General features: G+C 45.6%; 51 protein-coding genes, 1 riboswitch and 1 other annotated feature (1 of these 53 only partly in view). Of the genes, 46 read left to right on the forward strand and 5 right to left on the reverse strand.

All coding sequences use genetic code 11. From position 1 onward, the window contains the following. Together VSQ61_RS04985 and VSQ61_RS04990 are read left to right on the forward strand one after the other, a co-directional pair. A protein-coding gene (locus tag VSQ61_RS04985) for a hypothetical protein (protein ID WP_334343343.1) crosses the window boundary here: on the forward strand, window positions 1–2,304 show its 3' portion. It extends 234 nt beyond the left edge of the window; the window shows 2,304 of its 2,538 coding nt (coding positions 235–2,538); its start codon lies off the left edge, out of view; it ends in the stop codon at window positions 2,302–2,304. A 50-nt stretch (window positions 2,305–2,354) separates the two neighbouring features. Then, a complete protein-coding gene (locus VSQ61_RS04990) occupies window positions 2,355–3,470 on the forward strand; it encodes an aminopeptidase (RefSeq protein WP_334343344.1) in 1,116 nt (371 codons plus the stop codon). 43 nt (window positions 3,471–3,513) lie between these two features. On the opposite strand, the gene VSQ61_RS04995 is transcribed toward VSQ61_RS04990, so the two are convergent. Then, window positions 3,514–3,783, reverse strand: coding sequence for a hypothetical protein (locus tag VSQ61_RS04995; RefSeq protein WP_334343345.1), 270 nt, complete (start codon window positions 3,781–3,783; stop codon window positions 3,514–3,516). Window positions 3,784–3,937: 154 nt separating this feature from the next. Between VSQ61_RS04995 and VSQ61_RS05000 the strand changes: the two genes are divergently transcribed. From VSQ61_RS05000 to feoB, 26 genes are all read left to right on the forward strand, one after another. After that, window positions 3,938–4,843: a hypothetical protein gene (locus VSQ61_RS05000; protein ID WP_334343346.1), complete on the forward strand. Its 906-nt coding sequence runs from the start codon at window positions 3,938–3,940 to the stop codon at window positions 4,841–4,843. Continuing rightward, on the forward strand, window positions 4,828–5,307 hold the full coding sequence (gene lepB / locus VSQ61_RS05005) for a signal peptidase I (protein ID WP_334343347.1): 480 nt from the start codon (window positions 4,828–4,830) through the stop codon (window positions 5,305–5,307). Before VSQ61_RS05000 ends, lepB begins: the two co-directional genes overlap by 16 nt. A gap of 368 nt (window positions 5,308–5,675) precedes the next feature. Next, window positions 5,676–7,325 (forward strand): putative manganese-dependent inorganic diphosphatase, encoded by a 1,650-nt coding sequence (locus tag VSQ61_RS05010; protein ID WP_334343348.1) that lies wholly within the window; start codon window positions 5,676–5,678, stop codon window positions 7,323–7,325. Window positions 7,326–7,420: 95 nt separating this feature from the next. Further along, window positions 7,421–7,996: a flavin reductase family protein gene (locus VSQ61_RS05015; RefSeq protein WP_334343349.1), complete on the forward strand. Its 576-nt coding sequence runs from the start codon at window positions 7,421–7,423 to the stop codon at window positions 7,994–7,996. Beyond that, entirely contained in the window at window positions 7,997–8,506 is a 510-nt protein-coding gene (locus tag VSQ61_RS05020; protein WP_334343350.1) for a shikimate kinase, read from the forward strand. A gap of 46 nt (window positions 8,507–8,552) precedes the next feature. Continuing rightward, entirely contained in the window at window positions 8,553–10,181 is a 1,629-nt protein-coding gene (locus VSQ61_RS05025; RefSeq protein WP_334343351.1) for a peptidoglycan DD-metalloendopeptidase family protein, read from the forward strand. Window positions 10,182–10,417: 236 nt separating this feature from the next. After that, window positions 10,418–11,710 (forward strand): UDP-N-acetylglucosamine 1-carboxyvinyltransferase, encoded by a 1,293-nt coding sequence (murA, locus tag VSQ61_RS05030; protein ID WP_334343352.1) that lies wholly within the window; start codon window positions 10,418–10,420, stop codon window positions 11,708–11,710. A gap of 61 nt (window positions 11,711–11,771) precedes the next feature. After that, a riboswitch (SAM riboswitch) is annotated at window positions 11,772–11,869 on the forward strand. Window positions 11,870–11,941: 72 nt separating this feature from the next. Further along, the gene (gene metK, locus VSQ61_RS05035) at window positions 11,942–13,129 is read left to right on the forward strand and encodes a methionine adenosyltransferase (RefSeq protein ID WP_334343353.1); all 1,188 of its coding nucleotides are present in this window, start codon (window positions 11,942–11,944) and stop codon (window positions 13,127–13,129) included. Between the two features lie 323 nt (window positions 13,130–13,452). Next, window positions 13,453–17,484, forward strand: coding sequence for an efflux RND transporter permease subunit (locus VSQ61_RS05040; protein ID WP_334343354.1), 4,032 nt, complete (start codon window positions 13,453–13,455; stop codon window positions 17,482–17,484). Then, complete coding sequence (locus tag VSQ61_RS05045) at window positions 17,485–18,087, forward strand: TetR/AcrR family transcriptional regulator (RefSeq protein WP_334343355.1); 603 nt, start codon at window positions 17,485–17,487, stop codon at window positions 18,085–18,087. An 85-nt stretch (window positions 18,088–18,172) separates the two neighbouring features. Further along, window positions 18,173–18,396: a binding site (T-box leader), on the forward strand. Between the two features lie 87 nt (window positions 18,397–18,483). After that, window positions 18,484–21,123 carry a valine--tRNA ligase gene (locus tag VSQ61_RS05050; protein WP_334343356.1) on the forward strand — a complete coding sequence of 880 codons (2,640 nt, stop codon included), beginning with the start codon at window positions 18,484–18,486 and terminating at the stop codon, window positions 21,121–21,123. Between the two features lie 53 nt (window positions 21,124–21,176). Next, complete coding sequence (locus VSQ61_RS05055; RefSeq protein ID WP_334343357.1) at window positions 21,177–22,502, forward strand: bifunctional folylpolyglutamate synthase/dihydrofolate synthase; 1,326 nt, start codon at window positions 21,177–21,179, stop codon at window positions 22,500–22,502. Further along, on the forward strand, window positions 22,495–22,644 hold the full coding sequence (locus VSQ61_RS05060) for a hypothetical protein (RefSeq protein WP_334343358.1): 150 nt from the start codon (window positions 22,495–22,497) through the stop codon (window positions 22,642–22,644). Before VSQ61_RS05055 ends, VSQ61_RS05060 begins: the two co-directional genes overlap by 8 nt. Window positions 22,645–22,660: 16 nt before the next feature. Then, the gene (locus tag VSQ61_RS05065) at window positions 22,661–24,055 is read left to right on the forward strand and encodes a tetratricopeptide repeat protein (protein ID WP_334343359.1); all 1,395 of its coding nucleotides are present in this window, start codon (window positions 22,661–22,663) and stop codon (window positions 24,053–24,055) included. A 134-nt stretch (window positions 24,056–24,189) separates the two neighbouring features. Continuing rightward, window positions 24,190–24,537, forward strand: a complete 348-nt coding sequence (locus VSQ61_RS05070; RefSeq protein WP_334343360.1) for an anti-sigma factor antagonist — start codon at window positions 24,190–24,192, stop codon at window positions 24,535–24,537. Then, on the forward strand, window positions 24,534–24,965 hold the full coding sequence (gene spoIIAB, locus VSQ61_RS05075; RefSeq protein WP_334343361.1) for an anti-sigma F factor: 432 nt from the start codon (window positions 24,534–24,536) through the stop codon (window positions 24,963–24,965). Before VSQ61_RS05070 ends, spoIIAB begins: the two co-directional genes overlap by 4 nt. A 3-nt stretch (window positions 24,966–24,968) precedes the next feature. Next, window positions 24,969–25,682, forward strand: a complete 714-nt coding sequence (locus tag VSQ61_RS05080) for a SigB/SigF/SigG family RNA polymerase sigma factor (RefSeq protein WP_334343362.1) — start codon at window positions 24,969–24,971, stop codon at window positions 25,680–25,682. Window positions 25,683–25,753: 71 nt separating this feature from the next. Continuing rightward, complete coding sequence (locus VSQ61_RS05085; RefSeq protein ID WP_334343363.1) at window positions 25,754–25,918, forward strand: hypothetical protein; 165 nt, start codon at window positions 25,754–25,756, stop codon at window positions 25,916–25,918. Then, a complete protein-coding gene (locus VSQ61_RS05090; protein ID WP_334343364.1) occupies window positions 25,915–26,559 on the forward strand; it encodes a stage V sporulation protein AA in 645 nt (214 codons plus the stop codon). The genes VSQ61_RS05085 and VSQ61_RS05090 overlap by 4 nt, the downstream gene beginning before the upstream one ends. Before the next feature lie 14 nt (window positions 26,560–26,573). Continuing rightward, on the forward strand, window positions 26,574–26,990 hold the full coding sequence (locus VSQ61_RS05095; RefSeq protein WP_334343365.1) for a stage V sporulation protein AB: 417 nt from the start codon (window positions 26,574–26,576) through the stop codon (window positions 26,988–26,990). A gap of 30 nt (window positions 26,991–27,020) precedes the next feature. Then, window positions 27,021–27,488, forward strand: coding sequence for a SpoVA/SpoVAEb family sporulation membrane protein (locus VSQ61_RS05100; protein WP_334343366.1), 468 nt, complete (start codon window positions 27,021–27,023; stop codon window positions 27,486–27,488). Window positions 27,489–27,515: 27 nt separating this feature from the next. Beyond that, window positions 27,516–28,529 (forward strand): stage V sporulation protein AD, encoded by a 1,014-nt coding sequence (gene spoVAD / locus VSQ61_RS05105; RefSeq protein WP_334343367.1) that lies wholly within the window; start codon window positions 27,516–27,518, stop codon window positions 28,527–28,529. Between the two features lie 45 nt (window positions 28,530–28,574). After that, window positions 28,575–28,931 carry a SpoVA/SpoVAEb family sporulation membrane protein gene (locus tag VSQ61_RS05110; RefSeq protein WP_334343444.1) on the forward strand — a complete coding sequence of 119 codons (357 nt, stop codon included), beginning with the start codon at window positions 28,575–28,577 and terminating at the stop codon, window positions 28,929–28,931. 99 nt (window positions 28,932–29,030) lie between these two features. Continuing rightward, window positions 29,031–29,900, forward strand: coding sequence for a DegV family protein (locus tag VSQ61_RS05115; protein WP_334343368.1), 870 nt, complete (start codon window positions 29,031–29,033; stop codon window positions 29,898–29,900). A 312-nt stretch (window positions 29,901–30,212) separates the two neighbouring features. Next, entirely contained in the window at window positions 30,213–30,446 is a 234-nt protein-coding gene (locus VSQ61_RS05120; protein WP_334343369.1) for a FeoA family protein, read from the forward strand. Continuing rightward, window positions 30,436–32,481 (forward strand): ferrous iron transport protein B, encoded by a 2,046-nt coding sequence (gene feoB / locus VSQ61_RS05125; RefSeq protein WP_334343370.1) that lies wholly within the window; start codon window positions 30,436–30,438, stop codon window positions 32,479–32,481. Before VSQ61_RS05120 ends, feoB begins: the two co-directional genes overlap by 11 nt. A gap of 160 nt (window positions 32,482–32,641) precedes the next feature. Here feoB and VSQ61_RS05130 read toward each other — a convergent pair whose 3' ends face one another. Continuing rightward, window positions 32,642–33,907 carry an ROK family transcriptional regulator gene (locus VSQ61_RS05130; RefSeq protein WP_334343371.1) on the reverse strand — a complete coding sequence of 422 codons (1,266 nt, stop codon included), beginning with the start codon at window positions 33,905–33,907 and terminating at the stop codon, window positions 32,642–32,644. Between the two features lie 303 nt (window positions 33,908–34,210). Here VSQ61_RS05130 and VSQ61_RS05135 point away from each other — a divergent pair, with 303 nt between their 5' ends. The 14 genes from VSQ61_RS05135 (at window position 34,211) to VSQ61_RS05200 (ending at window position 49,507) form a co-directional block, all read left to right on the forward strand. Then, complete coding sequence (locus tag VSQ61_RS05135; RefSeq protein WP_334343372.1) at window positions 34,211–35,152, forward strand: carbohydrate kinase family protein; 942 nt, start codon at window positions 34,211–34,213, stop codon at window positions 35,150–35,152. A gap of 4 nt (window positions 35,153–35,156) precedes the next feature. Beyond that, a complete protein-coding gene (locus tag VSQ61_RS05140) occupies window positions 35,157–35,861 on the forward strand; it encodes a ribulose-phosphate 3-epimerase (protein WP_334343373.1) in 705 nt (234 codons plus the stop codon). A gap of 250 nt (window positions 35,862–36,111) precedes the next feature. Then, window positions 36,112–36,684 (forward strand): 6-phospho-3-hexuloisomerase, encoded by a 573-nt coding sequence (hxlB, locus tag VSQ61_RS05145; RefSeq protein ID WP_334343374.1) that lies wholly within the window; start codon window positions 36,112–36,114, stop codon window positions 36,682–36,684. 21 nt (window positions 36,685–36,705) lie between these two features. After that, window positions 36,706–37,767 carry an aldose 1-epimerase family protein gene (locus VSQ61_RS05150; protein WP_334343375.1) on the forward strand — a complete coding sequence of 354 codons (1,062 nt, stop codon included), beginning with the start codon at window positions 36,706–36,708 and terminating at the stop codon, window positions 37,765–37,767. Beyond that, window positions 37,764–38,450 carry a D-lyxose/D-mannose family sugar isomerase gene (locus tag VSQ61_RS05155; RefSeq protein ID WP_334343376.1) on the forward strand — a complete coding sequence of 229 codons (687 nt, stop codon included), beginning with the start codon at window positions 37,764–37,766 and terminating at the stop codon, window positions 38,448–38,450. Before VSQ61_RS05150 ends, VSQ61_RS05155 begins: the two co-directional genes overlap by 4 nt. A gap of 245 nt (window positions 38,451–38,695) precedes the next feature. Further along, complete coding sequence (locus tag VSQ61_RS05160) at window positions 38,696–39,763, forward strand: sugar ABC transporter substrate-binding protein (protein ID WP_334343377.1); 1,068 nt, start codon at window positions 38,696–38,698, stop codon at window positions 39,761–39,763. 112 nt (window positions 39,764–39,875) lie between these two features. Continuing rightward, window positions 39,876–41,363 (forward strand): sugar ABC transporter ATP-binding protein, encoded by a 1,488-nt coding sequence (locus tag VSQ61_RS05165; protein WP_334343378.1) that lies wholly within the window; start codon window positions 39,876–39,878, stop codon window positions 41,361–41,363. A gap of 60 nt (window positions 41,364–41,423) precedes the next feature. After that, complete coding sequence (locus VSQ61_RS05170; RefSeq protein WP_334343380.1) at window positions 41,424–42,410, forward strand: ABC transporter permease; 987 nt, start codon at window positions 41,424–41,426, stop codon at window positions 42,408–42,410. A 50-nt stretch (window positions 42,411–42,460) separates the two neighbouring features. Further along, window positions 42,461–43,429: an ROK family protein gene (locus VSQ61_RS05175; RefSeq protein WP_334343381.1), complete on the forward strand. Its 969-nt coding sequence runs from the start codon at window positions 42,461–42,463 to the stop codon at window positions 43,427–43,429. 211 nt (window positions 43,430–43,640) lie between these two features. Next, on the forward strand, window positions 43,641–44,576 hold the full coding sequence (locus tag VSQ61_RS05180; RefSeq protein ID WP_334343382.1) for a class II fructose-bisphosphate aldolase: 936 nt from the start codon (window positions 43,641–43,643) through the stop codon (window positions 44,574–44,576). 187 nt (window positions 44,577–44,763) lie between these two features. Beyond that, window positions 44,764–45,189 carry a VOC family protein gene (locus VSQ61_RS05185; protein ID WP_334343383.1) on the forward strand — a complete coding sequence of 142 codons (426 nt, stop codon included), beginning with the start codon at window positions 44,764–44,766 and terminating at the stop codon, window positions 45,187–45,189. Then, window positions 45,182–46,147, forward strand: coding sequence for a sugar kinase (locus VSQ61_RS05190; RefSeq protein ID WP_334343384.1), 966 nt, complete (start codon window positions 45,182–45,184; stop codon window positions 46,145–46,147). The genes VSQ61_RS05185 and VSQ61_RS05190 overlap by 8 nt, the downstream gene beginning before the upstream one ends. Window positions 46,148–46,156: 9 nt before the next feature. Continuing rightward, window positions 46,157–46,795 carry a zeta toxin family protein gene (locus VSQ61_RS05195; protein WP_334343385.1) on the forward strand — a complete coding sequence of 213 codons (639 nt, stop codon included), beginning with the start codon at window positions 46,157–46,159 and terminating at the stop codon, window positions 46,793–46,795. A 186-nt stretch (window positions 46,796–46,981) separates the two neighbouring features. Next, window positions 46,982–49,507, forward strand: coding sequence for a tetratricopeptide repeat protein (locus VSQ61_RS05200; RefSeq protein ID WP_334343386.1), 2,526 nt, complete (start codon window positions 46,982–46,984; stop codon window positions 49,505–49,507). Window positions 49,508–49,667: 160 nt separating this feature from the next. On the opposite strand, the gene VSQ61_RS05205 is transcribed toward VSQ61_RS05200, so the two are convergent. Continuing rightward, window positions 49,668–50,600 carry a 1-phosphofructokinase family hexose kinase gene (locus VSQ61_RS05205; protein WP_334343387.1) on the reverse strand — a complete coding sequence of 311 codons (933 nt, stop codon included), beginning with the start codon at window positions 50,598–50,600 and terminating at the stop codon, window positions 49,668–49,670. Between the two features lie 367 nt (window positions 50,601–50,967). On the opposite strand from VSQ61_RS05205, the gene VSQ61_RS05210 reads away from it, so the two are divergent. From VSQ61_RS05210 to glgB, 3 genes are all read left to right on the forward strand, one after another. Continuing rightward, entirely contained in the window at window positions 50,968–51,546 is a 579-nt protein-coding gene (locus VSQ61_RS05210) for a TetR/AcrR family transcriptional regulator (RefSeq protein ID WP_334343388.1), read from the forward strand. Window positions 51,547–51,647: 101 nt separating this feature from the next. Beyond that, the gene (locus tag VSQ61_RS05215; RefSeq protein ID WP_334343389.1) at window positions 51,648–53,006 is read left to right on the forward strand and encodes an alpha-amylase family glycosyl hydrolase; all 1,359 of its coding nucleotides are present in this window, start codon (window positions 51,648–51,650) and stop codon (window positions 53,004–53,006) included. 5 nt (window positions 53,007–53,011) lie between these two features. After that, complete coding sequence (gene glgB / locus VSQ61_RS05220) at window positions 53,012–54,970, forward strand: 1,4-alpha-glucan branching protein GlgB (protein WP_334343390.1); 1,959 nt, start codon at window positions 53,012–53,014, stop codon at window positions 54,968–54,970. 34 nt (window positions 54,971–55,004) lie between these two features. On the opposite strand, the gene VSQ61_RS05225 is transcribed toward glgB, so the two are convergent. Continuing rightward, window positions 55,005–55,904 (reverse strand): AraC family transcriptional regulator, encoded by a 900-nt coding sequence (locus tag VSQ61_RS05225; protein WP_334343391.1) that lies wholly within the window; start codon window positions 55,902–55,904, stop codon window positions 55,005–55,007. 348 nt (window positions 55,905–56,252) lie between these two features. On the opposite strand from VSQ61_RS05225, the gene VSQ61_RS05230 reads away from it, so the two are divergent. Then, complete coding sequence (locus tag VSQ61_RS05230) at window positions 56,253–57,044, forward strand: helix-turn-helix domain-containing protein (RefSeq protein ID WP_334343392.1); 792 nt, start codon at window positions 56,253–56,255, stop codon at window positions 57,042–57,044. Window positions 57,045–57,098: 54 nt separating this feature from the next. Here the strand turns inward: VSQ61_RS05230 and VSQ61_RS05235 are convergent, their stop codons facing one another. Then, the gene (locus tag VSQ61_RS05235) at window positions 57,099–57,596 is read right to left on the reverse strand and encodes a heme-binding protein (RefSeq protein WP_334343393.1); all 498 of its coding nucleotides are present in this window, start codon (window positions 57,594–57,596) and stop codon (window positions 57,099–57,101) included. Window positions 57,597–57,671 lie beyond the last annotated feature (75 nt).

Below are 57,671 nucleotides of genomic sequence, written 5' to 3' on the forward strand. Positions count from 1 at the left end.
GATCGCAAGGTAGAATTAACCGTACAATGTCCAAACACAGAAGTATCGCAGATTTTTTATGAGGTTCGAAGTCTGGATACAAAGCGTTTGGTAGAAGATGCCCAGGTTATGGATTATATCTGGGAAGAGGATCGGATTCGTGCAGAATTTCAGTTAAAAGATCTTTTAGATGATGGAGAAGAATACCTTCTTGTACTCCGCTTAGACTTGGCCCGGGGCGGGGAAGCTTATTACTATACCCGAATTCTCAATCTGCCAGAACACCATCTGAAGGAATGCATGGATTTTATCACCCTAATTCATGAGGCGCTTTTTGATAAGGAAAATACTGTAAGCATCACGTCTTTTTTGGAACCAGATTCATCAGCGGACAATGGAACACTTGCATATGTAAATATTCACTCCCGTTACCGGCAGATGATTTGGGATGAGATGGAAGTACAGCTGTCCGGACCGGTGAGAACTTATCTTATAGATTTGGAAGATTCTATTGCATCTGTTCGTCTGGAATATGAGGTAAGCCATGAAAATGAAGACAGAGAGACAGAGTATTACCAAGTTCAGGAGTCTTATCGAGTCCGCTATACGGAACAGCGGATGTATCTGCTGAATTATGAACGAACAGCAGATCGGATATTTAATCCGGAGTTGAAGATATTTTCGCAAAATTCAATAGAACTTGGCATTTTAAATACAGAAGTAGAGTATCACAAAAACGAAGAGGAAAATATCATTGCCTTTGTCCAAAATGGAGAGTTGTGGTGCTATGATGTGGCACAGAACAAACTATCTTATGTATTTGGATTCCGAGATGGGGAAGACTTAAGATGCAGCTATGAGGAACACGCCATTAAGATCATTGATGTGGATGAATCAGGCGGTATGAATTTTCTTGTATATGGATATATGAATCGCGGGCAGCATGAAGGAAGAACAGGGGTAGCGGTTTATACTTACAGTGCTTTAACCAATTCTGTGGAGGAGAGAATCTTTATTGAAAGCAATAAGCCATTCCAGGTTTTGCGGACAGAGGTGGGAAAGCTGGCTTATGTAAACAAAAAAGAGATCCTCTATCTTTACCTTCATGGGAATATCTGTAAAATTGATCTGAATACCAGAAGCTATGAGGAGATTGTAACAGGAATTGGAGAGGAAAGCTGCCTGATTTCAGATGACGGACATTTAATAGCATGGCAGAGGGAAAATTCACTGAATGAATCAGATGCTGTGGAAATCCTGAATCTGGAGACAAACCGCAAACGTACAGTAGAGGCAGAAGAAGGCTTTCATATCCGAGCCCTTGGTTTTATGGGAACGGACTTTATCTATGGAGAGGCAAGAAAAGAAGATATTACAAAGAGTATTACCGGAAGCATTATATTCCCTATGGGCTATGTAGCCATAGAGGGAGTAAATGGTAATGAAATTTCGGAGTTTGCATATGAGCAGCAGGGAAAATATGTAGTAGATATTTCCATTGAAAACAATCGAATTTCCCTGGACTGCGTGGTCAAGGATGGAAATGGAGGATATACAGAAGCCGCTCCGGAACCCATTACGCATAATGCAGAGAAAGTTGAGGAAAAGATATCATTAGACATAAAAAATTCTGAGACTAAAAAGAAAGAATTTTATTTTAATCTCACAAATAGTCCGGGGGAGACGCAGATGAAACGTCTTATGCCAAAGCAGGTTCTGTTTGAAGGAAACAGGGTTCTTGAGCTTGAAAATGATGAGGCAGACTTACGCTATTTTGTGTATGCGTATAATGGGAAGCTTGTGGGAGCTTTTGGGGCAGCCAATGAAGCAGTACAATTAGCCTATGAACAGATGGGCGTAGTTGTAGACAGTAAACAGAGTTATATCTGGAAACGAGGCGGAAGAAAGACACGGACGGAAATTACCGGTCTTGAGAATCCTCAACAGAGACCGGATGAGTCTGCTATGCAGGCGGCTATAGAGATTCTTTTAAGCAGTGAGAACAATTATTCAGATATTGCACCTTACTTGGAAGAAGGGCGTACTCCTTTTGAGATTTTGACGGAGCACCTGGATGGCAGGGTGCTGGATTTGTCTGGGTGCTCGATCAATATGGTTCTGTATTATGTAAGTCAGGGCTATCCTGTGCTGGCTTTAGAGGGGGTATCCACTGCGGAATTGATCACAGGCTATGATCCGCAAAATGTCATATTAATGGATCCGCTTACGGGAGAATCCTATCGAAAGGGAATGAATGACAGTACCCAGATGTTTGAAGAGCTTGGCAATCTGTTTGTGGTTTGCCTGCCGCCGAAGAGTCAGTAATAATAAAAGGAATGTCCAAGAAGTTTAGATAAATTAAGGAGAATGAAACTATGGATGAGAGAATTAAAACGTTGGCGAAAAACCTGGTGAATTATTCCTGCAAGGTGGGAAAAGGGGATAAGGCATATATTAATTATACCGGCCCCGCTACAGAGGATTTGGCCAGACAGCTTGTGAAGGAGGTGTATGCAGCCGGCGGACTTCCGTTTGTACACTATATCAATCCCAAGCTTCAAAGGGAAGTTTTGTTGAATTGTACTGATGAGCAGTTAAAATTGATGGCAGATCTGGCATCGCAGGAGATGTCTCAGATGGATTGCTATATTGGTGTACGAGGCAGCGATAATGTGTCGGAGCTTTCAGACGTTCCGTCTGAAAAGATGCATTTGTACGATACCTTGTATTCCACACCTGTTCATCATAATATTCGCGTGCCAAAGACTCGCTGGGTAGTTCTGCGCTATCCCAATATGTCCATGGCACAGCTTTCCGGCACCAGCACAGAAGCCTTTGAGGATTTCTATTTCCAGGTGTGTAATCTGGATTATTCCAAGATGGCAAAAGCCATGGAACCGTTGGTAGAGCTGATGAATGATACAGACAAGGTTCGCCTAACCGGAACGGGGACAGATTTGAACTTTTCTATTAAAGGGATACCGGCGATTGCCTGCGCAGGTGAGCTGAACATTCCGGACGGAGAGGTTTATACGGCGCCTGTAAGAGATTCTGTCAATGGAAAAATCACCTATAATACACCATCTTTGTATCAAGGCGTTACCTATGAGAATATCTGCCTGGAATTTAAGGATGGTAAGATTGTAAATGCGATATCTAATCATACAGAACGATTGAACCAAGTATTTGATACGGACGAGGGTGCCCGTTATGTAGGAGAATTCGCCATTGGTGTGAACCCCTACATTCTTGCTCCTATGAAGGATACTTTGTTTGACGAGAAAATCATGGGCTCCATTCATTTTACTCCTGGCAATTGTTACGAAGATGCGCCAAATGGCAATTCCAGCGCAATTCATTGGGATTTGGTAATGATTCAGCGAGAAGAGTTCGGCGGCGGAGAAATTTATTTTGATGATCGATTAATTCGAAAGAATGGACGATTTGTGATTCCGGAATTAGAGTGCCTGAATCCGGAGAATCTGGTTTAGTGAAAATGCTCACTGTTAAGAGACGTGTTAGAACCGATTTTGCTCAGTCATCCTCTTCTAACATTTGGATTTCCAGATAATCAAAATCAATCTGCTCAATAAAGCTGTCGCTGTAGAATCTGGCCTTGGCATGCTTCTGAAATTCCCGAACATTGGAGTCCAGCCATAAAGGCCGTCCAAGGTCAAATTGAGAGCAGACCTCGTCCAAAGCGTGCAAGACCTTGTGAGTACGTGTGTCGCTGCTGCTGTCACAAATGACAGTATCTCGAAGCATGCGGTTATTTTTAAAAGTTTTGGCCCATAAACGAAACATGCAAAACCTCCTGTAAACATGTAAAAGCTGATTTTAAGTATATCTGATTTTCAGCAGAAAGTAAAGATTTAGGACCTGCTTGCAAAAATATATATTACAGGTTATGATCGTAAAATATCTGGGACATCATAGAACAAAGGAGAATATGAAGAAAATGGAAACAGAAAATACTGCAGAAGTAAAAACAGAAGAGTTTCAGCCATTAGAGATGCCGGATATCGTTTCATCAACTATGCCCGTTGACTATCCGGAGATTAGTGAATTCCTTCAAAAAATGAAAATTAAGACAGGATTGTTTGGATATCAGAAAGAAGCAGTACTGGAGAAAATGCAGCAGTTAAACGGCATGTACCAGAATCGTGCTCAGCAGATGCGAGAACAGGTAAGAGGGCAGCTAAAGCAGATGAAAAAGCAACAGCAGGAGGATGTGATTGAAATTCGCAACCATCTGCAAAGATCTCAGAATGAGATAAAGGAAGAGTGCGCAAAGCAGGTGGATGCTCTGAAGGCGCAGCAGGAGGAACTGAAAGCCGAACATGCAAGGGAACTGGAAGCTGTTCAAAAAGAATATCTGCGTCAGATGGAGGAAATGAAGAAAGAGCATGCACAGCTTCTTGAAGAAGCAGAGCAGAAGTCTGTACAGCGCGCAGAGGAAGCGAATCGCGAACGCATCCGGCGTATGGAAGAAATAAAGAGTGAATATGCTCGTCAGCTAGAAGAAGAAAAAAAGAAACATGCCCGTCAGGTGGAAGAGATAAAGAGAGAGTGCGATGAAAAATTGGAGGAAGCACGGTGTGAACATGACCAGAAGGTAGGAGAAGTAAGAAGTGAGTGCAACCGGAAACTGGGAGAAGCACAGAGTGAATGTAATCAGAAATTAGAAAATGCAGCGAGCGAGTATGACCGGAAGCTGAAGGAAAAGGAAAGAGATCGTATTCATCAGTTAGAGACTTTTCGGGATGAATTGGAGCAAATGATAAGCAGGCTTGGCGGTTTGAAAGATAAAATTCATCTGGTAGTAGGGGAACAAACTGGGATAGTTGTATGGGAAAAAGAATAAAACAGGATCCGGCAGTAATACTGGAGGAAAAGTTGGATAGGCTTCAGCGAAGACGGGAGTTTAAGCAGCTTTTTGCGGAAAGTGTAATATTGGTAGGAGCCATTTATGTGCTTCTCCATTACATAATCGGTATTGCCTTTGTCAGTGGGAGTTCTATGGAACCGACATTGCTGGATGGGGAGCTCGTAGTGTTCTATCGTCTGGACAAAGAATACCGAAAGGACGATATCGTGATTATTCAGCGCAAGGATGGCATACAGTATGTGAAGCGGATTGCAGCATGCGGCAATGAACAAGTGGAAATAAGTGAGGAAGGCGTGGAGACATCTTACGAGGTTCCGGCAGGTACATATTTTGTGCTGGGCGATAATCAAGCGGATTCTATAGACTCAAGGATGTTTGGGGCAGTTAAGCAGGAAGAGATTGTGGGGCGTGTTTTTTTTCATTTGGGGATGACACAATAGAGCGGATTCTACATTACTTTTGCCGTCCGGTTCATAGTTTTTACGCAAAATGAGGAGTGCCCCGACGTACTGAGTACGCCGAGGCTATTATGAAAAAATTTATCTATATGTGTAATGAAAGCAACTTTATCTGGAAGGAAGTTCTTCCTTTAACGTAAATTCAGTATATCATTTAAAAATGAACAAAGTGTGAACGGAATGTGAACTTATTGTGAAAATACACAAAATAACTGTAAGGAAAAAAGCAATAATAGGGCAAAATACATAAAATATTCCGAGGACCGTCTTGGGGAAAATGGTTGTAATGCCCACATGGAAATGATAAAATAAGATAAAATCTGTATAGTAGATGTTTGAAAGGAAAAGGTATGGAAAAAGATCTTACAAGACCAGTGTATATTATCGGTCATAAAAATCCGGACACAGACTCCATTTGCTCAGCCTTGGCTTATGCTTATCTGAAAAATCAAATATATGGCGGAGGTTATATTGCGGCTCGGGCCGGACAGCTAAATCAGGAGACGCAGTATGTGCTGAACTTTTTTCAGGCAGAAGCTCCTGTCTATGTGGCAGATGTGATGACTCAGGTAAAAGATATTGAGATTCGAAAGACGGAAGGAGTTCGCGGCAACCTTTCACTAAAGCAGGCATGGAATCTGATGCGCCAGTTAGGCGTGGTGACACTTCCGATTACAAATGAACGGAAGATTGAAGGGCTGATTACGATTGGAGATATTGCCACCGCTTATATGGATGTTTATGACAGCAAGATTCTTTCAACAGCCAATACCCAATATCGGAATATAGTGGAAACTCTGGAGGGATGCCTGCTGATTGGATCTGAGGATGACTATTATAACCGGGGCAAGGTATTGATTGCAGCGGCCAATCCAGATCTGATGGAGGACTATATTGAAGAGGGAGATCTGGTCATTCTGGGAAACAGATACGAGTCTCAGCTCTGCGCTATTGAGATGCGGGCAGGCTGCATCATTGTCTGTGAGGGGGCTAAGGTTTCTATTACCATAAGGAAGCTGGCCGAAGAACATAGCTGTGTGGTTATCAGTACACCTTATGATACATTTACTGCGGCAAGGCTGATTAATCAAAGTATGCCCATCCAATATTTTATGAAATCGGAGAATCTGACTATTTTCAATGTCAGTGAGAAAACAGAGGATATTAAAGAAATCATGGGTCAGAAACGTTATCGGGATTTCCCTATAATTGATAAGAATGAGAACTATGTGGGCATGATTTCCAGACGGAACCTGTTGAACCTGAAACGCAAGCAGCTTATTTTGGTGGATCACAATGAAGGGTCTCAGGCTGTGGACGGCATTGAGTTTGCGGAGATTCTGGAGATTATCGATCATCACAGAATTGGCTCTCTGGAAACCATGTCACCCGTTTTCTTCCGCAATCAGCCTTTAGGCTGTACTGCAACCATTATGTATCAGATGTATCAGGAGCAGAATGTGGAAATACCTAAGAAGATTGCCGGGCTTCTATGCTCTGCCATTATCTCGGACACATTGATGTTCCGCTCTCCCACCTGTACAGCGGTGGATAAGGTTGCAGCGGAGGCTCTTGCAGAGATTGCAGGGATTGAGATTGAAGAACTGGCTGTTGATATGTTCTCTGCCGGAAGCAATTTGGGTTCCAGAACGGCAAAAGAGATCTTCTATCAGGATTTCAAACGGTTCAGTGTAAATGGTGTGGAGTTTGCTGTAGGACAAATCAATTCTATGAATGCCATTGAACTTGGAGAGATTCGGGAGAAGCTGATGCCTTACCTGGAGGTGGCTTATAAAGAAGTAGGATTAAATATGATTTTCTTTATGCTGACCAATATTGTAAGGGAAACCACAGAGCTTCTTTGCTATGGTTCTAATTCGGACAGTCTGGTGAGAGAAGCGTTTCAATTGCCGGAAGATTCAGACAGCTATGAGCTGAAAGGCCTTGTATCCAGAAAAAAGCAGCTGATTCCTGCATTGGTAAGCGTGATTCAGCAATAAACGATTGTATTAAAATAACTTGTGCAGTTTACGGGAGTTTCTAGTCAGTAAAGTGTACAAGTTATTTTGAGATGGAACCAAAGAAAGGAATGGGTATGAAGAAACAACAATGGAAGCCGGGAAATATGCTCTATCCTCTGCCTGCCGTAATGGTAAGCTGCGGACGGGAAGGAGAAAAACCCAATATCATCACACTTGCATGGGTGGGAACTGTCTGCTCGGATCCGGTTATGGTATCTGTATCTATCCGTCCGGAGCGGTATTCATATCATATTATTCGGGAAACAGGAGAATTTGTAATTAATCTTACAACTAAGAAGCTGGCATATGCTGCGGATTACTGTGGAGTAAAATCCGGCCGAGATGTGGATAAGTTTGCAGATCTTCATCTGACGCCGGGGAAAGCGGGAAAATTGAAGGCAGCTCCGCTTATTGTGGAAAGTCCGGTCAACCTTGAATGTAAGGTGACAGAGATAAAGGAGCTGGGAAGTCATCACATGTTTTTGGCAAAAGTGCTTGCAGTGAATGTAGATGAGTCTTACTTGGATGAGAAGGGAAAGTTTCATTTAAATGATACAGGGCTTTTGGCCTACTCTCATGGGGAATATTTTACTCTGGGTGAGAAGTGCGGAAGCTTTGGGTATAGTGTGCGGAAGAAACGGAAAAAATAGATGAAGAATAACATTGTTCTAATTGGGATGCCCGGAGCGGGAAAAAGTACATTGGGTGTCATTTTGGCAAAGGTTCTGGGCAAGGATTTTATTGATGCAGATCTGGCGATACAGAAGAAAGAAGGAAGACTGCTCAGCCAGATTATTGAAGCAGAGGGGCCGGAAGGGTTTTTGAAAATTGAGGAACAGGTAAATAAGGAGCTGAATCCAAGACAGGCAATTATTGCCACGGGGGGCAGTGTTGTATATGGTGCAGAGGCCATGGAGCATCTGAGAAAGATAGGAACCGTGGTGTATCTGAAGCTTTCCTGCCAGGCGGTTGTCAGCCGCCTGAGGGATATACGGGGACGCGGTGTAGTGCTTCGGGAGGGACAGACCATGGAGGGGCTTTATGCAGAACGGTCAGTGCTTTATGAGAAATATGCCCATGTAACCGTGGAAGAGGACGGGCTAACGATAGAAGAAACGTTAGAAAAAACTTTACAAGCGCTGGATTTGTTGGTAGAATAGGAATTGTTACGAAATTATTACAGACAGAATATGAATTGGAAAACAAATGAATAGAAAGAAATTATTATTTGGCAAAAGATCTAAGCTTGTATTTATTCAGGCAGTAGTGACTACCTGCGGCTGTATGCTTGTCGGTGTTCCGCTGCTGGGTTCAGGTTTTGGTAATGGTGACAGTTATTATGAGGTAACCCTGGAGGGAAATCTGGTAGGGTCTGTAAAGGATCCGGAGGTAGTAGAAGATGCGTTTCTGGATGCAAGGGCACGGATTTCCAGAGAGACTGAAGGACTGGTCTTGGCAGACGTGGAGTACAGCATGGAAAAGATTCCGAAGGTATTCGGAAGTACCATGGACACAGAGACATTGACAGAGGCCATTTATCAGGAGCTGTGTGAGGTTGTGGCAACAGCCAAGCATAAAGCGTATTTGATGAAGATTAATGAGTTTACAGTGACCCTCGGCAGTTATCAGGATGTAATGGATGTACTTTATGCCACCAAAAACCGTTATGATGAAGAAAATGAATTTCAGATTAACATTGTTTCCGATGCTGATCGGGAACTGAATGTTTATACTGTGCAGATTTCCAAACAGGAAGAGCCGGAAGAGCTGGAGCTGCTTCCGGTGCAGAGTGACAGTCTTTCGCGTCTTGGAACAACAACTGCCGGTGTCGGAGACTATGATGTAACCCAGGCAGTAGAAGATGTGATTACTATGACGGTTACCGAGGAGCAGGTCCGCAATGGGGACAGTCAGGAAGAGGACATCCGCCAGGCCACCGGAGATGGTTTAAAGGATGTGGAGTTCACTGACCGGGTAGAGATCGTAGAGGCTTATGTATCCAATGATATGATTACGCCCACCCAGGAAGCCATTGATATGGTAACTAAGGATACGGAAAAGAATCAGGTGTATGAAGTTCAGTCCGGAGATACGCTTTCTGTGATAGCCAACAGCAATGGTTTGCTGGTAAAGGATGTATTGGCTCTCAATGAGGGGCTGGATGAGGGAACAACCCTGCATCCTGGTGATGAGATTATCATTACAGTTCCAGAGCCGGAGCTTTCTGTAACTTCCATAGAGGAAGCTACTTATGAAGAAGATTATTATGCGGAGACTCAGTATATAGATAATGATGAATGGTATACTACGGAGACGGCGGAGCGTCAGGCGGCAGAGCCGGGACATCATGAAGTGACGGTTCTCATTACCAAGAAAAACGGTCAGGAAGAAAGCCGGGAGATGATTGCAGAGACTGTGATTACAGAGCCGGTTCCGCAGATTATAGAGCGAGGAACGAAGATACCGCCCACATACATCAAGCCGTTATCAGGCGGACGCTTCAGCTCCGGATTTAAGATGAGATGGGGCAGAATGCATAAGGGTATTGACTGGGCGTGCCCGATTGGAACCTCGATTATGGCTTCCTGCGGAGGAACTGTGGTTCAGGCAGGATGGTTCGGCGGCTATGGCAACTGCATTACTCTCCGCCATCCGGATGGACGCCAGACACGTTATGGCCATTTGAGCAGAATTTTGGTGAAGACGGGTCAAAGCGTAAAGCAGGGGGAAAAGATTGGTTTGAGCGGAAATACAGGCCGAAGCACAGGACCACATGTGCATTTTGAGATTATCATAAACGGAAGTCAGGTGAATCCGCTGAATTATTTGGATTAAAAAGGATGGAAAAAGGGAGCTGTCTTGCTTTGGGGCAGCTCTTTTTTAGTATGACGTTTTCGGCGTGCGGCGGGAAACGGCAAAAGATAAGGTATTTACAAATGAGCAGAATGTGTTATACTAGATTGAGGATATTTCCTGGGTTTTTGGGAATTAATAAAGTAAACCAACACGAGTATTTGTGATGATAGATATTTTGCTCGGTTAAAATATATAGAGATTGGGAGCAGCCAGTGATGGATCAATATGTAATAAAGGGTGGAAACCCACTTGTCGGTGAAGTGGAGATTGGCGGAGCTAAGAATGCGGCTCTGGCAATTCTTGCAGCCGCCATTATGACGGATGAAACGGTAATGGTAGAGAATCTTCCGGATGTGCGGGATACGAATGTTCTTTTACAGGCTATGGAGGAGATTGGAGCACAGGTTGAGCGTATAGATCGCCATACAGTGAAGCTTAACAGCTCTGGGATTGGGAGCTATAGTGTAGATTACGAGTATATTAAGAGGATTCGCGCTTCCTATTATCTGTTGGGAGCCATGCTTGGAAAGTATAAGAGAGCGGAGGTGCCGCTGCCGGGAGGCTGTAATATTGGAAGCCGCCCCATAGACCAGCATTTAAAAGGCTTTAAGGCTATGGGGGCAAATGTGAAGATTGAATATGGCTTTATTGTCGCAGAGGCAGAGCATCTGTGCGGCAGTCATATTTATCTTGACGTGGTATCAGTGGGAGCTACCATCAATATTATGATGGCAGCATCTATGGCAGAGGGCAATACGGTCATTGAAAATGCGGCCAAGGAGCCCCATGTAGTAGATGTAGCGAACTTTTTGAATAGTATGGGCGCTAATATCAAGGGCGCCGGTACGGACGTGATTCGTATTAAGGGCGTAGAACGGCTTCATGCTACCGAATATTCTATTATTCCGGATCAGATTGAGGCCGGAACCTTTATGTTCGCAGCAGCGGTGACAAAAGGAGACGTTACAGTGAAAAATGTGATTCCCAAGCATCTGGAAGCAACTACTTCCAAGCTATTGGAGATTGGCTGCGAGATAGAAGAGCTTGATGATGCTGTGCGTGTAGTCTGCTCCAAAGGGCTGAAACCTACCAATGTAAAGACCCTGCCATATCCTGGATTTCCTACAGATATGCAGCCGCAGATTACAGTAGCCCTTGCACTGGCAAAAGGAACCAGCATAGTAACAGAAAGTATTTTTGAGAATCGTTTTAAATATGTAGATGAATTGGCTCGTATGGGAGCTAATGTCAAGGTGGAAGGCAATACAGCAATCATAGATGGAGTGGCTCAGTATACAGGAGCGCAGATCTCCAGCCCTGACCTGCGTGCCGGAGCGGCTTTGGTACTTGCGGGACTTGCCGCAGACGGAATTACGATCGTGGAGGATGTACATTTTATTGAGAGGGGCTATGAATGCTTTGAAGAAAAGCTAAAAAGTCTCGGTGCTATGATTGAAAAAGTCCGTGAGGAGAAAGAGATACAAAAATTCCGTTTGAAAGTGGGTTGACAAATGGAAGCAATGGGTGTATTTTAGTGTTGATGGTAAGCAAATTGAATATTGTGAATTTCTCTTATTCAGAGTGATGGAGATACAAAGGATCTATGAAGTCACGGCAACCCCAGCGATGGAAGGTGCCAACCTGAGCGAGTAATCGAACAATAAGGGGATTTGATTATCAGAATATGTCAGGTCCGCCTTTGGCGGGCCTTTAATTATTTAAAAAAGGAGAGATACAACATGGAAAAACTACTATTCACTTCAGAATCCGTTACCGAAGGCCATCCGGACAAAATCTGTGATCAAATTTCCGATGCCATTCTGGATGCTCTCTTAGAGCAGGATCCCATGAGCAGAGTGGCTTGTGAGACAGCTACTACTACCGGCTTAGTACTGGTTATGGGCGAGATTACTACTAAGGGATATGTGGACATCCAGAAGATTGTAAGAGATACGGTCCGGGAGATAGGATATACCCGTGGAAAATACGGCTTTGATGCAGACAACTGTGCGGTACTGACCGCCATTGACGAACAGTCCGCAGATATTGCTATGGGAGTAAACAAGGCATTGGAAGCAAAAGAAAATCAGATGTCTGACAGCGAGCTTGAAGCTATCGGAGCAGGAGATCAGGGTATGATGTTTGGTTATGCCGCGAACGAGACACCGGAGTTGATGCCTTATCCCATTTCTCTGGCACATAAGCTGGTCCTGCAGCTGACAAAGGTTCGGAAAGACAACACACTGCCCTATCTGCGACCGGATGGAAAGAGCCAGGTGACGGTAGAGTACGATGAGGCGGGAAAGCCCATTCGTCTGGATGCGGTTGTGCTGTCTACCCAGCACAGTGAGGACGTGACCCAGGAACAGATTCATGCCGACATTAAGAAATACGTATTTGATGAGGTTCTGCCTGCTGATATGGTAGATGCGGATACAAAATTCTTTATCAATCCCACCGGACGGTTCGTAATCGGCGGCCCCAACGGTGACAGCGGACTGACAGGACGAAAGATTATTGTGGATACATACGGCGGTATGGCCCGCCATGGCGGAGGAGCGTTCTCCGGCAAGGATTGTACCAAGGTAGACCGTTCGGCAGCTTATGCGGCACGTTATGTGGCAAAGAATATTGTAGCAGCAGGTCTGGCAGAAAAATGTGAGATTCAGCTTTCCTACGCTATTGGTGTAGCACAGCCTACCTCTGTTATGGTAGATACCTTCGGAACCGGAAAGCTTTCCGATCAGAAGCTGGTAGAGATGATTCGTGAGAACTTTGACCTTCGTCCGGCAGGCATTATCAAGATGCTGGATCTGCGCAGACCCATTTACAAGCAGACGGCAGCTTACGGCCACTTCGGACGCACCGATTTGGATCTGCCTTGGGAGAAGACGGATAAGGCAGAAGTGCTGAAGAAGTATTTATAAAATTGAGAAATATAACAAGTATTAAAAGTGTCTTTCTGTATTTTCTGAATACTGATAGGATGCAGAGATTAGTTTAAAGATTATAGTTGCAATAGGATGTGAAGTAAAAAGATATGATATCGGAAGAAATTTCGGTATCATATTTTTGTGCTTGAAAATGTTTAATGAAAACCATTAATTTTTGACAAATAATATCCGAAAGAGGTAAGATATTTCCGATTTGTTTTATACTTTTTTAACTTGACATGACCAGGGTGTGACTTTTATAATAGAGCAGAACCGACTGGTCGGTCGGAGAATGAGAAGACAGGAGACGTGAAAAAATGATTTCCAGGTACAGTGTAAAGAAGCCGTATACGGTATTTGTGGCAGTGGTGCTTGTTATCGTTTTGGGAGTTGTATCTTTTACCAAGATGACCACAGATTTACTGCCCAGCATGAACTTGCCCTATGCAATTGTTATGACCACTTATGCAGGAGCCAGTCCGGAAACGGTGGAAAGTATCGTGACAAGACCTGTGGAACAGTCTATGGCCACGGTAAGCAATATTGAGAATGTAAGTTCCCTTTCTGCGGAGAACTATTCACTTGTAATTTTGGAATTTGCGCAGACAGCCAATATGGATTCCGTGACTATTGAGATGCGTGAGAATCTAGATCAGCTGAAAGCCATGTGGGATGACGATTCCATAGGAAGCCCGATTATCATGAAGCTGAATCCGGACATGATGCCGGTTATGGTAGCGGCCGTGGGAAAGGAAGGGTTGTCTCATACGGAGGTGACGAAACTTACGGAAGATTCTATCATTCCGGAGTTGGAGAGTCTGGAGGGAGTCGCTTCCGTAAATGCCTCCGGCCTTATTGAAGAGAATGTTCAGGTGGTGATTCGTCAGGAAAAAATTGATATCATTAATGAGCAGGTCTTTGGCTACATAGAGGGTGAATTTGAAGACGCAGAGGAAGAGATTGCAGACGGCAAAAAAGAACTGGCGGACGGTCAGAAGGAGCTGAATGACGGTCAGATTGAATTAAATGAAAGCATTGCTGAACTGCAGGAGAATCAGACAGAGCTGGAAGAGAATAAAAAAGATTTGGAGGATGGATTGGATGAAGTGAACGCCGGCATAGATACGCTGGACGGCAAAAAAACAGAAACTGCAGCTCAACTGGCAGCGGCTCAGACGGCGATCAATGAGGGGAAAGCTGAGATTACAAAGAACCTGGCAGCAATTCAAGTGCGGCTAAATGAATATGAAACCGCCAAAGCAACGGCAGAGGCGGTTGGGAAGCTGTCAGAGGGATTAAATGCACTTAAGGCAGCGGCAGAGGCCGCAGAGGCGGCCAATCTTGGTTTTGGGGATAAAGTTGTAGAAGAGGGTATTCTGGAAATACAAAGTTCTGTTGCAGGTACGCCTTTTGAAGAGGTGCTCAGTAATGTTAGAGATCTAGGAACTCTGACGGCAGCAGTTGGAGCAATAGATGCGCAGAAGAATCAGGCAGATCAAGCATTGGCAGCATTTTCCCAGACAGAAATAGAACAGCTTACAGCAGCCAAAAAGGAACTGGAAGCTGCCGATGCCCAGCTAAGCCAAAAGCTTACGGAAGTCAACATGGGCGAAATGATAGCAGCTATAGAGATGGGCAGTGCTTCCGCAACTCTGAACATTACCAAATCCCAGTTGAAATCTGCCAAGGAGCAGTTAGAAGCTGCGCAGGAACAGCTAGAGGATGCCTGGGATCAGATCAGTGATGCCCAAGAGCAGCTAAGTGATGCAAGGAAGCAGTTAAGCGAAGGCTGGGATTCCATCAAAGAGGGTGAAGAGGATCTGGCAGAAGCCAAATCGGACGCTCTGGACAACGCAGACATGACCGACATCCTCACCGTAGAGATGGTAGAGAATCTTCTTGCCGCCCAGAATTTCTCTATGCCGGCGGGCTATGTGATAGAAGAAGGCATCGACTATCTGGTTCGTGTGGGCGACAAGGTGGATGATGTAGAAAGCCTCCAAAACATGGTTCTCATTGACATGGAAATGGACGGAGTAGACACCATACATTTAAGTGATGTGGCGGATGTATTCATGACAGATAATTCCGATGAGGTCTACGCCAGCATCAACGGGCAGGCAGGCGTGATGCTGACCATTCAGAAGCAGACCGGCTATTCTACAGGCGATGTGTCTGACCGAATCAATAAGAGAATGGCAGAACTGCAGGAGGAGGATCCGGATTTAATATTACTTCCCTTGATGGATCAGGGCGTATATATTGATCTGGTAACAGATTCGGTTTTCAGCAATATGGTTTCCGGAGCGATTCTGGCAGTTTTAATCCTGATAGTTTTTCTGAAGGATTTAAGACCCACTTTGGTTATTGCCTGCTCCATCCCTATCAGTGTAGTTGCGGCAGTGGTATGCATGTATTTCAGCGGCGTGACCTTGAATATCATTTCTCTGTCCGGCTTGGCATTGGGAATCGGTATGCTGGTAGACAACTCGATTGTAGTAATTGAAAACATTTACCGTCTCAGAAATGAGGGATTCAGTGCGGCGCAGGCGGCGATTGAGGGAGCAAAGGAAGTGGCAGGAGCTATCGCAGCATCAACCCTGACCACGGTATGTGTATTCCTGCCCATTGTATTTACGGAAGGAATTACCAGACAGCTCTTTGTAGACATGGGACTGACCATTGCGTACTCCCTGGGAGCCAGCCTTGCGGTAGCATTGACTCTGGTTCCGGCTATGGGATCCGCACTTTTGAAAAACACAAAAGAGAAGAAGCCCTCAAGATTTTTTGAGCGGCTTATGGATGGCTATGAAAGGCTGATCCGACTGGCATTGCGGCGCAGGGCGGTTGTACTGATTTTGGCGGTGGGGCTTCTGGTTCTCAGTGCGGTGATGGAATTTGCAAAGGGAACGGCCTTTATGCCGGAAATGGACAGCACACAGATCAGTATGACACTGACTATGCCCGAAGGAACACCTCTTAGTGAGACAGCAGAACAGGCAGATGAATTAGAGCGCCGTCTCTTAACCCTGGAAGATGTGACTGAGGTAGGAGCCATGGCTGCGTCAGGAAGCAGCATGGGACTGGTGAGCGGAGATACCGCCACCAATGAGATATCCCTCTATGGGCTTTTGAAAGAGGATAAGAAGCTTACGAATCAAGAGCTGAAAGACGAGATCCTAAAGCTTACTGAGGATATGGAAGCAGAGATCGAGGTATCTACTTCCAGTATGGATATGAGTGCCTTAGGAGGCAGCGGCATAACCATTATGATAAAAGGCCGGGATCTGGATCGCCTGCAGGAGATTGCGAAAGATATTGCAAAGCTTGTAGAAGAGACGGAAGGAACCATTGACATATCTGATGGAATAGAAGAGACCACGGGAGAGCTTCGTATCAAGGTTGATAAAGAAAAAGCTGCCCAGGAGGGGCTTACCACAGCAGGAGTCTTTTCAGAGATTATGGCGAAGCTGTCGGATCCCACCAGTGCTACGACCCTGTCCACAGACACGGAGGACTTTGATGTGTTGGTGGTAAACGGAGAAGACGAGGAGCTGACTAGAGAGACGATCAAGGATCTGGTGCTTACTGTCACAAAAAATGATAATACCAAGGAGCATGTGCCCCTGACGGATATTGCAGAATTTTCTGAGGCAGAGGGGCTGGAAACGATTATGAGAGATGCCCAGTCCCGCTATATCAGCGTAACGGCATCTATTGATGATGATCACAACGTTGGTCTGGTATCCTCGGAGGTGCAGCGAAAGCTTGACAAATATCAGGCACCGGAGGGATATACCATTGAAATGCAGGGAGAAAATGAGACGATTATGGAGTCCATGGTTGAGTTGGTGAAGATGCTTCTTCTGGCGTTGCTGTTCATGTACCTGATTATGGTGGCCCAGTTCCAGTCCCTGTTGTCGCCTTTTATCATTATGTTTACCGTACCGCTGGCCTTTACGGGCGGTCTCTTCGGATTGTTTGCAGCAGGAAGCGAATTCAGCGTTATCGCTATGATTGGCTTTGTGATGCTGTCAGGTATTATCGTAAACAATGGAATTGTATTGATCGACTATACCAATCAGCTCTGTGACAAGGGAATGAGTAAGACGGAAGCCTTGGTAGAAGCAGGAAAGACACGTATGCGTCCTATTTTGATGACGGCACTGACTACGATATTGGGTCTGTCCACCATGGGAGCCGGCGTGGGCATGGGTGCGGATATGGTTCAGCCTATGGCGATTGTAACCATCGGCGGTCTGCTCTATGGTACCTTGCTGACGCTGTTTGTCATTCCCTGCATCTATTCGCTACTTATCCGCAGAAAGAAAACTGTGGAGGTGGAGTAAATGAAAGAAACAAGGCCAAAGGTTCTGGCTCTGTACCGGGGCGTACTGGAACTGCTGGATGAAGGTGCCGATGTAAACGGAATCAAAGTATCCGATATTACGGCAAGGGCAGGAATCGGAAAAGGAACGGCATACGACTATTTTAAAAGCAGGGAGGAGATTATAGCCTGTGCCCTCCTTTATGATGTGGAACAAAAGATTGAGGAAGAAAAGGAAGAACTTGACCGCCATGAGGGCTTTCGGGCAAAAGTGGTTTATGCCTTTGACTGGATGGAGAGACGGTTTCGTGAGAAAAAGGTTTTTGTGCGGATTCTGCGTCTGACCACAGAGGGAAGCGGACTTAGCGGAACAATTTTGGAGGAGCTTCAAAAGAGAAAGGAATCTGGTTGCGGCCCGATTCGGGTTTTGTGGGAAATGTGCCGGGAGGGAAAGGAGAACGGGGAGATTAGGGAGGATATCCCGACCTCTGCCGCGTGCATCACAACGCTGGCAAATATGGCAGCCTTTGTAATGTATCTGGAAAAGAGCGAACAGATGCCGGAGCTTAATACGGCCTGGATGAAGGAGTTTCTCTGTAATGGGCTGTTAAATCAGCTCAAATAAAAAAGAATGTAGGCAAAGACATAATTGAAAATCTCAACCTTGACAAACAAGTAAAAGCCTGCTATGTTAGAAACTATCAAAAGTGAAAAAGGCGAAGAAAAAGAGGGTACACAGAAAGCACATCTGTCAGAGATAAGGGGTCAAAGGCTGAAAGCTCCTTTCAGAAAAGCGGCTGTGGAGGTAGCTTTGGAGCCGGAATGGTGAAATAACAGTAGCTGTTCACGCATGACCAGCGTTATGAGGTCTTGGAGATGTATGTGGGAAACCACATATAAGATAGGTGGTACCGCGTTTTTTGACGCCCTTTCAGATTCTGAAAGGGCGTTTTGCACGCAGGCAATGAATCAAGCTGCCCCGGGTAAAGCGATCAGATTTTCCGAAGGAGGGATTTTACAAATGAAAGAATTAGCAAAGACCTACGATCCAAAAGGTATGGAGGATCGAATCTACGAAAAATGGCTGGAGAAAAAGTATTTTCATGCAGAGGTGGACAGGAGCAAAAAACCATTTACTATTGTGATTCCCCCTCCAAATGTAACAGGACGGCTTCACATGGGCCATGCTTTGGATGAGACTCTGCAGGATATTTTGATTCGTTATAAAAGAATGCAGGGCTACAATGCTCTCTGGGTTCCGGGAACAGATCATGCATCCATCTCCACAGAGGTTAAGGTGACAAACCAGTTAAAGGAAGAGGGCATAGACAAAAAAGAACTGGGAAGAGAGGGATTCTTAAAGAGGGCCTGGCAATGGAAAGAAGAGTATGGAGGAGCCATTATCAATCAGTTGAAGAAGCTAGGGTCCTCCTGTGACTGGGAGAGGGAACGCTTTACCATGGATGAGGGCTGCTCCGAGGCTGTTCTGGAGGTATTTATTCGGCTTTACGAGAAAGGCTATATCTATAAAGGTTCCCGGATTATCAACTGGTGCCCCGTATGTAAGACTTCCATCTCTGATGCAGAGGTAGAGCATGAGGAGCAGGCGGGCCATTTCTGGCATATCAATTATCCAATCAAGGATAGCGACAGGTTTGTAGAGATTGCTACCACCCGTCCCGAGACTATGCTGGGTGATACGGCGCTGGCAGTGAATCCCGATGATGAGCGATACCAGGACATTATCGGAAAGACGGTTATTCTGCCTCTGGTTGGACGAGAGATTCCGGTTATCGCAGATGCTTATGTAGACAAAGAATTTGGAACCGGTGTGGTAAAGATTACACCGGCACATGACCCCAATGACTTTGAGGTGGGAAGACGACATAATCTGCCGGAGATCAATATACTGAATGACGATGCCACCATCAATGAAAATGGCGGAAAATATGCAGGCATGGATCGCTATGAAGCAAGGAAGCTGATGGTGGAGGAGCTGAAAGAAAAGGGACTTCTGGTTAAAGTGGCAGATCATTCTCATAATGTAGGAACCCATGATCGTTGCGGAACTACCGTAGAACCGCTTATCAAGCAGCAGTGGTTTGTAAAGATGGAGGAGCTGGCAAAGCCTGCCATTGAAGCAGTAAAGAATGGAGAATTGACTTTTGTTCCGGAGCGTTTTGACAAGACTTATCTTCATTGGCTGGAAAATATTCGTGACTGGTGCATTTCCCGGCAGCTCTGGTGGGGACACCGGATTCCGGCTTATTACTGTGACCAGTGTGGAGAACTTGTAGTGGCAAGGGAACAGCCAGAAACTTGTCCAAAGTGCGGCTGCAAGCACTTTACGCAGGATCCGGACACGCTGGATACCTGGTTTTCCTCTGCCCTGTGGCCGTTCTCGACCCTTGGATGGCCAGAGGAGACGGAAGATTTGGACTACTTTTATCCCACGGACGTGCTGGTAACGGGCTACGACATTATTTTCTTCTGGGTGATTCGGATGGTGTTTTCCGGTTATGAGCAGACAGGAAGATCCCCTTTTCACCATGTGCTGATTCATGGCCTGGTACGTGATTCTCAGGGAAGAAAGATGAGTAAGTCTCTGGGTAACGGCATTGATCCGCTGGAGATTATCGATCAGTACGGTGCAGATGCACTTCGGTTTACCCTTGTGACAGGCAATGCGCCGGGGAATGACATGCGCTTTTATATGGAGCGTGTGGAAGCCAGCCGGAATTTTGCCAATAAGGTATGGAATGCTTCACGGTTTATTATGATGAATATGGAGAAGTCCCGGATTCCGGATACTATGAACTTAGAGCAGCTGACCAGTGCGGACAAATGGATTCTCTCAAAGGTAAATACTCTGGCAAAAGATGTAACGGCTAATATGGATAAGTTTGAGCTGGGTATTGCTGTGCAGAAACTCTATGACTTTATCTGGGAAGAGTTCTGTGACTGGTATATTGAGATGGTGAAGCCAAGGCTTTATCAGGAGGAAGATCAGACCAAGGCAGCAGCTCTGTGGACCCTGCGGACAGTTCTTGCCAATGCATTAAAGCTATTGCACCCCTATATGCCATTTATTACAGAAGAGATTTTCTGCAATCTGACAGGTGAGGAATCCATCATGATTTCTTCATGGCCGGAATATAAAAAGGAGTGGGTCTTTGATGCTGATGAATTGTCTGTAGAAAGGATCAAAGACGCTGTCCGGGGAGTTCGGAATGTGAGATCAGAAATGAACGTTCCGCCCAGCAGAAAGGCATCCGTATTCGTAGTTTCCGAAAAGGATGAAGTGCGCAGCATTTTTGAAAAAGGACGAATTTTCTTTGCTGCTCTGGCTTATGCAGGAGATGTGACTATTCAGTCAGATAAGGCAGGAATCAGTGAGGATGCGGTTTCCGCCCTGATTACGGATGGGGCTGTCTACATGCCATTCTCGGATCTGGTAGATATGGAGAAGGAGCTTGAGCGTCTGAAGAAAGAGGAAGAACGCCTTACCAAAGAGCTGGCCCGTGTTAATGGAATGCTTAGTAATGAGAAGTTCATCAGCCGCGCACCTCAGAGCAAGATTGATGAGGAAAAAGAAAAGCTAAAGAAATACAGTCAGATGATGGACCAGGTAAAGGAGCGTCTGGCCTCACTTACCAAATAGCAGGAAATCATTATGCAGGAATTTCGGCAAATCAGGAAGGATTTAAAAGAAGGATGGACAGAAAGACAGCATATGGAAAAATGACATATGAGGAAGCGGCGGCATATATTGAAGAAACGCCTAAGTTTACAAAAAAGAATACGCTGGAAAATACAAAGGCTATTTTACACCGTCTGGGAAATCCCCAAGAGCAGATGAAGATTCTTCATGTGGCCGGAACCAACGGCAAAGGCTCCGTGTGCTCATTTCTGGCCTCCATGCTGCATGAGGCAGGAAAGCATACAGGGTTATTTATCTCCCCCCATCTGGTGGATGTGAATGAACGGTTTGTCATAGATGAGGAACAGGTAAATGATGAACAATTCCTTGAGGCTTTTCGGATGGTCATGAGCTGTGTGGAGCAGATGGAGAAAGAAGGCTTTGCTCATCCTACCTATTTTGAACTGCTGTTTCTTATTGGAATGATGCTTTTTAAAATGGCAGAAGTGGAGTATCTGGTGCTGGAGACAGGGTTGGGAGGGCGGTTGGATGCAACCAATTCCATAGCTCATCCCCTGGTGACAGTGATTACATCTATCAGCTTAGATCATACAGAGTATCTGGGGAACACGGTGGAAGCGATAGCGGGAGAAAAGGCGGGAATTATCAAAGAGGGCGTGCCTGTAGTCTACGATGCGGAGAATCCGGAAGCAGGAACGGTGATTCAAAGGCGAGCAGAGGAGCTTCGTTCCCCGGCCTTTGGAATCAACAAAAAAATGCTAAAAATTTCCTCTATGTCGAATAAAAATATTGATTTTTCCATAAATTCTGGGTATTATGATTATATTGAGCTTTCTATATCCAGTGTGGCAGAATATCAGGTAAAAAATGCCGCTTTAGCGGTGACCGCTTTGAAGGCCATGGAGCTGGAAGGCGGATTTACAGATGAAGTAATAAAACGGGGAATTGCCCACATGAGATGGCAGGGCAGAATGGAGACAGTACTGCCTCATGTTATCATAGATGGGGCTCACAATGAAGCCGGCGTGGAAGAATTTGTGAAGACGGCAAAACGTCTGGAGGAAAATTATCCGGTGACTTTGCTGTTTGCGGCGGTCGGAGATAAGGATTACCGACATATGATAGAGAAAATCTGTCAGGAACTGCCCGTTGAACAAGTGATTGTCACAGAGGTAGGAGGTTGCCGCTGTGTGAATGCAGGAGAGACAGCAGCGCTTTTTAAAGAGTTTGGAACTGCAAAAGTGCTGGCGTGTCCGAATGTGGAGGAAGCCTTTTCTGCGGCTCTTAAGGAAAAGGGGGACGGGATTTTATTCTGTGTGGGATCTCTGTATCTGGTGGGAAGTATTAAGCGTATATTGAGGAGGACGGCGCATGATTGATTTTGAAGAGGAATTGAAGAGATTTCATCCCAGCCTGGAAGTGGAACAGGTAGAAGAAAATGTCTATAACAATAAGCCCAAGGACATGGCCGATCTTCTTCAGGAGATGCTTAAGGAAATGAAAAACAGCAGCCAGTATTAGAAAGTGGGACTAGAGAATGCTTTGTATAAAATGTGGAGCTACATTGCAGGATCCGGAATACTGCAGCGCGTGCGGAACAGACATTAAGATATATGGAAGGCTCATAAGACTGTCCAATACCTATTATAATATGGGATTGGAGAAGGCGAAGGTGAGGAATCTTTCCGGAGCGATTCAGGATCTTAAGACTAGTTTAAAATTAAATAAAGAGCATATACCTGCGAGAAATCTTCTGGGTCTGATTTATTTTGAGACCGGGGAGGTTGTATCTGCTTTGACGGAATGGATTATCAGTAAAAATCTGGAATCCAATAAGAATATTGCAGACGAATATATCCGGGCAATTCAGAATAATCCGGCTCGTCTGGAGACAATTAACCAGACCATTAAGAAGTATAATCAGTCTCTGCTTTATTGCCAGCAGGGAAGTGATGATCTGGCGGTGATCCAGTTAAAAAAGGTTCTTTCCCTGAATCCGAAGCTGGTGAAAGCGCACCAATTGCTGGCCCTTCTTTATATTCAGGCGGAAGAGTATGATCGGGCAGGAAGGGAGCTGCGCCGTGCTCTTGCCATAGATAAGACAGACAATCTGTCTCTGCGGTACTTGGAAGAGCTGGAGCAGCGGACCGGAACATCTGTGAATAACGGCAACAAGCCGGAACGGGAGGGAAAAGATCGGGGGAAAGCGCCGGATGTGATTTCCTATACCAGTGGGAATGAGACGATTATTATGCCGTCCACCTATAAGGATAATGCAGGTGTGAATGTGGTGCTGAATCTGCTCATTGGTCTGGTAGTGGGCGTGGCCCTTATGTGGTTTCTGGTGGTTCCTGCCAAGATACGGTCAGTCCGCAGCGAGACAAATCAGCAGATTGTAGAGTATGGGGACCAGATTTCAGCAAAACAGGCAGAGATCAACAGTCTCCAGAAGCAATTGGAGGATTTGCAGTCAGAGCAGACGGTAGAAGAAGAAAAACCGGATACAAGCGTTAATTATGTGAAGCTTTTGGAGGCCTATGAAGCAGTGCAGGCAGAGGATTCGGAGACGGCGCTTGCGGCGCTGGATGAGGTAGATCCGGAACAACTGTCCCCTCAGGCGCAGACTATATATAATGAGATCTATGGCCCTCTTCATATTGAAGAGGTAAAGAGTCTGTTCGATGCAGGATCTGCTGCTTATAATGCAGGAAACCATGATGAAGTTATTACAAATATGGAACAGGTAATTGCCGTGGAAGAAGACTATGAAGACGGTTATGCCATGTATTATCTGGCCAGATCCTATGAGGCAAAAGGAGATACTGCAAAAGCCCTTCCGCTGTTCCAGAAGTTTGTTGAGAAGCATCCGGCTACAGCACGGGCTCGTTACTCCAACGAAGCGATTGCACGTATACAGCAGACACAGCAATAAGAGAGAACAAGAGAGAAACCCTGAAGAGAGGGACATACCAAAAGGTATGTCCCTTTTTGAGCGCAGATTTTTAATATAGCCGCACTGTGGATGGTCATAGAAGTGCGGCGTAATCAGAACAAGGAGGATATGAAATGAAGAGGAATGCAGAAGCACAGGGCGAACAGAAGATAATGGACAAGACCTTATGGATAGCGGTTCCAAAGGAATTAGATCATCACAGTGCAGAAGGAATTTGTCGGGAGGCGGACAGGCTGGTGCGGCAAAGGGATATCAGAGAGATAGTGTTTGATTTTTCAGATACGGTTTTTTGCGACAGTTCAGGGATTGGCATGCTCATGGGACGATATAAAATTATGAAAGCATTGGGCGGGAATGTTCGGGCCGTACAGGTCCAGGAACGAGTGGGAAAGATCTTGATGCTTTCCGGTGTTATGAAGATTATTCCAGTGGAAAAGAAGCGGGGAGGAAAAGCAGAATGAAAAAGAATGAGATGAAGATAGAATTTGACAGCATATCAGCCAACGAAGCATTTGCCAGAGTAACTGTAGCAGCTTTTATGGCCCAGATGAATCCCAGTATGGAAGAGGTTGCAGATGTGAAAACAGCTGTTTCAGAGGCCGTTACCAATGCTATTATCCATGGCTATGGAAGCGAAGTACATAAGATTACGATTTCCGGTGTGATAGAGGAGGAACTTTTATTGTTGGAAGTGTCGGATCAGGGGATTGGAATTCAGGATGTGAAGAAAGCAATGGAGCCTTTGTATACTTCCTGCCCGGAACAGGAGCGCTCTGGTATGGGCTTCCTTTTCATGGAAGCCTTTATGGATGAGATACAGGTAATTTCCAAACCAGGCGAGGGAACAACTGTAATCATGAAAAAGATAATTGGGCATCACGGAGCATAGCTTATGGATCACACGGAGGAATTGATTCGTCGGTCACGGGAAGGAGATAAAACTGCAAGAGAGATACTGATAGAAGAGAATATGGGCCTGATTCATCATGTGGTGAAGCGATTTTTGGGGCGAGGAGTGGAAGCAGAGGATTTGTTTCAGATTGGGGCAATAGGTCTGGTGAAAGCGGTAGATCGTTTTGACTTAAGCTTTGATGTGCGGTTTTCCACCTACGCAGTGCCTATGATAGCCGGAGAGATTAAACGATTCCTGCGAGATGACAGTATGATCAAGGTCAGCCGTTCTTTAAAAGAACTGGCGATTCGTGCTGCCAGACTTCGGGAGCAGCTTTTGATGGAACGGGGCGAGGAACCAGGGGTGGAAGAACTGGCAAAGCATCTTGAGGTGGAACCAGAAGAGCTTGTGCAGGCCATGGATGGAAGCGCAGAGGTAGAATCACTTCAAAAAATTGTTTATCAGGGGGATGGGGAAGGTTTAAGCTTGATGGATAAGGTAGAACAGGGAAAGGATGAGGAAGAGACATTGCTTCGTCAGCTTCTTTTGGAGCAGCTTTTAAACTCCTTAGAACCTAAGGAGCGGCGCCTGATCCTCCTGCGTTTTTTCCATGATCGTACACAGACCCAAGTGGCACAAGAGCTTGGTATGTCACAGGTTCAGGTATCAAGACTGGAAAAGAAAATTCTTCTGGCTTTGAAAAAACGAATGTGAGGTATAGATAAAAAGCTTCAAGGACATAATAGAACATCATAAGATTACGGAACCGGAATAGGAGGCGCTTTATGAATCGAACAAAGTACAGGGTATGGCTGATCTCCATTGTCCTTGGGGCAACAATCTTTGGGATATTTTACTATGTATATGCAGGAAATCAGGAAAAAACCATTACAGACGGAACTCTGGTTTATCAGCAGGAATGGTCTCCAAAGGAGGACGCTTTTGCATGAGTGAGATTCTGTATTTAAAGTTTGGGAAAAATACAAGAACCTATAACCAGACCATAACTCTGGGAGAAGCCGGAGAGATGCAGTGTGCCGACTCGGCCATTGTAAATCGGCTGAAGACAGAAAAGCTTTATACCTTCCAGAATGTGAAAAAGGGTAAGCATTCCTGTGCGGCCCGAAGGGTGTTTTCTATTCTGGAAGTGGTGGAGAAGATACAGGGGGTTTATCCCAATTTGGAAATTCAAAATATGGGAGAGCAGGACTTTATTGTGGAATATTCCACCAAACCCAAGGAGCAGCCGGCTCTCACATTTTTGAAGGTGGCAGTCGTGTGTCTTATCTGCTTTTTTGGATCGGCATTTTCTATTATGGCATTTAATAATGACGTATCAACAGTAGACATGTTTGGACAGTTTTATATGCTGATGACAGGGCAGGAATCGGACGGCTTCACCATTCTGGAACTTACTTACTCTCTGGGGCTTGCGGCAGGGATTATCGCTTTCTTTAATCATATTGGCGGAAGGCGTCTCACCAAAGAGCCAACACCAATCGAAGTGGAGATGCGGCTCTATGAGGATGATGTGAACACAACCTTGATTAATACAGCCAGCCGAAACGGAATGCATAAAAAGGAGCAGTAAGGGAGAGTTGCGGTATGTGGATAAAGCAGATTTTTATGGCAATGGTTGGTTTTAGTTGCGGGTTGGGTGTGGCTGGAGGCCTGTTTGCCCTGATTATTGCATTGGGACTGGTGGCAGAGTTTGCAGATCAGACCCATACGGCAAAGCATATTTTTTGGTATGAAGATGCGGTGGCGGCAGGGGGAATTCTGGGCAATGTCGTGAGTGTGTATCAGCTTATGGTTCCTGTAGGCACAGTAGGAGCTGGAATTTTCGGGGTTTTTAGTGGTATTTTTGTGGGAGCATGGGCTATGGCGCTTACGGAGATTGTGAATATTGTTCCTATTTTTACACGCCGTATTGACATGCGCAGGGGACTAGCCCTTGTCATAGCAGTTATGGCTGTGGGACGTACCGTGGGTTCCCTGATTTTCTATTATTTTCGCTGGTGAAAAGGACTAAGAGAAGAAAGGCGGAAGAAGATGAAGGAATTTATTGAAGAAGAGCAAAAGCAGCAGTACAACGAATATGTAAAGCAGGTGACGCCTACTCACAGTCTGCCTATGCAGATGGTGAAGGCATTTGTGACGGGCGGCATTATCTGCTGTCTGGGACAGGCTATTTTGAATTATGCCGGCAGTCTGGGGCTTGAGAAAGATATTGCCGGGGCGTGGTGTTCCATGCTGCTGGTGCTTTTAAGTGTGATCCTTACGGGACTTAATATTTTTCCGGGAATAGCTAAGTGGGGCGGAGCCGGAGCCCTGGTACCGATTACCGGATTTGCTAACAGTGTGGCAGCTCCGGCTATTGAATATCAGAAGGAAGGGCAAGTCTTTGGTATTGGTTGCAAGATCTTTACTATTGCCGGTCCGGTGATTCTTTATGGAGTATTTACCAGCTGGCTGCTGGGACTGATTTATTGGATTTTGATGATGACAGGCGTGGTGTAACACAGAACCGCAGGAAGGATAAAAAAGATGGATACAATCGTAGGAAAACAAAGCATTCAATTTCAGAAGGCTCCGTATATTGTCAGTGCGGCCTCTGTTGTGGGGAAAAAGGAAGGAGAAGGTCCTTTGGGATCCCAATTCGATGAGATAGAACAGGATCCCATGGCAGGACAGAATACCTGGGAGGAAGCAGAAAGTGCTTTGCAGAAAAGAGCAGCAGCTTTAGCTATGGAAAAAATGCCGGCAGGGCTTTCAGCGGCGCGTTATCTTTTTTCAGGGGATCTTTTGGGACAGCTTATTGCCACATCCTTTGGCGTGATGGATCTTAAGCTTCCCCTGTTTGGACTTTATGGAGCTTGCTCCACAATTGGAGAAGCTCTGATGCTGGCTGCTATGACAGTTCAGGGAGGATATTCAGAGACCGTTCTGGCTTTAACCTCCAGTCACTTTGGGAGTGCAGAGAAGCAGTTTCGCTTTCCCTTGGAATATGGAGGACAGCGGCCCCTTGCAGCTACCTGGACTGTTACGGGAAGCGGCGCCTTTGTACTTGCCTCCCAGGGAGGAAAGGCGCGTATATCAGGTGCAACCCCTGGAAAAGTAGTAGATTTTGGGTTAAAGGATTCTCTGAATATGGGGGCATGCATGGCCCCGGCAGCCTGTGATACTATCTGCCGGCATTTGGAAGATTTCGGCCGTCAGCCTTCGGATTATGACTATATTATAACCGGAGATTTAGGAAGCGTGGGGCAGACCATTTTGCTGGATCTGACAAAGGAACGGGGATATGATCTTACAGGACGACATCTGGACTGCGGAATGCTTATCTATGACAGCGAGAAACAGGACACACATGCAGGCGGAAGCGGCTGTGCCTGTTCTGCAGTGACATTGGCGGCGCATATACTGCCGAAGATTGAGAAAAATCAGTGGAAAAGAGTGCTTTTTGTTCCAACAGGAGCCCTGCTCTCTACTGTGAGCTATAATGAGGGACAGAGTGTCCCGGGGATTGCTCATGGAGTTGTGATTGAGCATGCCGGATAAAAGTACAGGAGCGCGGAACTTTAAATACTAGGAGGCTATAATATGATGGATTATATAAATGCATTTTGGGTGGGAGGCCTTATCTGTGCCCTGGTGCAGATTTTGATGGAAAAGACAAAGATGATGCCGGGAAGAATTATGGTGCTTCTGGTTTGCACTGGGGCGGCGCTGGGAGCTATAGGAGTTTATGCTCCTTTTCAGGAGTATGCAGGGGCAGGAGCGTCAGTACCGCTCTTGGGCTTTGGCAATACCCTCTGGAAAGGGGTTAAGGAAGCTGTGGAGACAGAAGGATTTCTGGGGATATTTAAAGGAGGTTTTCAGGCAAGTGCTGTAGGAATCTGTGCAGCGCTGGTATTTGCTTATCTTGCCAGCCTGATTTTCCAGCCGAAGATGAAGAAATAAAATAAGCTTGTGTTTTGAAACTCAAACTGTTATACTGGTACTGTTTGTATAGAATTGTATGATGGTAACATCAGGATAATAGTTGAGGAGGAACAGGTATTGAGCAGAGCAGCGATTGTAACGGACAGCAACAGCGGCATTACACAGGAGACTGCCAGTGAGATGGGAATCCGCGTGTTGCCCATGCCCTTTACTATTGACGGAAAAGAATATTTTGAAGGCATCAGTCTGACACAGGCGGAGTTTTATGAGAAGCTGACCCAGAATGCGGATATTGCAACTTCACAGCCTTCGCCGGAATCCGTTCTGGAGCTTTGGAATGAGCTTTTAAAAGAGTATGATGAGATTGTGCATATTCCCATGTCCAGCGGTTTGTCTGGCTCTTGTCAGACAGCCATAGCATTGGCGGATGATTTTGACGGAAGAGTTCAGGTGGTGAACAACCAGCGGATTTCCATTACACAGCGTCAGTCTGTGGCAGATGCCATTCGCTTGGCAGAAGAGGGGAAAAGCGCATCGGAGATTAAAGAGATTCTGGAAAAAGTGAAGCTGGAATCCAGCATTTATATTACCGTTGCCACTTTGAAGTATCTGAAAAAAGGCGGCCGTTTGACACCGGCAGTAGCAGCTATTGGAACTATGCTTCGCTTAAAGCCGGTGCTGCAGATTCAGGGTGAGCGGCTGGATACCTTTTCTAAAGCCAGAACCATGCAGCAGGCCAAGAAGACCATGATTGATGCTATTCGAAATGATATTGAGACTCGATTTGGAGGATTGGATGCGAAGGATGTGCATCTGGATATTGCCCATACCAACAATGAAGAAGAGGCAATGAAGTTTAAAGCCGAGGTAGAGGCAGCGCTTCCCGGTTATTCTGTGGAATTTGTGGATCCTCTTTCGCTAAGCGTGTCCTGCCATATTGGGGATGGCTCTCTTGCGATTGCGGCTACAAGAAATCTGCATATTTGACAGATGATAAATGCATAAAGTGTTAAAAAGAACGCATTACTGTTCACAGTAACGAATCCGGCCTATTTAAAGTTGCCTTACGGCAAGAGGCCGGATTTCGGCCCCAGTACTGTACTGGCCTGTGACCGTGCGGCGCAGTGCACGGTCCAGGAGTGAACAGTAAAAAGAACGTCAATATTTATTGATAATTATTATCAATAAATATTGACGTTCTTTTTCTATAGTGCTATGGTTTTATACGAGAGAAGAGGCAGAGAATAAAAAACGACAGTATCAAGGACAGCTGATAGAGCTGTAATAGAGGAGACAAAAATGACATTGCGAGAGGGAACCATAGGGCATAGCTATCAGGTAACAGAGATACAACTTGAGGATAAGGTAAAGCGCCGTCTTCAAATGTTAGGAATGACAAAGGGTACCGAAGTATGGGTATTGAATAATAAAAAGAGCGGATCAATTATTATGAAGGTACGCGGAACCAGATTTGCCATAGGAAAGCGAATTGCTGACGGCATTTTGGTAGAGGAGGGCGCTTATGAACAGTGAGATCCATGTTGCCTTTGCGGGCAATCCGAACTGTGGGAAGACTACATTATTTAATGATTATACAGGTGCAAAGCTTAAGGTGGCAAACTGGCCGGGAGTGACAGTAGAGAAGAAGGAGGGGACTTACCACTTTAAAGGAGAAGCTATGCGGCTTGTGGATCTGCCGGGTATCTACAGCCTGACCTCTTATACAATGGAAGAAAAAGTATCCAGAGGCTATATTCTGGGAAATGAAGTGGATGTGGTCATTGATGTAGCCGATGCCTCGTCGCTGGAGCGCAATCTGTATCTGACTCTTCAACTGATCGAGCTTGGTAAGCCAGTGATTCTGGCTTTGAATATGATGGATATTGTGGAAGAGAGAGGTATGGATATTGACCTGCACCGTTTGCCGGAAATGCTGGGAATCCCCTGTATTCCTGTAAGTGCCAGAACAAAGCAGGGCTTGGAGATTTTGATGCATGCAGTGATTCACCATAAGGATCGGGAGATTGATCATAATTTGGAGCATCACCATGAAGGGATAAGCCGTCACAAGCATGATCATCATAAGGATATTGTGATGGTGTACAGCGATGATCTGGAAGATAAGATTGATGCGGTGGCGGATCGCTTAAGGGAAAAGTATGGGGAGCTTTCCAATATGCGCATGTATGCTATCAAGCATCTGGAATGGGATGATGAGATTCGGAGAGAATATCCCATTGATATGACAGGAATTGCCGAAGAAAGCTGCGAAACGGAGATTATCAGTCAGAAGTATGATTTTATTGAAGAGATTATTGAAGAATGTCTGGTTGGTAAGAGCCGGAAAGCAGAATTTACGGATAAGATTGATGGGGTACTCACGAACCGTGTCTGGGGTGTTCCTATTTTTCTGGGGATTATGGCTCTTGTCTTTTTCTTTACTTTTACCATTGGTGACTGGCTGAAAGGATATATGGAGGAAGGGCTGGATCAGGTTACAGCAGTGATTCTGAACATGATGGATACATTTGGGGTAAGCCGACTGCTTCGGTCCCTGGTGGTGGACGGAATTATCGCAGGCGTAGGCGGCATTCTCACTTTTCTGCCGAATATTTTTATTCTTTTTTTGGCTCTTGCTTTTTTGGAAGACAGTGGCTATATGGCTAGAGTGGCCTATGTGATGGATGGAATTATGGGAAAGATTGGATTGTCCGGGCGGGCCTTTATTCCTATGCTGCTGGGCTTTGGATGTACGGTTCCGGCGGTTATGGCATCTCGGGCGCTGGAGGATCCAAGAGATCGGCTAAAAACGATTTTGGTGACACCGTTTATGTCCTGCAGTGCAAGACTTCCTATCTATGTGCTTTTTTCGGGGATGTTTTTCCCGAGTTGTGCCATGCTGGTGGCTTACTCTATGTATGTGCTGGGGATTGTGATAGCTATTTTGGCGGCGCTGGTGATGAATTTCTTTACCAGAAAGAAGGAGATTAATACACTTTTGATTGAGCTGCCTGAGTATAAGTCGCCGAATGTTCACAGTATTGCTATTTATACCTGGGAGAAAGTGGAAGACTATCTGCGAAAAGCAGGGACTACGATCTTTGCAGCGTCTATTGTGCTCTGGGTGATTTTGAACTTTGGGCCGAAAGGAATGGTGACAGACATGTCTGTGAGCTTTGGGGCTATGGCCGGACGTGTGGCTGCACCACTTATGAGACCTGTAGGACTAGGGTACTGGCAGGTAGTTGTGGCGCTGATTGCAGGATTGGCGGCTAAAGAGGTTGTGGTTTCCAGTATGAGCGTGCTCTTTGGAATTACCAATGTGACTTCGGCAGCAGGAACGGCCGGAATGAAGGCGGCACTTGGGAGCCTGGGCTTTACGGCAGTGAATGCTTATGCACTGATGACCTTCTGCTTGCTTTATACGCCATGTATGGCGGCAGTGGCGACCATTCGGAAGGAGACCAATTCGTGGAAATGGACAGTCTTTGGGGCGATGTTCCAGCTGGTGATGGCCTGGCTTGCAGCGGCAGTTGTTTATCACGTAGGGATGCTGCTGTATAACTGAAAATAATAATGGTTTATTTTTCTTTAATTCTTTAATTAATATGAAAAAACTGAAACCGCTGCAAAATTGTGGCGGTTTCAGCAAAAACGGCACTAGAATTATATACTGTAGTGCTATATGTAATTTCTTACTTACAATTTTCCAATACGATATTTACCTATCAACAGGATCCTTCCGCCGAAAGCGGTATAATCTGATTATTAACCGGCAGCGAAAAATACCGTGTGGGCATCTTCAGCATTCGATCCATAGCAAAAGTGGCTGCCCCTAACAAATCCAGCTTTTTTTCACCCAAAAGAAGACGAATCTCCGGAATGGTTGCATAATTGGACTGTCTTTTTGTAAGGCTGTCCTGAATGCCCTCCATCAGCGGATCGCCGGCTTTGCTGATAGAACCGCTGATCAGAATCAGATCCGGATTAAAAACGTGCAGCAGAGAGATGATTCCATGACCAAGGTGCATGCCGCATTCCTTAAGCAATTGGATAGCAAAAGAATCACCAATCTTGGCAGCCTTAAGAATAGACTGGCAGGAAGTATCCGGAGTATCATTCAGCCAGCTTCCCGGATGTTCAGGAAGCTGCTCTGCGGCCAGATTTTCTAAGGCTTTATCGCTGCAGTAAGCATTCAGGCAGCCGTTGCTGCCGCAGTAGGGACAAACAGGTCCGTGATAGTCGATAGAAATATGGCCGGACTCGCAGGAACAGTTACTGGTTCCGGTGAAAATTCTGCGTCCGTCAGTGAGTCCCACACCCACGCCGGCATCCGTAAGAAAATTCATAATAACAAAATCCGGATTCCTGTTGGTTCGAAACCACCAGTAAGCCAAAGCGCATGCATCCGCATCATGCTCCAGAAAGACGGGCAGATCGGTCAATGCGGCCAGTTTTTCCCTTAATGGATAATAACAGCGCTGTGCAGGATCCTTATTATAGGGCGGCAGCATGACAGTTCCGGTGTCCCGATAATAAGGACCGGGCACGGACATGCCCACGGCAGAGATCTCCGGATACTTGATGCAAAACTGCTGTATATTGTTGCTAATCACTTCCACGACCTCGTTAATATTTTGGATAGAAATATCGTGAAACGGAATAGAAACCAATTCACCATAGAAATTACCAAGAAAATCACAGGGTTGGATCACAAGCCGTTCCCAGGAGAGACGGATGGCCAAAACCTTGAATTTTTTGTAACAGAAAGACAGGCCCACGGAACGGCGCCCTTTTTTACCCTCTGCAAAACCGGTTTCATATACAATACCGGCATCTAACAGGGAATGAATGATCTTAGTAATGGATGCCAGAGTCAGTCCGGTAGCTGCTCCAAGCTCGGCCCTGGAACAGCCCGGATGATCAATCAGGTAGTACAGAACCTGAGAGCGATTGGAATCTAAAAGATCGGTTAGATTTTTTCCTTTTTTCATAGTAATTTCTCCATGTAACATATTAATTCAATTATAGGAAAGAAACGAAAACTTGTCAAATATATATCCATGGCACAAGGAGTGAAAATTGTGAGAATGCACAAAAACAGGCTAGAAAATTATGCAAAATAGCAAAAAAGATAAAAAGTTATTGACAAAAAATTACGGTAAGAATATACTAAAAACATTAATTAACACTGTTAATTGATGAAGGGAAAATAAGTACCGTTCAAACCCGGCCGATAGGGTTATAGGGTAACGAAAAATATGCCGGATACAACCGGAAAAAAGATGGAGGGGACTATGGATTTTATCTCGATTGGTGAAATGGTTATTGATTTCCTGCCGGGAAGCGAGCCTGGCAGCTACATCAGAAACGCAGGAGGCGCACCGGCCAATGTAGCGATTGCAGTCGCAAGAAACGGACTGGATTCCGGCATATACTGCAAGGTCGGCAATGATGACTTCGGCAGATTTTTAATACATACACTGGAAGAGAATCAGGTAACGCCGCTTTCACCTAAGCTGTGCGATGAGGCAATCACTACAATGGCATTTGTTTCTCTCACAGAAGAGAATGACAGAAGCTTTACCTTTGCCAGAAAACCGGGCGCAGATATGATGCTTTCTAAGGATGAGATCAAAGAAGAAGACATAAAGACCTGCAGGCTTGTTCAGGGAGGTTCCTGCTCTCTGTCAGCAGGAAAAGCTGCCGAGGCAACGGAATATTTACTGAAACGTGCCCATGAGCTTGGAAAGCTGGTAGGCTTTGACATCAACTACAGAAATCTTATGTGGCATGATGATAAGCAGGCTTGTGCGGATAAGGTGCTCTCCATTTTAAAATATGTAGACTTCCTGAAGCTTTCCGATGAGGAAGTGGACATGGTAGGCGGCCATGACAATATTATAAATATTATGAAAGAAAACAGGATTGCGGCAGTTGTTCTGACTCTTGGCGGTGACGGTGCGGAATTGTTCTATGAGGGGCAGTCTTGGGTAATTCCAACCTTCAAAGCAGACCGGGTTGCGGATACCACCGGTGCAGGGGACGCTTTCTGGGGCGGATTCCTTTCAAAGCTTTTAAATGAAGGTGTGGAAAATGTGGGAGATCTGACCCCGGAGCTTCTCAAAAGCGCAGTAACCTATGGCAATGTAAGTGGCTCTCTTTCCGTTCGGGAAAAAGGAGCAATTGCATCACTTCCTACAAAAGCGAAGATTGAAAAATTTTTACAGGAGATATAAAACCATGAATGAAAATGTCTGGAAGAAAAAATGTCACATATCGCCGTCCATGATTACCCTTGACATGTGCAATCTGGAACAGCAGTGCAGACTGGTAGAAGAAGCAGGATTGGAGATGATCCACGTAGACATTCTGGATGGCCATTTCAGCCCCAGTATGCCCCTTGGCCTTGATACGGTAAAGCAGCTTCGGAAGAAGACAAATCTTGAATTTGAAGCCCATGTTATGGTAACAGAGCCTCAGTTTTTTGTGGATGAGCTGATTGAGGCCGGCGCATCGCAGATTGTATTCCATATTGAAACATGTGATCATGTGGACGGAATGCTGAACTACATACACAGCAAGGGAATCCGTGCGGGCGTTGCACTGAAGCCGGCAACTCTTCTTACGAATCTGGATTACATTCTTGATAAGTGCGATGCGGTGCTTTTGATGCTGATCAATCCGGGCTTTGCCCAAGTAAAAGGGGAGGCCCAGGCTGATTACGCTCCAAGAAAGATCCGCAAGCTTCATGAGATGATCAAAGGGAGGGGCCTGGATACAAAGGTGATTCTGGACGGACGTATTTCTCCTGAAAATATCCGTACTTATGGAGCGGCAGGAGAGGCAAATATTTTTGTCGCAGGAAGTACGTGCATCAGCAGGGAGGATCCGGCCGGAAGCTTAAAGCGGCTGAAAGAGCTTGAAGATCAGATCAACAATCAATAATTTTTGAGACAGATTAGTGCTGCCCAGCAGCAATTTAAACAGCAGGACACAGATGGTGCATAGAAGAATTTACGGACACATGTACTTGTGGCCGGAAATTCTTCTTAGTGAAGATGTACCATCTGTGTTCTGCGGAACTAAAAAGTCCAGCTAAGAAATGTCAAGCGTTTTAAGAAATATTTTATGCTGGACGGGAAGTAACTTTACCCTTTAGTACCGTTGCGTAGCAACTTAAGATAAGGAGGAAAAAATGGGATATTATGGCGAGCATTATAATGCGACAGTAAAAAGCGTTCTGTCAGAACTGGACTTGGCCCTGGGAAGTGTTGAGCCGGAAACCGTACAGAAGTTTGTGGAAGCGGTATTGGAAGCAGACCAGGTATTTTTTATAGGAGTGGGAAGAGTTCTGCTATCCCTTCAGGCTATCTGCAAGAGATTGGCGCATCTTGGGATTAAGACCCATTATGTAGGAGAGATTACGGAACCGGCCATTACCGAAAAGGATCTGTTGATTGTGGGCTCCGGAAGCGGCGGCTCCTTATTCCCTCTTGGAATTGCAAAAAAAGCCCATGGCATAGGTGCAAAAATCATTCATATCGGCTCCAACCCCAACAGTGAGATGAAAGAGCTGTGCGAGTTCATGGTGCGGATCCCCGTGAGAACCAAGAACTACCTGGAGGACGAGATAGACTCCACCCAGCCCATGACAACCCTGTTTGAACAGAGCCTGCTTCTTTTTGGGGATGTAGTTGCAAAGATGATCATTGACGAGCGGCAGATAGACATGAAAGCCCTCTGGAAATATCATGCCAATCTTGAGTAATTTGGGAAAAGGAATAAAACTATGGACAATAAAATGATGAAATACTGCGGAAGCATCCAGCAGATGATTTATGTGCGCCCGGTAACCTATAGGGAAGGCCGTGCGGAGCAGATGAATGCAGTGGAAGCAAAATGCGGAGATATTTTCTTTCATTCAGCCCTGGATAAGGCCCTGGATATATCCGATTTTTCTTATAAAGGAATGAATATGACATTTCTGGCAAAGCCGGGCCTAGAAGGAAGAAACCACTATGATACCAATGGCGAAGAAGCACTTCGCAGCATTATGGGAGGTCTCTTCTTTACCTGCGGTTTGGAAAATATCTGCGCACCCTGTACCATTGACGGAAAGGACTATCCCATGCACGGCAGAATGCGGACCACGCCGGCAGAGCATGTGGGGACAGATATAGTACGGGAGGGTGATACCTACAAGCTTATCATTACCGGTGAGATGCGTGAGGCGGAGCTGTTTGGCGAGAATATGGTTCTGCGCAGAAGGATTGAGAGTGTTTTGGGCGAGAACAGCATTACGGTGACAGATGAGGTGGAAAATCAGGCATTTCGTCCGGAGCCGCTGATGCTTCTGTATCACTGCAACTTGGGATATCCATTCCTTGATGAGAACTGCCGGCTGTACGTGCCGTCCAAAGGCGTAACCGGACGGGAAGAGTTTTCACAGCAGTATGTGGAGGAGTGGGACAGGATGAAAGCACCCATTGATAATGAGTGCGAATATGTATATATCCATGACATGCAGTCGGATGAGAATCTGGATACGATGATTCTCGTTGCAAATCACGCATTAAACATTGGACTTACCATTGAGTTCAATCAGAAAAACCTGCCATACTTTATGGAATGGAAATCCCTGGCATCCGGTGACTATGTATTGGGGCTGGAGCCGTCAAATTCCAGCGTGTACGGAAAAACTTATCATGTGGAAAATGATACCGTCCACTATCTAAAGCCTTTTGAAAAGGAGACAAATGTATTAAAGTTCTCCGTTATTGAAGGCAAAGAAATGATTGAGGAAGCTATTAATAAAATTAATAAAATAAAAAATAAAGGAGCAAAAAAATGAAAAGATCTGAAATCAATGCAGTAATCAAAAAATTTGAAGCGTTGCTGGATGAGCACAAGTTCCTTCTTCCGCCGTATCTGAACTTTACGCCGGAAGAGTGGAAAACCAAAGGGCATGAATATGATGAAATTCGTGATAATGCTCTGGGATGGGATGTAACGGACTATGGCGAGGGACATTTTGAGACTCTGGGCCTGGCGCTGATCACCATCCGAAACGGTAATTTTCACAACCCCAAATATAAGAAGCCTTATGCGGAAAAAATTATGATGTGTGACTCCGGCCAGGTTTCCCCAATGCATTTCCATTGGAATAAGATGGAGGATATCATCAACCGGGGCGGCAACGATATTATATTCCAGTTCTACAATGCGGATCCGGAGACAGAGGAGTATCTTGATACGGATGTACTGATCTGCCAGGACGGAAGACAGTATAGCCTGCCGGCGGGAAGCAAGGTAGTTCTTCATCCGGGCGAGAGCATGACGCTGTATCCTTATTTGTATCATGAATTTGTCATTCCGGAGGGCGGACCGGCTCTCATTGGCGAAGTGTCTATGACCAACGATGATAATACGGATAATCGCTTCAAGAATCCCATCGGAAGGTTTCCGACCATTGAGGAGGATGAACCGGCCTACAGGCTGCTCTGCAACGAATATCCCCCGGCGCCGGAAGCATAAAGGATATGAGATTTGTCCGGAGACATAAATGGACGTGTGCAGGCTTCTGGCAAAGATTTTGGAAAACGCATGTTGAAATTACCAAAAAAAGACCAAAAATATTAAAATACAGGTGAAAATAACGGAAATCCCAATACAAAATCTACAAAAAACAGGAAAAATGTATTGACAGAATTAATAAACAGTGTTAATCTATTTACACTAAGTAGTAATTATACTACCAAAATTTTAAGGAGGGTAAATTTATGAAACAGAAGTTAGTAGCTGCTTTATTGGCAGTGGCAATGGTGGCAACACTTGCCGCATGCGGAGGAAAGTCCGCAGAGACAGAGGCACCTGCAGCAGACACACCTGCGGCAGAGACAGAGGCAGAGACACCCGAGGCTGATGCACCTGCGGCAGATGCCGAGGCAGGAGAGACCAAGGATCTGTCTGAATTAAAGCTGGCATTTATCGTTGGTACTGAGAACGATGCATTTTATCAGAGCGTTGAGGCTGGTATCGTAGCAAAGTGTGAAGAACTGGGAATTCCCAACCCGACACTGGCAGATCAGCAGCTTGACGGATCTATCTGTACAGACCTTATCAACAACTATGTTGCAGCAGAATATGATGCAATTGCGCTTTCCGCTAATGACCCGGCAGGAACCATCCCGGCTATGCAGGCAGCTAACACAGAAGGCGTTAAGATGTTTACATTTGACTGTACCGTAGATGATCAGTATCTGGATCAGTATCTGGCATTTGTTGGTTCCAACAACTATGCAGGCGGCGTTACCGCTGGTGAATATATTGCAGAGCATGCTCCTGAGGGAAGCACTGTTGGATGTATTACATACGCTTCCGCACAGTCCACTCAGGATCGTCAGGCAGGTTTTGAGGAGACCATCCAGGCAGCTATTGACGGCGGCAAGGATTTAACTCTTATTGAGTCTCAGGATGCTGACAACGATCAGTCCAAGGCTGCTGATATTATGCAGAACCTGATTACTCAGTACGGTGAGGACCTTTCCTATATCTTTGTAGTTGGTGACCCGACCGGATACGGCGCACTTGCTTCTATTCAGTCCGCCGGTGCATCTACCAAGATTGTTGGATTCGACGCAGGTGAGACTGCTTGCCAGTACATTGCGGATCCCGAGGTTGGCAAGATTTGGGAAGCTGAAGTAGCACAGGATCCCGAAGGAATCGGTGCAGGAATCGTTGAGAAGATGGCAGAGTACTTCACAACCGGCGCTATCGCAGGAGATCAGAAATCTCTTATCGAGTGTAAGCTCGTAACTGCTGACAACGTAGCAGATTATCTGAAATAATTAAAGAACTGCAAACCAATTATTTGCATTGGTCTAAAGGGCCCGGACCATAGTGGTCCGGGCCCTTTTTCCAAACCAAATAATATGGAATAAAAAGGAATGGGGGACGAATATGGAACCGGTGTTACAGGTAAAGAATATTGCCAAAGAATTTCCTGGTGTAAAAGCACTGGAGGATATCAGCATTGATTTTTATCCGGGCGAATGTCATGCGCTTGTAGGTGAGAATGGTGCCGGAAAATCCACGCTGATTAAGATCATTGCTTCAATTTACAAACCAACCCGGGGTGAAGTACTGTTGGACGGCAAGGTATGTAATTTCAAAACGCCGAAAGATGCATTGGATGCCGGTATTGCCGTAATTGAGCAGGAGACGTCAATTGCTCCGCATCTTACGGTTGCCGAGAATATGTATCTGGGATGTGAGCCGAAACAGGCAAATGGTTTACTGGACCGCAAGAAGATGGAAGCGGATTCTCAGTCTGTTTTGGACGAGATGGGACTTGAAATTGATGCGCACACAGTCTGCGACACTCTGACGGCTGCGCAGCTTCAGATGGTAGAGATTGCAAAAGTTATTTCCAAACACGCAAAAGTAGTAGTACTTGATGAGCCCACATCCTCCCTCTCGGAGAAAGAGATTGAGTCTCTGTTTGAGCAGATTAAAAAGATGAAGGCCGCAAATACAACCATGATCTATGTAACTCACCGTATGGCGGAGCTTCCCATTGTATGCGAACGCTGTTCCATTTTCCGTGATGGTCTGAAGGTAGCGGAGTATATGGTTAAGGAGGTTTCAGAGCAGACCATTGTTAACAGCATGGTAGGACGTGAGCTTGGAGCCTATGTAAAACCGGAGCATACGGCAAAGGAAGAGATGCTGCGGGTTGAGAACCTCTGTCAGAAGGGTGTGTTTGAAAATATCAATTTCCATGCAAATGCAGGCGAGATTGTAGCATTCTCCGGCCTGGTTGGCGCAGGACGTACGGAGGTTATGGAAGCTATTTTTGGCGCAACGAAGATTACTTCCGGAAAGGTGTTCTTATATGGGGAGGAAGTAGATATTAAGGACCCGGCGGATGCAATCAACCGAAAGATTGGTCTTGCTACGGAGGATCGCCGCCGTACAGGTCTTCTTCTTAAGAAGACCATACAGGAAAACGTTGGTCTTCCCAATCTTCCCTTCCATGCAAAGAAGGGGTTTGTGAATGTTCCCTGGGAAAAAGAAACCAGTGAAGATTACATGGAAAAATTAAAAATTAAAGCGCCCAATATCCAGGCGCTTTGCGGTAACCTCTCAGGCGGAAACCAGCAGAAAGTCATTCTTTCCAAGTGGTTAGCTGCCGGTGTAAAAATATTGATTCTTGATGAGCCGACAAAGGGTATTGACGTCAATGCAAGAGCGGAGTTCTATGCTTTGATGAATAAATTTGTAGAGGAGGGCGGATGTATTATCATGGTATCTTCCGATATGCCGGAGATCATTAAGGTTGCGGACAGAGCTTATGTTATGTCCGAGGGACATCTGACAGGTGAGCTTGCCCGTGACGAAATTGATGAGCTGCATCTGATCTCTCTTGCCAGCCCGGTGTCAGCATAGCGGCATTAAAAGTAGCAGAATTCAATAAAGATTATTTATAAAGAGAGGGAAAAAAATAAAATGGAAAAGAAGAATGTAAAAAAATTACTAACAGATAACATTGTAGTAGTGGTATTGGTTATCCTGGTTGTGGCTTTCTCAATTGGCAACAGTACCTTTTTAAAGCCGGCGAACATTATTAACCTGTTCGGACAGATGTGTCTGAACGCAATTCTTGCTTCTGGTCTTACTTATGTAATCATTCTTGGCGGTATTGATATCAGTGTTGGTTCCGCAATGGCTATTACCGGTATTCTTGCGGCACAGGCAGTACTTGCCCTTGGCGTTACCAGCACTCCTGTTATTATCTTGATTCAGGTAGCTGTTGGCCTTATTGGCGGTGCTGCTATTGGTCTTTTCATCGGATGGCTGATTGCATACAGACATCTGGTACCTATGATTTGTACTCTGTCCCTGATGCAGGCTTTCCGCGGACTTGCTTATATTATTTCCGGCGGCGGCCCCGTATATGGTCTTCCAAACGGATTTGCCGTACTTGGAGCAGGACGTCTTATTCAGACAGAAAGCTTTAAGACAGGTATGATTCCCTGTATCGTTATCTTTACGGTAATTGTTGTAGTTGTTTTCCATATTCTTCTGACAAAGACCGTATTCGGCCGTCATGTATTTGCAGTTGGTTCCAACATCAATGTAGCTCATATGAGTGGTATTAACACAAAGATGGTTACTCTGCAGTGTCATATGATCAGCAGTATCTGTGCGGGCCTTGCAGGTGTTGTTGCGGCTTCTAAGGTTAACAACGGTCATCCGGCTACCGGTGATGGATATGAGATGTTCGCTATTGCGGCTACCGTACTGGGCGGTACTTCCTTGGCAGGCGGAAGCGGTTCTGTTGCACGTGCCATGTTCGGATGTGCGGTTATCGCAGTTATCAACAATGGTATGACTTTGATGGAGATTTCCGCTTACTGGCAGAAGGTCGTTATCGGAGCTATTATCATTCTTGCGGTAGTGCTCGATATGTCTCAGAAGCATAAGGATGATTAAAGTACATAACAACAGTAACTTATCATATTAGACAATAAGGGTTTGAAATTATGAGACACTTTTTAATATTAGATATTGGTGGCACAAAGACGACAGCAGTGGTATTCAATGAAGAAGGAACACCAATAACCAATTTTAAAGTCAAACCTTCCAGAACTTATGAAGGTGAGGATGCAGTCTTCCAAAATACGGTGGAAGTAGCTTATGAGATTCTGGCGGAAGCCAAAATAACAAAAGAAGATATCGTAGGCATTGGAGTGGCTGCCCCCGGCCCTCTTGATTACAAAACCGGCATGATTATAGACGTTCCGATGATGGGGTGGAAGAACTTTCCTCTGGGACCGAAGCTCTGTGAAGAGTTTGGCGCACCGGTATTTGTAGAAAATGACGGAAATCTTGGTGCTCTTGCGGAAGCAACGATTGGTGTGGCGAAGGGCGAAGAGACAGTTTTATATCAGACAATCAGTACCGGCTGCGGCGGCGGAATTGCCATTAACGGCAAGATTTTCCACGGGCATTCCGGTTTTGCTGGAGAATTTGGTCATATATCCATTAACTTTGCCGGACCGAGATGCGGATGCGGCGGAAGCGGCTGCTTTGAGCTTTACGCATCCGGAACAGCAGTTACACATCGAATGAGGAGAGACATTAAGTGCGGCATAAAATCACTTGCTTTTGAGTCTATCGGCTATGATCCGAATAAGGTGGATGGAAAAATTCTGGCAGAAGCGGCTGAAAAAAATGACCCTTATGCAATTGACCTGTTGACTCAGGAGGGATACTATATTGGTGTAGGCTTGTCAAACCTGATCAACATGTTCGACCCGGATGTGATTGTTCTGGCGGGCGGAATGGTAAAGTCAGATAAATATTTCTGGAAATCCATGATGAATGAGATTAAGCGCCACGCATGCTTTCACGTTTCGGAGGATCGCATTCGGATATCACAGCTAAATGACCAGGTGGTAGCTTATGGCGCATATGTAATGGCGAAAGAAGCAATTGATGGTACCCTTTAGTGCCATTGCGCAGTAATATAAAATAGTCCAGCTAAGAAATGTCAAGTGTTTTAAGAAATATTTTATGCTGGACGGTAAAGTTGCAAAGGCACACGAGGGGAACTTTCATGAGTGCTCTTTCGAATGAAAGTTTCTCTCATTACAGGTGTGCCGAAGTGACTTTACCCTTTAGTACCGTTGCGTAGCAACTTAAAATAGGAGGAAAAAAGTTATGCCTTTAGTTACAATGAAACAAATTATGGCCGATTCCGTGAAACGTGCAACAACAGATGTGGACCCGGCAGAGCGGTATGCCGTCGGAGCATTTAATTTCAGCACGATTCCGGAGATGGTTGGTATTGTAGAGGGTGCAAGATCCAAAAATGCGCCGGTTATACTGATGGCTTCTCTGGGAGCAATCAAATATATCGGTTCCCTTGAGCTGATTGCCGAGACTGCAAAAGGTATCGCAAAGACTTATCCGGAGGTTCCTATCTGCCTTCATCTGGATCATGCTACGGATATGGAGCAGATCAAGCAGGCAGTTGTAGCCGGATTCACCAATGTTATGATTGACGCTTCTCAGGAAGAGTTTGAAGTAAATATCGCAAAATCCAAGGAAATTGCAGATTTTTCTCATAATCACAGTCCGTATGGAATCAATGGATGTTCCGTAGAGGCAGAGCTTGGTATGCTGGCAGGACATGAGGACAATATTCATGTAGAGGAGTCCGGAAAAGCCTATACGGATCCGGCATTGGTTAAGGAGTTTGTTACAAAGACCGGAATCGATGCACTGGCAGTAGCAATCGGAACGGCTCACGGCTTCTACAAGGCAGCGCCAGAGATTCAGTTCGATCTGCTGGAGGCGATTCGTAAAGAGACAGATATTGCCCTTGTACTTCATGGAGGTACCGGAGTGCCGGAGGATGACTTCCGTAAGTGTGTTGCAATGGGCATGAGCAAGATTAATGTTGGAACCGGGCTTAAAAAGGTTTACACAGACGCTGTAAGAGAAGCCATCAAGACACTTCCGGAGACAGAGTATGACCCCCGGAAGATCGCAGGACCTGGCCGCCAGGCAATTGCTAAAGAAATTGCAAGCAAATGTGATTTATTCAATTGTACCGGAAAGACGCCGGATGTTCTGAAGAGTATTTATGCATAATCGTTGATTTATACCTTGACATAGGGTATAATTTTGGCAGATGTATGATGAAATACATTCACTTTGCGGAAGATGTATTTATGCATTCATCTGCCATTGTTTTTCCTGCGGGATGCATCATTCCTGCAGAAGACGGAACAGATACAGGAACTTGCCGTAAGCTTTGACGATTAAGGAGGAAGGTATTATGCTTACACAGTACGTAGAAGGATACCAGCATATTGGTATACCGACAGATGACATTGAGAAAACAGAGAAATTTTATCTCTCCCTTGGATTTAAATTAAAGTGGGAGACGGAGTATAACGGAAATCCGGTTAAATTTTTCGAACATGGAAATATTCTCATTGAGACATATGAGAAGGATGAGGGGGCAGCCAATGCCATTGGCGCAATTGACCATATTGCCCTGAATTGTACGGACATTGTTGCCTGTGTGAAGGAAGCTCGGGCGCAGGGCTTTGAATTCCGTGAGGGTCCTGCATTCCTGCCTTACTGGGAGCATGGAGTGGAGTATGTTACCATTCTTGGACCTAATCACGAGGTTGTAGAATTTATTCAGCAGTTCCAATCAGAGGAAGAGAAGGAAAGGGCGGTGAAAGAGCTTGGCTGAGATTTGGACCATGGGTGAGACTCTGGTAGAGATTATGCGAACTGAGGTTGACAAGCCTTTAAATGAGACCGCATTGTTCAGCGGCCCGTATCCGTCAGGTTCTTCGGCTATTATGATTTCCACAGTGGCCAGGATGGGACATTCCTGCGGCATTATCTCCGGTGTGGGCAAGGATGGATTCGGTGAATGTATGGTGAACCGGTTAAAGAAAGACGGTGTTGACGTATCCAAGGTGCTGATAGATCCCAATGGTTCAACTGCATGTGCGTTTGTTGCATACGATCATGATGGTGACAGAAGATATTTGTTCCATTGGGACGAGACGCCTGCTACGAAGGCCGTGATGCCGGATGTTACGGAGCCATCTTTGAAAGAAGCAAAATATTTTCATGTTATGGGATGTGCATTAACGGCAAAGCTTAGCTATGGCTGGGAGATTGTAAAGACTGCAAAGGCAATGAAGGCACAGGGAACAAAGATAAGCTTCGATCCCAATGTGCGTGTAGAGCATCTGACCAATCCGGAGAAGAGCAAAGAGTCTTATGAGATCATTCATGCAATTCTGGAGATTACGAGCCTGTTTGCGCCGGGGCTTGATGAGCTTAAGCTTCTTACCGGAATCGATGATGTGGAGGAAGCCGTAAAGAAATGCTTTGAGAACCCGAACCTGGAGATTCTTATGCTGAAGCAGGGTTCCAAAGGCTCTAAGATATATACAAGAGACGGCCAGGTGATTGAGCAGGGCTTGTTCAAGGTGGAGGCAGTGGATCCCACAGGTGCCGGTGACACTTCCGTAGGCGCATTTTTATGTGCCCTTTTAGAGGGGAAGGAGCTGGCTGAGTGTGCAGAAATCGCAGCAGCGGCAGGTGCGCTGAATGTGGCTGCATTCGGACCGATGGAAGGGAAAATCAGTCCGGAGAATGTACAGGCAATGCGGGAAGGGAAATTCCAATTCTGAGGATGAACCATGAAGAGAGAATTACCCAATAAAAGAACGCTGATTATTTTCACCGGGGGTCCGGGTACCGGAAAAAGCGGTACTGCAGAGCGCTTTTTGCAATATCTTGATAATGATGAGATTATAAAGATCAGTTATGACGGTATAAAGGAAAAAAACTGGGATATCTTTGGCTTCGACAATAATGAGCAGAAGGATCGGCTGAACTGGTGGTGTCTGGAAGAGTTTTACCTGACTATTCAGAAACGGATGTGGGAGAACAAGACGATTCTGATTGAATATCCCTTTTATCAAAGGCATAAGCCAAAGCTTGAGGAATTGATCAATGCTTCCGGATATTCTGCGGTTACTGTTTATCTGTATGCAGATATGAAGACGGTCTATGAACGGGGTGCAAAACGTGATCATCAGGATGATCGGCATCCGGGACATCTTCTGGAACGATACCATAAGGAAACTTATACGCCGGAACAATTAAATTCCATATCAAGAATAGCTCCGGAATTTGACGAATTTGTTGCCAGCATTTCTCATAAGAATTATAATGTTGCGCTGGGATTGGATATTGCCATTGACGTTACCGATTTTGGGAACGTGGATTATGAGGATATTTACCGGAAAATTGTCGAATATGAGACGAATGCCTGAGTTATTAAATGGTTGAAAGCAGTGATAACTGCTTCCAGCCATTTTTCTTAAACTTTCTTAATAGAAAAGATTTTGACAAGGTAATATACCCTGTGATACACTAAAAATAATTACGTCATATTTTGACAAATCATTTTTAGAGAAAACAAGATATGGCGTTTTTGGGAACAAATTGAGGTGGAATCATTGGATAAATATGAATTTCAGATAAAAACCGAACAGATGGAGAAGCTGCTGGGGCAGAAGGAATATAAGGCTGCTGCCAAGATTGCTGATTCTATAGACTGGAGCAAGATCCGCAATACAAGCCTGCTCTTAAGCGTCAGTGAGATTTATGAGAATCTGGAGCGCTATGAAGACTGCAATGAGATCTTGAATATGGCATATGACTGCGCCCCTATTGGCCGCATGATTGTATATCGGATGGTGGAAGTGGCTGTAAAGCTTAAGAATTTTGATGAAGCCATTGAATTGTACAAAGAGTTTATTAAAATAGCGCCTCATGATTTGAGCCGCTATGTGTTAAAGTATCAGATCTACCAGGGAAGAGGATCTTCAGTGGAAGATCAGATTGCTATTTTGGAGGAATATAAGAGTCGGGAATATCAAGAGCAATGGGCGTATGAGCTGGCAACCTTGTATTATAAGGAGGGTATGATTTCTAAGTGCGTGGAGGAATGTGATGATCTGATTCTCTGGTTCAGCGAAGGCGAGTATGTGATGAAGGCCATGGAATTGAAGATGCGCATTCAACCCTTGACTGCTTCCCAAGAGGAAAAGTATCGCCAGATGGTATCTGAGAATCAGGTAGATGAGATCCAGGTTAAACAGATCAACATGGATGAGTTTAACACAAGCAATCTTCAGGCAGCTTTGGCTGAGGGCCTTCAGGACTTTTTGAAGGAAGAATTGGCCAGAGAGACAAAAAAGAAGCCGGTTCCGGCCCCCTGGATCCCAAAAGAGGAAGATGAACCATCGATGGCAGAAGAGCTTGAGACAGCAGAAGTACAGCCGGAAAAAGATGAAGAAGAACTTGCCCAAAGACAGCAGGAAGAAGCAAGACAGGAAGCTGCCAGAAGAAGACAGAAGGAGGCAAGGCAGGCAGCTGCCAAAAAAAAGTTAGAGGAAGAACAGAAAAACGTTCAGTTTCAATTGGAAGAAGAAATACAGAAGCCAGAAGAAGTACCTGTTCAAGAGCAAGAGAAGCCTCGGCAGATGAATTTGGAGCTTCTGCAGGACGAGCCTGTGGAGAAGCCGAAGCAGAAGCTGGAAAAGGAAACCTTTCGACTTCCAAGATTTCTGGGACAAAATGAGAGCGGACAGCTGACCTTCGATATGGAAGAAAATGTGCTGGAACGACAGATCACAGGGCAGATGACCATAGAAGATATCTTGAACGGCTGGGAAGAAAAAAAGAAGGAGACGGAAGCGGCCATAGCAGAAGCGGCGAAACGGGATGAAGCAAAGCGCAAAGAAAGAGAATACCTGCGTTCCACCGGTCAATTACCAGATTTGAACACGGAAGTGATTCCCACACTGCCGGCAGAGATTCAGCGGTTGATTGATGAGATTGAAGGACAGCTCTCGGTTCGGGTTCATGTGGAACCTATCCAGAGGAAAAAAGAAGAAAGCGTACAAAAGGAGAAAGAGCCAGAGAAAAAAGAACAGGAGGCTCCGGTGAGCGATCCCAAGAGCCGCTTGGACGAGACACATGATATTGCAACCATATTGGAGCTTGAGCTTCCGGATGGATTTGACGATATCATCCATATTTTGGAGGCTGAGAGTCTGGACCGCCCATTTGTACAGGAAGAACCGATACTTCCAGTAGCAGAAGAGGCAGAAGAATCAGAGAATGAAGAGGTGGAAGAAGAACCGGAGGAAGAGACAGTATCCCCATCCCCAATGATGGAGGAGCTGGAGAAAGCATTAGAGGAAGAGATTGCAACTATTCCGCCTGGACAGCTTTCCGAGGAGCAGAAGAAGCTATTTGCCTACTTTACGTCTGTTCGGGGTATGAACCAGCAGCTTGCAGAGCTGCTGGAAGAGGATCGGATGCGTGGGGAGCCCAGAGAAGATTCCCTTGTAGGTAACTTGGTAATTACAGGTGAAGGCGGAACGGGGAAAACAACTCTGGCATCAGATATTGTAAAAGCACTTCAGAAGCAGCGTAAAAATACAACAGCTAAAATGGTGAAGGTAGAAGCGGAGAACCTAAACGGCAAACATGTCTCTGCTGTATTTGGTAAGCTGGAGGGGGGAGCTCTGCTGATCGAGAAGGCAGGACGGATGAAGACTCAGACGGCAGTTCAGTTATCCCATGCTATGACTCGGAAGACAGGAGGCCTTCTGGTAATTCTGGAGGATGAAAAGGATGAGATCCGCGATCTGTTCATCCGCTGTGAAAGTTTGGCGGCCAAGTTTACACGAACCATAGAGATTCCTACCTTTACAAATAAGGAATTGGTTGCTTTTGGAGAATCCTATGCAAGAGAGCAGGAGTGTGTGTTTGACGAGATGGCAATCCTGGCGCTTTATAACCGTATCGGTAATCGGCAGACCAGCGATCATCTGGTAAACGTGGCAGAAGTAAAGGAAATGATTGATGAGGCCATGGAACGGGGAGACAAGCGGGGACTGTTTGGAAAACGACGCAAAGGCAGGACGGATGAGTTCGGAAATCTGATTTTAATGGAAAAGGATTTTGAATAGAGACAAAAGTATAAGGGCAGGTATTTTATATTCCCACAGAAATGCTCGGGAAATATAAAATGCCTGCTCAATATCATAGTAAACCTACATGTGCTCCATTGGCGTACCGCCATAAATGAAAGTCGGCAGTGGTATAAAAAATATAGGTTTTCATAATAGGCTATGAAAGCGTCTCAATCTCCACCAAAGGAAGAAGCTCGTCAATATCTTCCTGCCTGGAAAGCAGGGTACCTTCCTGCCGTATGGAACCGCCGGCGGAAGCCATGGCATAGCGCAGCATATCCGCACTGTCAAAGTGTTTTTGGATAGCATAACACATACCGGCTACCATGGAATCACCTGCCCCGGTGAGACCTTTAGGTTCAAGGGGAAGCGGCCTGGCTCGATAGACATGCTCTTTGTCAATAAGCATAGCGCCTTCCTCTCCCATGGATAGGCATAAATAGGGAATGCCGCTGTCTACAACCTGACGTGCAATTTCCAAAGTGTCCATACCGCATTCTATCTCCTTTCGGAATGCCTGATTGAATTCCAGAGTGTTGGGCTTAATGAGATAAGGTTTTTCCAAAAGCCCAAGAAAGAGCGGCTCGCCTGCGGCGTCCAGCACGGTTTTTACCTGTTTTTCATTGGCCATTCGGATGAGGCGCTGATAGATATCTGTGGGGACTCCGGGAGGAATGCTGCCGCTCATGACCAGAATGTCCGTATGCTCCAGCGCATTTTCCATATCCTTAAGAAGCTGCTCTACGGCAGACATGGGAACAAAAGGGCCTGCCTCGTTAACCTCCGTCATTACCTGACAGGACTGGTCAAAAAGCTTTATATTTGTGCGGATGGCTCCCTCCAAAGAGAGAAAGTCATATTTTACATGGTGAATATTAAGAAGCTTATCCAGCAAATGTCCGTTGCTTTTAAAATTGAAGCCTTTGCAGAGAGTGTCTTCATTCAGATTATTCAGGACAATACTCACATTAAGGCCCTTTCCGGCCAGATCTTCCCGTGTGCTTTTTACCCGGTTATAGGAACCGACTTCCAATTGATCAAGATAAATGGTTTTGTCAATGCAGGGATTCAGGGTAAGAGTTAAAATCATCTGTAAAACCTCCGATTTTGGGGCTGGATTTTTTGACGGTGCCCGATATTTTCATTTATGTAAGTTATACTAGTACAACGAAAATTAAGTTTTGGATAGTTTGACGCAGAATATTTTTCTGAGAGTGCTGCTTCACAAACGCAGTCGCAGCGGTGGCTACGGCGAGGCTTGGGGAGTAGTGCTATCAGGAAAATAGGCAAGTCAAACTGCCAATAACTTAATATTCGTTGTACTAGATTATAGAAGCCGGAAAAAGTAATGTCAAGTTGAAAACAAGGGACTGGTAACAGAGAGAAAAGAAAGATGGCAAAAACCGATCTTGACACAATATACCGAACGGTATAGAATGAGTGTGGAGGGATAACGGATGGACAACCGGGAGATGATTCTGGAGACGGCGCTGGACCTTTTTTACGCAAGAGGGTATGATGCAGTGGGCGTTCAGGAGATTGCAGAGCGTTCCGGTGTCACCAAGCCGACACTCTATTATTACTTTAAAAGTAAATATGGTTTGCTGGAAGAGCTGCTGGAAAGCAGAGGAGCAGCCTTTATGGAAAGGCTGCATAAAGCCTGTGCTTATAGGGGAGATTTGAAAAATACCTTGTGTATGGCAGCCGGAGAGCTGGTATCCTTTGCGGAGCAGGAACCGAAGTTTTATACCTTGTTTTTAGCCCTTTATCATTCGGCCAGGGAGAATGAGGCATATCAGGCGGTCAGGCCCCTGGTTCTTCGCCTTCAGCAGGAGGTTGAACAGATTTTTGCATCGGCTGCGGGCCTGCTTGGGAATATGCATGGACGGCAGAGGCAGTTTTCTCTTGGCTTTATCGGGCTGATTCTTTTTGACACAAAAATGAGGCTGGAGGTAAATGACGGTCTTAGAATGGCGGTTTCTCAGGATGAGATTAACTCCTTGGTGCATCAGTTTATGCATGGGATTTATTCTTAACAATTGCAGAGAAACCGGCATGGGTAAGTATAAGCATATCCCGGGGAATCTGTGTTCCGGCAGGGAGTATGGAATTAGTTTGGAAATAGGAGGACGACATCATGGCGAAATGGTACGAGGAAGCAGTTTTTTATCATATATATCCTTTGGGGCTGACGGGAGCATCCAAATATAATACGGAAGAAGAGGTGGTTCACCGTCTTAGAAGCCTGGACCCGTGGGTGGCACATATGAAAGAATATGGAGTTACCGCTGTCTATATCGGTCCTCTGTTTGAATCCACCAGTCATGGCTATGATACCAGGGATTACAAACTGGTAGACCGTCGGCTTGGAGATAATGATGACTTTCGACATTTCGTAGATCTCTGTCATGAGAACGGAATCCGGGTGGTAGTGGACGGCGTGTTTAACCATACGGGCCGCGAGTTCTTTGCCTTCCTGGATTTGAAAGAAAAGCGGGAGCAGTCTCAGTATCGCTGGTGGTATCAGGATGTAAGCTTTGAGGGGAATACCCATTACAATGATGGATTCTATTACAAAGCATGGAGAAACTGTTTTGAACTGGCCAATCTGAATCTTTATGATGAGGGAGTGCGTCAGTATCTCTTTGACGTGGTGCGTTTCTGGATAGATACCTTTGACATTGACGGCATTCGTTTGGACTGTGCGGACTGTCTGGAATTCAATTTTATGCGGGATCTGCGCAAGACGGCAGAGGCAAAAAAAGAAGACTTCTGGCTTATGGGCGAGGTGATTCACGGAGACTATGCCCGTTGGACGGGAGAGGATATGCTTCACTCCGTTACCAACTATGAGCTTCATAAGGGTCTTTATTCCGGACATAATGATCATAATTATTTTGAGATTGCTCACACTATTCGAAGACAGTTTGATGCAAACGGAGGAATCTATCGGGGACGCAGATTGTATTCCTTTGTGGAAAACCATGATGTGGATCGATTGGTGAATAAGCTGAACAACAAGGAGCATCTGGTGCCGGTATATACGCTTCTCTATACGCTTCCCGGCATTCCGTCTATCTATTATGGCGGTGAATGGGGCGTGGAAGGGAAAAAGGAAGGACCTAATGACGATTTTCTGCGGCCCTGTCTCGACCTGGAGAAAATGGAAAAGGAACCGCCCCATCCGGAGCTTAGGGAGCTCCTTATAAAGCTGGCAAAGCTTCGCAGGGAAGCGCCGGCATTGGTAGACGGCGAGTACCGGGAGCTGTCTCTTACCAACCGCCAGTATGCGTTTGGACGGATCTTAGGCGAGGATGCGGTAGTGACAGCGGTGAATAACGATGAGAATCCGGTTCGGATGGATATTCCCTGTCCGGTGGCCGGAAGCAAGGCCCTTGAGGTTCTCACAGACAAGGCTTTTCCGATTGAGAACGGAAAAATTCACTTGGAAATACCCGCAGGCGGAAGTGCGGTATTTAAAATCATACAGGAGTGAGTATTATGGGAGAAACGAAGAAACAGAAAAGGAAAGTACAGCCGAAAGGGAAACGGCAGCCGGCGGTTCCGTCCTGCTTTGTGACAGATATGGATCAATATCTGTTTGGCCAGGGGAATCACTACGATATTTTTTGGAAGCTGGGTGCCCACCCTGCAAAGCATAAGGGAAAGAAAGGCGTACATTTTGCTGTCTGGGCGCCCCATGCCCATTGCGTGCATGTCATTGGGGAGTTTAACGGATGGAACCAGGAAAGCCATGAGATGAAACGCCTGGAGCCCCTTGGGATCTATGAACTGTTTGTTCCGGATGTGGAGATGGGAAGTCTTTATAAATATCTGATTGAGACACCGGATCACAGACTGCTCTACAAGGCTGACCCCTATGCATTTGAAGCGGAGCAGCGCCCGGGAACGGCCTCTAAGGTTGCGGATATCAGCGGTTTTCGATGGGGCGACAGTGTCTGGATGGAGAAGCGGAAGGAGAGGAATCCAAAGGAATCTCCTATGTCTATCTATGAGGTACATCCTGGTTCCTGGAAAAAGCATCCTCATGGACCGGATGAGGACGGATTTTACAGCTACCGGGAGCTGGCCCACAGTCTGACAGACTATGTGAAGGAGATGGGGTATACTCATGTGGAGCTGATGGGGATTGCGGAACATCCCTTTGACGGTTCCTGGGGGTATCAGGTAACGGGCTATTATGCACCTACCTCCAGATACGGAAGCCCTCAGGACTTTATGTATTTGATTAATTACCTTCATAAAAATAAGATTGGCGTAATCCTGGACTGGGTACCGGCTCATTTTCCCAGAGATGCCCATGGACTGGCGGATTTTGACGGACAGCCCCTGTATGAATATCCGGATCCCAGGAAAGGTGAGCATCCGGACTGGGGAACTAAGATTTTCAACTATGAGATGAATGAGGTAAAGAACTTCCTCATTGCCAATGCTCTTTTCTGGGTTGAGCAGTATCATGTGGACGGACTTCGGGTAGACGCAGTTGCCTCCATGCTCTATCTGGACTACGGAAAGCAGGACGGACAGTGGGTAGCCAATAAGTATGGCGGCAATAAGAATCTGGAAGCTATTGAGTTCTTCAAGCACCTGAACTCCTGCCTGCTGGGAAGGAACCCGGGAGCCATGATGATTGCGGAGGAATCCACCGCATGGCCGAAGGTGACAGATATAGCGGAGAATGACGGCCTGGGCTTCTCCTTTAAATGGAATATGGGCTGGATGAATGACTTCCTGGAGTATATGAAGCTGGATCCTTATTTCCGCAAAGGAGCTCATAACCTGATGACCTTTGCTATGACCTATGCTTACAGTGAAAATTATATTCTGGTGCTGTCTCATGATGAAGTGGTGCATCTGAAGTGCTCCATGATCAATAAGATGCCCGGCTTGTATGACGATAAATTTGCCAATCTGAAAGTGGGCTATTCCTTTATGATGGGCCATCCGGGAAAGAAGCTGCTCTTTATGGGACAGGATTTTGCCCAGTTTCAGGAGTGGAGTGAGGCAAGGGAGCTGGATTGGTATCTGCTTGGTGAGGAAAAGCATCAGCAGCTTCAGAACTATGTGAAGGCATTGCTGCAGCTCTACAGGAAGACGCCGGCCCTCTATGAACAGGATACGGTTCCGGAAGGCTTTCAGTGGATCAATGCCAATGACTGCTGCCGCAGCATTTTCTCTTTCATGCGTTTTGGAAAGAACGGCAAGAGAAACCTGCTCTTTGTCTGCAATTTTACTCCCATGGAGCGTGAGGATTACCGGGTTGGAGTGCCAAGAAAGAAGCAGTATAAGCTGATACTGGACAGCGATGCAGCGGAGTTTGGCGGAAGTGGCAGAGAGAAGCCCTTAATCTATAAGGCGGAAAAGAGCGAGTGTGACGGACAGCCTTACTCTATTGGGTATCATTTGCCGCCCTATGGAGTTGCCGTATTTGAATTTTAAGATTTTCCATATGAAAAATGTCCTCAAAATCCTTTTATGATTTTGAGGACATTCTTTTGCGGTATTCCGTAGGAAGGCAGCCCATCTGCGCCTTAAAGGATCTGGCAAAATAGCTCATTTCCTGAAATCCGCAAAGTGTTCCGATGCTGATGATTTTTTGCGTGGTGGTGGCAAGCAGCTTGGCAGCCTGCTGAATACGGTATTGCTTCACATATTTGATAGGAGTTATGCCGATGGTGCTGCGAAAGCATCGGAGACATTCACTTGCGCTGATCATTGCGCTTCCGGCGATTTGGCAGGTGTTGATTTCCTCTGCATAATGATCGTGGATATATTGAAGCATGATCTTGATCCGCTCTCCGTCCCGCAGGGACTTTTCGGAGGGAACGGACTGAACAACGGGACGGTGGCTGACGCTCAGCCATATCAGGTGGGAGAGAAAGCTGCGTACCCGAAATTCGTATCCGGAGGGTTCGAAAACGACACTTTGCCATGCGGCTTCTATTACTTCCAGAGCTTCTTTTTGCCAAGCTATCCTCTGGCTTAGGAAAATGCAGCGAAAAGAAGGATCCGTCAGCAGGGGCTGCAGATATTTCTGCCAGAAGACACTGTCGAGACTGCCGCCTACCAGTCTGGGATGAAAAGTAATGGAATGGAGCTGGCAGTTAATACAGTCGTTATCCAAAACGGTATGCAAAAAATTGGAATTGACAAAAATACCGTCTCCCTTTTTTAAAATATATTTTTCGGAATCAACAAAAAACGTACAGCTTCCTTCAGCAATTATTACGGCTTCCAGCTCATTGTGCCAATGCCAGGGAACGGCATCTACTGTCAGATTATCAAGATAACAGCCAATGGGAAATGCGGTGTCGTGAGATTTCAGCTCACGTCCATGCTTGTCCACCGGGATATCGCAGGGGAGTAATGCCATAAAAACCTCCTCTTGGTGGTTTTGTACTAGAATTTTGGATGCAATTTCCTATCTTTTTCAGATATATGATTGTATAATGCTATTATAAAAAAGAATTTGACAGAATACAAGAAAAAAATTTTCTAGCTTACAAGTCAGCAGCGATGCAAATCGCTTGCGAATTTTTTGTCTTCTTTTAAAGCCCCGGGATCCCCAAAAGGGATTTCGGGGTTTCCGTTGTATTTTTGTAAGTACAATTCGGTTGCGGTTTTTGGCAGGGTGTGCAATAATGTAGAAAAGAACTGCGGTATAAGGACTGAGAGAGAAGGATAGTATTCAATTTACCGGAGACGGATTGGACGTGGGGAGATGGATTTAAAAGAAGCTTATGAGGTGATTCGTGACAGCAAGCCGAAGCTTAGATTTTGTGAATGGTTTGATGAGGACAGCAGTATCTGGAACTTTACCCGCCATTCTCATCCTTACCATGAGCTGATTTATTATGTGGAGGGAAAAGGGGACGTAGATGTGTCCGGAGTAAATGTCTCCTTTTCTCTGTATGACACGGTGGTTTATCCGGCCCATCATGAACATCAGGATAAAAGGATTCCGGAACGGCGCAGGGAGATTATCTGTTTTTGGATTGACATACCCGATCTTATTATTGAGGAGCCTATCCGCCTGCATGAGAGGGACAGCATCCTGTACAATGCCTTTCAGATGGTATACCGGGAGGGAAAGAGAGAAAATCAGGATGAACTTCTGCTGGAATATGCCTTAAAGGTGCTGCTTCTCAGCGTTATGCGGCAGAATGAGGAAGCTATGGTTGGAACCCAGATGCTGGATTGTGTGCTGGAATACATTAAGAAGCACTATGCGGAGAAAATTACATTAGATGAGCTGGCGGAGCTGGAGCATATCAGCAAATCCTACCTGTCCCGTAAGTTTAAGCAGAGGACGGGGCTTTCCGTTGTCTCGTATATTAATCAGTTCCGAATTGAGCGATCCAAACAGTTTTTAATGGCCTCCGGCTTGGATGTGAATGAGATTGCCTATCAGGTAGGGTTTGACTCTCCCAAGTACTTTCACAGGGTATTTAAGGAGAACGTAGGTGAGTCGCCTGCCATTTTCCGCCGCAAGTTCAGGATTCAGGCACAGTAAATTTGTATGAAAAAGGACTGTCAGGAAGAGGGAGTCTCTGCCTGACGGTCCTTGTTACAGGATGCGCCGGATGGTTTTGTTTAACTGTATGGCCATGGCATCAGCGATAATTTGGTGGTCTTCATAATGCTTCATGCCGGATACCAGCACATGGATCCAGGGCGTCTTGTTGTCTGCATGGAAAATAGGGAAGCATCCTCCGCAGGCGGCAAAGTTATTTGGTCTCTTTTCCCATTCCGGACAAAGGCGGCCGGATTCCGCTTCCACGTAGGAGCGCAGAGAGCTCATGCCGGTCATTCGTGAGACGGATAATTTTTTGTCCATCCACCAGTCATTTTCGGAGGAAGTGCCTTCCATTTTATAGGCAAAGATAGTAGTTCCGTCCTCCACAATACGGATAGCGGCGGATTTGTGATAAGCTTCCCGTGCCAGCCGCAGAATTTCCATTCCCAGGTCCAGCGCTGTTTTTCTGGTAAATTCGGGATAGCGAAGAAGCTGTTCCTGTTCGGCTAAGATATCTGTCCATTGTTCTTCCCAGTAAAAGGTACCCATATGTAATCCTCCTTGCTTTTGATTATTGTATCCATAAGAGAAGCATTTGTCAAATCGGAAAATATGTTGTACTAT

The sequence above is a fragment of the Candidatus Merdisoma sp. JLR.KK006 genome, assembly GCF_036941035.1.
In the GTDB taxonomy this organism is placed as follows: domain Bacteria; phylum Bacillota; class Clostridia; order Lachnospirales; family Lachnospiraceae; genus Laedolimicola.

Excerpts from the sequence above, each read along its gene's own strand:
- VSQ61_RS04990 (WP_334343344.1), top strand. The coding sequence starts at position 2,355 with ATGGATGAGAGAATTAAAACGTTGGCGAAAAACCTGGTGAATTATTCC.
- VSQ61_RS04995 (WP_334343345.1), bottom strand. The coding sequence starts at position 3,783 with ATGTTTCGTTTATGGGCCAAAACTTTTAAAAATAACCGCATGCTTCGA.
- VSQ61_RS05000 (WP_334343346.1), top strand. The coding sequence starts at position 3,938 with ATGGAAACAGAAAATACTGCAGAAGTAAAAACAGAAGAGTTTCAGCCA.
- lepB (WP_334343347.1), top strand. The coding sequence starts at position 4,828 with ATGGGAAAAAGAATAAAACAGGATCCGGCAGTAATACTGGAGGAAAAG.
- VSQ61_RS05010 (WP_334343348.1), top strand. The coding sequence starts at position 5,676 with ATGGAAAAAGATCTTACAAGACCAGTGTATATTATCGGTCATAAAAAT.
- VSQ61_RS05015 (WP_334343349.1), top strand. The coding sequence starts at position 7,421 with ATGAAGAAACAACAATGGAAGCCGGGAAATATGCTCTATCCTCTGCCT.
- VSQ61_RS05020 (WP_334343350.1), top strand. The coding sequence starts at position 7,997 with ATGAAGAATAACATTGTTCTAATTGGGATGCCCGGAGCGGGAAAAAGT.
- VSQ61_RS05025 (WP_334343351.1), top strand. The coding sequence starts at position 8,553 with ATGAATAGAAAGAAATTATTATTTGGCAAAAGATCTAAGCTTGTATTT.
- murA (WP_334343352.1), top strand. The coding sequence starts at position 10,418 with ATGGATCAATATGTAATAAAGGGTGGAAACCCACTTGTCGGTGAAGTG.
- metK (WP_334343353.1), top strand. The coding sequence starts at position 11,942 with ATGGAAAAACTACTATTCACTTCAGAATCCGTTACCGAAGGCCATCCG.
- VSQ61_RS05040 (WP_334343354.1), top strand. The coding sequence starts at position 13,453 with ATGATTTCCAGGTACAGTGTAAAGAAGCCGTATACGGTATTTGTGGCA.
- VSQ61_RS05045 (WP_334343355.1), top strand. The coding sequence starts at position 17,485 with ATGAAAGAAACAAGGCCAAAGGTTCTGGCTCTGTACCGGGGCGTACTG.
- VSQ61_RS05050 (WP_334343356.1), top strand. The coding sequence starts at position 18,484 with ATGAAAGAATTAGCAAAGACCTACGATCCAAAAGGTATGGAGGATCGA.
- VSQ61_RS05055 (WP_334343357.1), top strand. The coding sequence starts at position 21,177 with ATGGACAGAAAGACAGCATATGGAAAAATGACATATGAGGAAGCGGCG.
- VSQ61_RS05060 (WP_334343358.1), top strand. The coding sequence starts at position 22,495 with ATGATTGATTTTGAAGAGGAATTGAAGAGATTTCATCCCAGCCTGGAA.
- VSQ61_RS05065 (WP_334343359.1), top strand. The coding sequence starts at position 22,661 with ATGCTTTGTATAAAATGTGGAGCTACATTGCAGGATCCGGAATACTGC.
- VSQ61_RS05070 (WP_334343360.1), top strand. The coding sequence starts at position 24,190 with ATGAAGAGGAATGCAGAAGCACAGGGCGAACAGAAGATAATGGACAAG.
- spoIIAB (WP_334343361.1), top strand. The coding sequence starts at position 24,534 with ATGAAAAAGAATGAGATGAAGATAGAATTTGACAGCATATCAGCCAAC.
- VSQ61_RS05080 (WP_334343362.1), top strand. The coding sequence starts at position 24,969 with ATGGATCACACGGAGGAATTGATTCGTCGGTCACGGGAAGGAGATAAA.
- VSQ61_RS05085 (WP_334343363.1), top strand. The coding sequence starts at position 25,754 with ATGAATCGAACAAAGTACAGGGTATGGCTGATCTCCATTGTCCTTGGG.
- VSQ61_RS05090 (WP_334343364.1), top strand. The coding sequence starts at position 25,915 with ATGAGTGAGATTCTGTATTTAAAGTTTGGGAAAAATACAAGAACCTAT.
- VSQ61_RS05095 (WP_334343365.1), top strand. The coding sequence starts at position 26,574 with ATGTGGATAAAGCAGATTTTTATGGCAATGGTTGGTTTTAGTTGCGGG.
- VSQ61_RS05100 (WP_334343366.1), top strand. The coding sequence starts at position 27,021 with ATGAAGGAATTTATTGAAGAAGAGCAAAAGCAGCAGTACAACGAATAT.
- spoVAD (WP_334343367.1), top strand. The coding sequence starts at position 27,516 with ATGGATACAATCGTAGGAAAACAAAGCATTCAATTTCAGAAGGCTCCG.
- VSQ61_RS05110 (WP_334343444.1), top strand. The coding sequence starts at position 28,575 with ATGGATTATATAAATGCATTTTGGGTGGGAGGCCTTATCTGTGCCCTG.
- VSQ61_RS05120 (WP_334343369.1), top strand. The coding sequence starts at position 30,213 with ATGACATTGCGAGAGGGAACCATAGGGCATAGCTATCAGGTAACAGAG.
- feoB (WP_334343370.1), top strand. The coding sequence starts at position 30,436 with ATGAACAGTGAGATCCATGTTGCCTTTGCGGGCAATCCGAACTGTGGG.
- VSQ61_RS05130 (WP_334343371.1), bottom strand. The coding sequence starts at position 33,907 with ATGAAAAAAGGAAAAAATCTAACCGATCTTTTAGATTCCAATCGCTCT.
- VSQ61_RS05135 (WP_334343372.1), top strand. The coding sequence starts at position 34,211 with ATGGATTTTATCTCGATTGGTGAAATGGTTATTGATTTCCTGCCGGGA.
- VSQ61_RS05140 (WP_334343373.1), top strand. The coding sequence starts at position 35,157 with ATGAATGAAAATGTCTGGAAGAAAAAATGTCACATATCGCCGTCCATG.
- hxlB (WP_334343374.1), top strand. The coding sequence starts at position 36,112 with ATGGGATATTATGGCGAGCATTATAATGCGACAGTAAAAAGCGTTCTG.
- VSQ61_RS05150 (WP_334343375.1), top strand. The coding sequence starts at position 36,706 with ATGGACAATAAAATGATGAAATACTGCGGAAGCATCCAGCAGATGATT.
- VSQ61_RS05155 (WP_334343376.1), top strand. The coding sequence starts at position 37,764 with ATGAAAAGATCTGAAATCAATGCAGTAATCAAAAAATTTGAAGCGTTG.
- VSQ61_RS05160 (WP_334343377.1), top strand. The coding sequence starts at position 38,696 with ATGAAACAGAAGTTAGTAGCTGCTTTATTGGCAGTGGCAATGGTGGCA.
- VSQ61_RS05165 (WP_334343378.1), top strand. The coding sequence starts at position 39,876 with ATGGAACCGGTGTTACAGGTAAAGAATATTGCCAAAGAATTTCCTGGT.
- VSQ61_RS05170 (WP_334343380.1), top strand. The coding sequence starts at position 41,424 with ATGGAAAAGAAGAATGTAAAAAAATTACTAACAGATAACATTGTAGTA.
- VSQ61_RS05175 (WP_334343381.1), top strand. The coding sequence starts at position 42,461 with ATGAGACACTTTTTAATATTAGATATTGGTGGCACAAAGACGACAGCA.
- VSQ61_RS05180 (WP_334343382.1), top strand. The coding sequence starts at position 43,641 with ATGCCTTTAGTTACAATGAAACAAATTATGGCCGATTCCGTGAAACGT.
- VSQ61_RS05185 (WP_334343383.1), top strand. The coding sequence starts at position 44,764 with ATGCTTACACAGTACGTAGAAGGATACCAGCATATTGGTATACCGACA.
- VSQ61_RS05195 (WP_334343385.1), top strand. The coding sequence starts at position 46,157 with ATGAAGAGAGAATTACCCAATAAAAGAACGCTGATTATTTTCACCGGG.
- VSQ61_RS05205 (WP_334343387.1), bottom strand. The coding sequence starts at position 50,600 with ATGATTTTAACTCTTACCCTGAATCCCTGCATTGACAAAACCATTTAT.
- VSQ61_RS05210 (WP_334343388.1), top strand. The coding sequence starts at position 50,968 with ATGGACAACCGGGAGATGATTCTGGAGACGGCGCTGGACCTTTTTTAC.
- VSQ61_RS05215 (WP_334343389.1), top strand. The coding sequence starts at position 51,648 with ATGGCGAAATGGTACGAGGAAGCAGTTTTTTATCATATATATCCTTTG.
- glgB (WP_334343390.1), top strand. The coding sequence starts at position 53,012 with ATGGGAGAAACGAAGAAACAGAAAAGGAAAGTACAGCCGAAAGGGAAA.
- VSQ61_RS05225 (WP_334343391.1), bottom strand. The coding sequence starts at position 55,904 with ATGGCATTACTCCCCTGCGATATCCCGGTGGACAAGCATGGACGTGAG.
- VSQ61_RS05230 (WP_334343392.1), top strand. The coding sequence starts at position 56,253 with ATGGATTTAAAAGAAGCTTATGAGGTGATTCGTGACAGCAAGCCGAAG.
- VSQ61_RS05235 (WP_334343393.1), bottom strand. The coding sequence starts at position 57,596 with ATGGGTACCTTTTACTGGGAAGAACAATGGACAGATATCTTAGCCGAA.